Here is a 55,940-nt window from a genome sequence, read left to right as displayed (position 1 = left end):
CACCGTCATTGGTGAAACAGCCCGGATTGGCAACGACTGTTACATCCTCGGCGGCGTCACCCTGGGCAGCCGGGAGATTGCCGACAACACCCCTGCCCCCCGGCACCCCCAACTGGGGGACAGGGTACAGGTGGGCATGAATGCCACCCTGCTGGGTCCGATTCTGATCGGCGACGACGCGTTCATCGGCACGGGATGCCTGGTGTCACGGGACGTACCGAGCGGTCACCGGGTAACCATGCGATCGGACCAGAACATAACGGTGATGGGATAAGGAGCGAGACATGAGAACAACAGAAAAAGTCTACTACGACGATCAATACCTGATGGAATGCCCGGCCCATATCAGCCGGCTGTACACGGAGGCCGTCGAACTGAACCGTACCGTGGCCTTTCCCGAAGGCGGTGGCCAGGAGGCGGACCACGGCGTTATTGAAACACCGGTGGGCGCCATCCGTTTCGAACAAGTCAAACGCATGTACGGGCTGCCCTGTAACATTGATGGCTTCCGGGGTGTCAAGACCGGCGGGGTCATACTGCACCTGGTGCACACCGATGATCTGCCGCTGCTGGCCAGGCTGGAGGTCGGCATGCCCGTTACCGTACGCATCAATGCCCTGCGGCGGGCAAAACTGACTCTGTCCCACACCGCCAGCCATTTCCTGTACGCCGCCGCGATTCATCACGACTACCATCTGGAAGAACAGACCATAGGCTGCCACATCAAGGAAACGTCGGCCCGATTCGACTTTCTCTCCGATGAAAAGTTTGACGGCGACAGCATCCAGCGAATCCAGAACGTGGCCAATTCTCTGATCGAGCAGGACCTGCCCATCGAACTGGGCAGCCTGCCGGAATGCCCGGACGCCCGTTACTGGCGTTATGGCGGCCTCGAGATTCCCTGTGGCGGAACCCATCTCGACCGCCCCCGCGCCATCGGGCCACTGACCGTACGGCGCAAGAATGTCGGCAAAGGCAAGGAGCGACTGATCTGTGAGTTTCCGCAGGCCGTTGCCGACGTCAGGCGGTATCACCAGGGGCTGGTCTGCGCATGAGTGAACGACTACCACCCAAGACCTATCTGTTCTTCGCGGCCCAGTCCATCAACCTCACCACAGCCGTCATGTCAGTGGCCATGGCGGCTATTGTGGGGTCGATGCTGAGCGATGATCCGGCCATGGCGACCATTCCCTACGGTTTCCAGTTTCTGTTCGTGATGCTGGTTACCTACCCGGCCTCGTGGTTCATGAGCCGTTTCGGCAGAAAGGCGGGCTTCCTGCTGGGCAACCTGAGCCTGGCGGTTGCCGGTGTTCTGGGCTTTATCAGCATCCAGGAAGGAGCCTTCTATTTGCTGGTAGCAGCTCACTGCGCACTGGGTGCCTTTATCGCCTTCGCCAATTTCTACCGCTTTGCGGCGGCGGACCACATTCCAACGTCGCTGAAGCCCCGGGCCATCTCGCTGGTAGTGGCCGGTGGTGTGCTGGCGGCTTTTCTGGGCCCCCTGATCTCCGACAACCTGCGGTCCGTGGTCGGGTACACGGACTTTGCCATCAGCTACGCCTTTTTCGTGATCCTGGCGCTGATTTCCATGGCAATCGTGCTGCTCATTCCCTCTGAACCACAGCCACAGAGTGAGGAACCCAAAACTGGCAGTGCGCGGGCAAGCTCTCTGTTCGAGCTGCTCAACAATCGGCAGATTGTCCTGGCCATCGCCATTTCCGCTCTGGGGTATGGCGTAATGAACCTGCTGATGGTGCAGGCGTCATTGCATATGAAGTCCATGTATACGGACTTTGGCGACCTGAGTCAGGCCATCCAGTGGCATGTGGTGGCCATGTTTGCGCCCTCCTTTTTCACCGGCAAACTGATTAGGCAGTTGGGGAACCACACGGTGCTCTACCTCGGCCTGGCGCTGTTGATTCTTAGCAGTGGCGTCAACCTGCTGGACCAGAGCTACACAACCACCGCTGCAGGACTGGTGTTGCTGGGGCTGGGATGGAATTTCACCTACGTCGGGGGCGGCGCCATGCTGACAACCCTGACCGGTTCCAACCCCGAGGCCATGAGAATCCAGGGTATCAACGATCTGTGCATCTCGGTTATGGCCACGGCGGGGGCCTTCCTGCCTTCCATACTGCAGTCATCCATCGGCTGGACGGGTACCAACACCCTGTGCATCGGGCTCAGCACCCTGGCACTGGTGATCACGGTCTACCTTCTGGCCGCCAGTGATCGCAAACAACTGGTGACAGGGGTATCGCGCCCATGACAGAACTCGCACGCTATAACGACCGTCTGTATACCAAGCTCGAACTGAACAGCCTCGGTGGCAGCCACAAGTACCGGGCCGCCCGACATATCGTGCAACGTGCCATTGAGCGGGGCGATATCGTTCCGGGGCATACCACCGTGATCGAAAAAACCGGTGGTAACTTCGGCTTCGGCCTGCTGGCGGCCTGCTACCGGCACGATGTGCAGGTTGACCTGGCGATTGGCCTGTCATTCAGCCCCCTGAAAAGGAAGCTGCTCGAATGTTTCGGAGCGCGCCTTATTGGCAAGGACATGCTCCGGCAGGGGCTGACACCCCGCGAGGTGGTTGAACACCACGTTCAGTGCCAGGAACAACTGGGCCGGCAGTACTACTACACCGACCAGTTCAACAACCTGGATGGGGTGGAGGCCCACCGCCTCAGCACGGGCCCCGAGCTCGCCGCCCAGCTTATTGAACAGGGCGTTGGCAAACGCATACTCTTCGTGGGCTGCGCCGGGACCGGAGCCAGCTTTACCGGCGTCACCCAGTCCCTCATCGACCATGGCTTCGATGTGGATGCGGTGCTGGTTGAGCCCGCTGAATGTGATATCCGCAAGGGTATCTTTGGTGACCACCGCCTGGAGGGAATGGCGGTAGGCGTGCCACCGCCCTTCCTGGACTGGTCGCTGGTCAATGAGGTATGTGCCGTTTCCCTGGAAGAGACGCTGGATGCCCAGCGGCATTTTTATAGGCACAATGGTATCCATATCGGCAATACGTCGGCCGGCTGCTTTGCAGTGGCAAAACAGCTGCTTGACCGGAACGACTACCAGGACAAGGTGGTGGTAACCATGGCCTATGACTCAGGGCTCTGGTACGCCGATATTCTCGAAGAGGCCGGGGAAGCTGTCTGAGCCCACTGGTGGAGGCCTTGCCGGGCATCGGGTGGTCTCCGACCACCACCTGCGGAAAACAGTCGGTTGCGCTGAAACCGATGACCATTTGAGCTATCGTAAGCGTATGGATACCAACGCCAAGCTTCGCAAACAGCTCAACCGTGACCTCGCTGACGCAAAGTCCTTCGAACAGTGGTACGACTGTGCCTGGAAGCTCGATGAACTTGACGGCAATCTCCAATGGCGCGAAGAAAGTGAAACGGAGATGCTCCACGAGCCGCTGATCCGTGAGCATATTCGCCTGATGCACAAGTACCGGCACAAGGGTGATCCCGCCACCCTCACCCGGGTACTCCAGGAAAGCCTCTACCGCCACCTCGGCGAACTGTCCAACCCGGACCTGTATGCCATGGCCCGCACCGGCACCAAGCATGTGGTAGCAGAGTTTCTGGACGAAGTCCGACGGGGTATGAACTACATCTGCGACAAGCCGCAGCCGGGCCTCTCCGTTGAACAGAAGCTGCAGCTGTTCCGCCGTGCCGAGAAGGTGTTCGGACGCCCGGCGCTGATGCTCAGCGGTGGTGCGGCCTTTGGCATCTACCACTTTGGCGTGACCCGGGCACTGTGGCGCCGGAACCTGCTACCGGATGTTATTGCCGGCTCCAGCATGGGCGCGATTGTCGCGGCTGCGATCTGCAGTCGTAACAACCGGGAACTGAACAGCCTGTTCGACAACCCGGAGCAGGTGCACCGCAACGCCCTGCGCTGGCACAGGCTTGGCGAGATATGGAGCAAGGGCCACGCCATGGACCAGGCCCGCCTGCACGACCATATCCGCACCAACATCGGCACCAGCAGTTTCCGGGAAGCCTTTGAGCACAGCGGCCGGGCCCTGAACATCTCGGTGTCCCCTACCCGCACGCGGCAGAAACCCCGCCTGCTGAATGAGCTGACCGCGCCGGATGTCACCATCGACTCGGCGGTACTGGCGTCTTGTGCGGTGCCGGGCATCTATCCCTCAGTGACCCTGCAGGGCCGGGACCATGGGGATGGCAGAAAAGGCAAAGAGGTACCGTACATGCCAACCGAAAAATGGATCGACGGCAGTGTTCATGGTGACCTCCCCCACCTGCGCATGGCCCGCCTTCACAATATCAACAAGACCATTGTCAGCCAGGCCAACCCCCACGTATTGCCCTTTATCAGCCAACGCTTTGATCAGGGACTTTTCGCCCCGTTCAGGCACGCGGCGTCCTCCCTGGTGCACGCCCATGTATCCACCCTGCTGGACCTGACGCGCAACACCTGGTCGTCGTCCATGGTCCGCCCCCTGATCGAACAGGCCCACTCCATGGCGACCCAGTCCTACCTGGGGGATATCACGATCCAGTTCCCCTTCCGACCCACCCTGTACCGGAAGGTCCTGGCCAACCCCAGCGCCGAGGACCTGGCCATGTACATCCACATCGGCGAGCATGCCACCTGGCCAATGATGGCCATGATCGAAGACCAGACCCTGGTCAGCCGGACATTCCGGGAGTGTATTGAACGCCTGAAACACAGGGCCGGGGCTGAACGGAGGCGGAGTGCCTGACCTGCACGCAACGCTGACACTATCGGGCCATTCAGTTGAAAGCGGGCCCGTGCCAGGCCGTTGCTGGAAGGCACCGCCCAAAGGCGGGGGATCCATCAGAATCGGAAATCGAAAGTGGCCAGACATCGAACCGCATTGAACACCCTGCATACAGGCATATTGCTGACCGGCATGGCATTGCTCTCGGGCCCGTGCCACGCCAGCCCTGGCATCAGGTCCGGACTGGAAACCATGGAGGTTGCCACCTATGAGCAATCGCCAACGCTTCAGCTATACCAGCGCTTTATCAAGGAAGCCTACCTGCGCCTGGGGATTACCACGCGGTATACCGACCTGCCCATATTGCGCGCCGCCTACTCCGCCAACGAGGGCAGGCTGGATGCCATTCTGATTGCGTCCACAGGTGCTGAAGCCGGCGCCGACAATATGGTACGGGTAGCCAACCCCCTGCCTGAAATGACCTTCCGGCTGGTGGCACGGGTCGATATGCCCGGTGAGACACTGCCAGCTGACCTCGGGCCATATAGCGTGGCCTATATTCACGGCATTCATCCCCTGGAGCGCCAGTTCGCCGATAAAAAGCAGACGCTGACAACCAACAGTAACATGGCGACACTGGCCGAGTTACTTGAACTGAAACGTGTCGACCTGGTGGCGTTACCCAGCCTGGAAGCCAATCTGCTGGTCCAGCGGCGCCAGGGACTCAAGGTGCTTCAGGAGCCCGTGTACACCTTCAGCGTTTTCCACTATGTCCACCAGAACCACAAGGATCTGGCCGCCACTCTGGCCGATACCTTCAGGAAGCTCAAGCACGATGGCTGTATGGAGGCCATCACCAGGGTGGTGATGAACAACGATCTGAACGCAAGCGACGATACCTTGCTGGACATCGTCAATGCACCGGACTACCAGCCCCTCTGCCCGGCGGCTTCAGATTAAGGCCACCAGTGAATGGATAGGCCGGATCACGCCCCGGTGGCCCAATGGCATGTCTGTTTTCGCGGGATACAAGGCGACTACCCTGGCGGGTAGCCGCCCTGCCTCGTCATGCAAACAAACGCGACCGGTCAGGCAGCGTGTTTCTGGGCAAACCAGTCTTTGGTGCCGCCCTCATAGTCATACACGTTGGTGAAACCTTCGTCTTCCAGCTTTTTGGCGGCTTTCGGCGATGCGTCGCAGTCGACATTGGCGCAATAAACAACGATCTTGCGCTCCTTGCTACCTGCAACCGCCTCCACCTGTTCAAGAAAAGAAGGTTCCTCTACCGGAATATTGATGGAAGTGCGGATGTGCTCGCGGTTGAATGCATCCCGAGGCAGCACGTTGATCAGAACGAAATCCTCGTGCTCGGTTTCGTTCATGGTCTTGAGGTCATCACGGCTGATGGTTTTCATGGTTGCCTCCTTGTCTGTCAGAAACGCGGGGCCACCGTATGAGACAGCAGAATTCACTCAACCCGGTGGCCCGTCAGATAAACGGGCCTTCGAGCTGGCCTCTACTACATGATCTACCATGGCTCTGACCCGCAGGATTTCAAGGGGCGCGATCAGTGCCAGGCCCCTGCTTGCGTCGATACATGGCATGGTCGGCGTGGGCGATCAAGGTATCGGCGTCCCTCCCATGATCCGGGTAAACCGACCAACCGATACTCGGAACGCTGCGTACACTGACTCCGCCTACTGCATACGGCAAGCTCAGGCTCGACAGAAGCTTTTCAGCCACCATACCGGCGTCTTCAGGCTGCTCGATACTCTCCAGCAATACCACAAACTCGTCACCCCCCAGTCGCGCTGCGGTGTCCACATCACGAATGCTCTGGCTCAGCGTGGTGGCCACGGCCTGTAGCAACTGATCACCAGCACCATGGCCGTAGCGATCATTCACGGTCTTGAAGTCGTTAAGATCGAGGAAAAGCACCGCCAGCCGAGTGTTATGGCGATGCGCACGCGCCAGTGCGATTTGCAACCGGTCCATGAACAGGGCCCGGTTGGGCAGCCCGGTAAGCTGATCATGCTGGGCCATATAGGTCATCCGGGCCTGCATCTCGATGCGCTCCGTGGCGCCGGCCAGCTGCACGGCGATGAACTGCAGCAGCTCACGGTCCTGGGTGGAATAGGTCGCCCCTGGCTCATCACTCAGCACCGTCAGGGCCCCGGACGCGCGTCCGGCCAGTTCCAGCGGTACCCCGAGGCAACTGAAGGGCGCCTCGCCGCAGGCCCCGGCCTGATTCAGAATCAGCGGTCGGCGGCAGGCGATGACGCGACGACAGACGCTCTCGGCCTGTTCGAACGGCAATGCGGTCATATCGCCACGCTTATTGGTTACAAAGGGGAATTCAATGCAGCCCGACATCGGGTCGCACCATGCGAGTGTGAGACTCCCTGCGGGCAGAAGCTCCTCCATCACTGGTTGCAGGCGCTCAAGCAGGGCGGGCAGCTCATTGCTTGCCGTGGCGGCTTCAGAAATGGCGTAGAGGGCCGCGCGCATGACCTCCCCGTGGCGCCGTTCAGTTACATCACGGGCAATCCCCACCCGGATGCCCTCCGCCTCCGACCAGCGCGCCGACCACATGATATGGGCGACCGTCCCATCCTTGCGCAGGTAACGGTTCTCGAAGTTCAGCAGGGGCTCGCCGCTCAGCACCCGGTTGACCGATGCCAGCGTTTTCTGGCGGTCCTGGGGATGCACGAAATCGAACATGGGCCTGCCGACCATCTCTGCGGGGGCATAACCGAAGATCCGCTCACCGGCGGCACTGATATAGCGCAGGTAGCCGTCCTCATCGACAACGCAGACGGCGTCCAGGAGCAGGTCGGTAAAACTGGCAAGGTGAGGATGCTCGTACGGCTTCATTTATCAATTATATGGGTTTACCCAGCATAAGCGAATGCCTGTTCTGGCCTGCAAGGACGAGCAAGGGCTAACGGGCACCTGAAATGAGCTGAAAGAAACCGACCTTCGTAAGCATCCACAGACTGCACAACCACCAAGTGGAGAAACAGGCGGATGACAACCATCATTGCTGGCATCTCGGGTGCAATCGGCAAGGCCCTGGCAGAACGCTACCTCGACGACCAGGCCGGGCAGCCGCTAATCGGTCTATGCCGTCATCCGGATCAGGTGCCTGAGCCCATTCGCGGTCATGAGAGCGTCACCTTGTTGCCATGGCAGGCCAACGTACCGTTGAGCGAGTCAGTCGCGGAGCGTTTGCAGCAGGCCCTGGCGCCGTCTGGAAAAGTCAGCAATCTGATCTATGCGGCAGGCCTGCTGCATGACGAGCAGATGTTTCCGGAGAAGCGACTGGAGGACCTGGACCCGGACAGTATGGCCAGGGCTTTTCAGGTCAACTGCGTCGGGTTCGGGATGCTGGTGCAGGCCCTGGCGCCCGGGTTTCGCGGCCAGCATCTGACACGGGTCGCTGCCATCTCAGCCAAGGTCGGCTCCATCTCGGACAATCAGTTCGGTGGCTGGTATGCCTACCGGTGCTCAAAGGCGGCCCTGAACATGCTGGTCCGGAACCTGTCGATCGAGCTCCCTCGGCGCTACGCCCCCCTTACCTGTGTCGCCCTTCATCCGGGCACCACCGAGTCACCGTTAAGCGCGCCTTTCGGCCAGTCATTGGCAAAGCTGACGGTGCACAGGCCGGAAGAAACCGCCCGGAACCTGCACGACATCCTGGGTAGCCTGTCAGAAGCCGACAATGGCCGGTTCATCAGCTGGGATGGTACCGACCTGCCCTGGTGAACACGTCACAGGGGAGCATGGCACGTCAGGGGCGCTCGGTTTCGCCCCTGACGTCCCCGTCGGCCTCAAGCTCACGCCTGAGCAGGCGGGCGTTTCGCATATTGGCCTTGTACATCACGTCAAAGACATCCCCCAGAATGGGCACGGAACCGACGGTCGCATCCAGCAGGATATTCTTGATCATATGGGCCTTGACCCGCTTGCTGGCCCCCGCCCGCTGGCTTTCCAACAGAACGTAACCCGACAGCAGAAACCCGGTGACATCCCCCACCACAGGGACCAGTCCCAGCAGGCCATCCAGCCCGAAGGTCACCCGGGTAAAGGGTATGCGAACAGAACTGTCCATCAGTCGACTGAACCGTTCGATACGACGCAGGGACGCCGCCCGCCGCCGGGCCACCTCGGTTGCCGGTCCGTCTGCACTCATACGCCAATACCCATCCATCGGGTGCTACCAGGCATCGTCAGAGGAACCATCAGGCCGGCGCCAGCACCTGTTGGTCAAGCTCCCGGGTCAGCGCTGGCGGCAACTTCAGCGCGGCGGCAAGCTGCTCCAGCCAGGCCCGTTCCATCGGATTCTGGTCATCAATAATCACGGCACTGACCAGGTACATTTCCCGGGCGGCCTGAGGGGAGTCAGCCTGTCGTGCCAGCACGGATGCATCCAGGGGCTCGTCGAACTGCTGCTGGATCCAGGCCTGCAATTCCTCATCCGGCCCGAGCTCCTCGATTTCCCGGGATAACAGGGCGCGCTCGTCGCCATCGATATGTCCGTCGGCCCGGGCCGCCATGATCATGGCCTGCAGGATCTCCAGGCCTCTTTGCTCTTCTGCCTGCCCCTGCAACTGTTCCAGTGGCTGCCCCTGCCGGTCCTCCGGGGGGTGGGCCGGGCCGGCGGTTCCCTGCTGGTAGCTCTGGTAGGCTTTCCACGCCAGTACACCAACGCCAGCCAGGGCCCCGTACTTGAGGGCCTTGCCGCCCATCTTGCGGCCGCGCTTCGAGCCAACCATTAACCCCAGGGCGCCGCCACCCAGCAGGCTCTTGATATCCACGCCACCGGACGAACCTTCCTTCCCCTTCAGCTGTGAGGAAAGACTTTCGACTACACGGTTGACGTCCATACCGCTGCCGGAGCCTTTACCGGAAGACTGCCCGGACGCCTGATTGAGCAACTGATTCAGAATCGACGATACGTTCATGGAATGTTATTCCTCTCTGCCACAGATGCAGGCAAAACCTTGACCTGCCTACGATGAGTCTAGCCGGATGGCCGATTTCGCTGCATTAATCCGGCGTTACGCCATGGTCATCAATAATCCACCGGCCAGCTTTCGGCCCCCTTTGCCCAAGGGCCTGCGATCAGGCAATGGAGTCCACTACCCCGCCATCGACCCGCAACGCCGCCCCGGTGGTGGCGGAGGACAGTGGTGACGCCACGTACACCACCAGATTGGCCACCTCGTCCACTTCCGCCGGGCGCTGGATAATGGAACTCGGCCGCATGGCCTTCACGAAGTCGATACCCGCCTGCTCAAGACTCTTGCCGGATTTCTCGGCGGATTCCTCAAGCAAGCCTTGCACCCCTTCGGACATGGTCGGGCCCGGCAGAACCGCGTTTACCGTCACCCCGGTGCCCGCCATGCGCTTGGCCAGCCCGCGGGACACCGACAGGTTGGCGGTCTTGGTAAACCCGTAATGGATCATTTCCCTCGGGATATTCAGGCCGGATTCGGAAGAGAGAAAGATCACCCGGCCCCAGCCGTTTTTCTCCATGCCCGGCAGGTAGGCCCGGGACAGGCGAACGCCGGACATCACATTCACATCGAAGAAACGCTGCCACTGTTCGTCAGTCACATCGAAGAAATCTTCCGGCCCGAAGATGCCGAGGTTATTGACCAGGATGTCAGCGGCTGGTTCCGCGTCCACCAGGGCCTGACAGCCATCCGCCGTGCCCAGATCGGCGGCCACACCACGTACGGTGGCCTCAGGCGCGCTTTCCCGCACTTTGGCAATGGCGGCCTCCACCGCCTCCTGTTTGCGACCATTCACCACCACGGTAGCGCCGGAACCGGCCAGCCCCCGGGCGATGGCCAGACCGATGCCCTGGGTGGAACCAGTGACGATGGCCACCTTGCCCTGAAGATCAATATTCATAATAAGTCCTCTCTGATGAAAAAACGGTATCCCCGATAAGCTTTGTCCACTCTAGCCTGCTCTCTTGCCACAAGCGATACGTCAAGGTTCCCCCCGGGATTTTCAAGCCTGGCAAATTGTTATAACATAACACTTCGCTAACCAGTGCGCAGAGACCTCCCCCATGCAACTCTCTCCCATTACGGCCGTTCCCACCAATATCATCACCGGCTTCCTCGGGGTGGGAAAAACCACAGCCATTTCCCATCTGTTGCAGCATAAGCCGGACGGCGAGCGTTGGGCGGTGCTGGTCAACGAGTTCGGGGAAGTGGGGGTGGATGGCAGCCTGTTCCAGGGGCTCCACGGCGAAGACGGCGGCGTCTATGTGCGTGAGGTTCCGGGTGGCTGCATGTGCTGCACCGCCGGCCTGCCCATGCAGATCGCGCTGAATCAGTTGCTGGCAAGGGCCAGGCCCCACCGGCTGCTGATTGAGCCCACCGGGCTGGGCCATCCGGAGGAAGTTCTGCGGACACTGGCGGCCGAGCACTACCGGGACGTGCTTGCCATCCAGAAAACCGTCACCCTGGTGGACGCCCGCAAGCTGGCGGACACCCGCTATACCGGCCACGCCACCTTTAACCAGCAGATTGCCATCGCCGACGTGGTGGTGGGCAACAAACAGGATCTGTACGGGGAGGACCAGAAGCAGCAGTTGGAAACCTACGTTCGGAACAAAGGGTCATCCGGTGCAGTGGTCGATTTTGTCACTGGCGGAGCCATTGACCCCCGTTGGCTACTGGGTCCTACCGCCGCACCATTAACGGCGAACCTCCATCCGCACCAGCGGGACCAGAGTGAAGCAACGGCGGGCGAGCCCCCACTGCCCGCCAGCGGCTATCTCAGTGCCACCAATGAGGGCGAGGGATACCGGAGTATCGGCTGGCGCTTTGAGGCGACACGGGTATTCGATTACCAGAAGCTGTTCAGCTTTCTGACCGGCCTGGAGGCCGAACGCATGAAGGCGTTCTTCATTACCGATCGCGGCGTCTTCGGCTATAACCTGACCAGCGACAGCCTCACTGAAATACCGCTGGATGACGCCCTTGAAAGCCGGATCGAAATCATTGCGCCGCAGTTGGATGAAGGTCTGGAAAGCCAGCTTCTGGCCTGTGTCGGTCCGGATCGGTAGGCAACGATCGGCTACCCGCCACTTACCATTGAGAGCCGAAGATGCAGGTACCGGCCTTGCCGTCCAGGATGGCAAGTGCATCTTCCAGCCGCCCGATGCCACTGGTCCCTCCGCTACTGGCAAAGTCGAGGGCAGCGGCCAGCTTGGGGCCCATGGAGCCAGCAGGCAGTTCCAGTTTCTCTGCTTCGGCAATGGTCAATTGATGGATAGCGGTGGCGGTGTCTTTGCCAAAGTCCCGGTAGATGGCATCCACATCCGTAAGCAGCAACAGCGCGTCGGCGTCCAGCTGGCGGGCCAGCAGGGCGCTGGCGGCGTCCTTGTCGATCACTGCCTCCACACCGATCATGCTGCCATCATCGCGACGCAGAACCGGTATACCACCCCCACCGGCACAGATAACGACAACCTGCTGGTCCAGCAGCAACCGGATCACCCGCATATCGGGGATTTCCAGGGGCGTCGGTGAAGGCACCACCCTGCGCCACTTGTCCCCGTCCCGGGCGATCTGCCAGCCTGCCGCCTCGGCCCGGGCCTCGGCTTCCTCCCTGTCGTAAACCGGCCCGACAAATTTGGTCGGATTGCGGAAGGCAGGATCGTTGCTGTCTATCCGTACCTGGGTCAGCAGGGTGGCAACAGCCCGGTCATGGCCAAGGGCGTTTTCCAGCTCCTGCTCGATGATGTAGCCGATCATGCCTTCGGTCTCCGCCCCCAGCACATCCAGCGGGTAAGCCTCCTCCGGCTTATAGGCGGCTCCCTGCAGCGCCAGCAGACCGACCTGGGGTCCGTTGCCATGGGTAACCACCAGCTGGTGCCCGGCACGGACAATGGCTGCCAGCGATTCCGCCGCGGTCTTTACATTGGCCCGCTGGGCCCCGGCAGTCAACGGCTCGCTGCGACGCAACAAGGCATTGCCACCAAGGGCTGCTACCACACGCATATCGTTCCTCCGTCAGGCGCCAAGGGTGGCCACGAGCACCGCCTTGATGGTGTGCATCCGGTTTTCCGCCTGGTCGAAGACAATCGACGCCGGGCTTTCGAACACCTCGTCCGTGACCTCCATGGCATCAATGCCGAACTCGGCCTGGATGTCCTTGCCGACGGTGGTGTCGGTGTTGTGGAACGCGGGCAGGCAATGCATGAATCTGGCCTGTGGGTTACCGGTTCTCTCCATCAGCGCGGCATTCACCTGGTAGGGCTGCAATAGCCGGATCCGCTCGGCCCACTTCTCCTTGGGCTCGCCCATGGAGACCCAGACGTCGGTATAGACAAAATCGACACCGGCCACGGCCTTGTCGATATTGTCGGTAATCATGATTCGGGCGCCGGTCTCGCTGGCCAGGTCCCGCGCCTCCTGCTGGATCGCCTCGGCAGGCCAGCAGTCTTGCGGGGCACACAGGCGCACATCCATGCCCATCTTGGCACCGCCGATCAGCAGGCTGTCCCCCATGTTGTTGGCGGCATCGCCGATGAACACGAACGACACGTCCCGCAGGGGCTTTTCCACGTTTTCCTGCATGGTCAGGAAGTCCGCCAGGATCTGGGTGGGGTGAAACTCATTGGTCAGGCCATTATAGACCGGCACCCCCGCATACTGCGCCAGCTCTTCAACCACCGCCTGGCCGAAGCCCCGGTACTCGATGGCGTCATAGACCCGGCCCAGCACCCGGGCGGTATCCTTGACCGACTCCTTGTGACCAATGTGGGTGCCCGTCGGGCCCAGATAGGTGACCCGGGCGCCCTGGTCAAACGCGGCCACCTCAAAACCCACCCGGGTCCGGGTGGAGTTCTTCTCGAAGATCAGCGCAATGTCCTTGCCCTTCAGCAATGGCACTTCGGTACCGGCGTATTTGGCGGTTTTCAGGTCGGCGGAGAGTTTGAGCAGAAAGCCGATTTCCCGGGGCGAAAAGTCCCGCAAGGTGAGAAAATGCCGGTTCTTGAGATTGAAAGCCATAATACGGTTCCTTCCCTGTCAGATCGCGTCTCGAATGGTGGGACAACTCATGCAGCGGCCGCCGCCCCGCCCCCGGCCCAGCTCGGCGCCGGGAATGGCCAGCACCTCGATGCCGGCCGCTTCCAGGGCGGCGTTGGTGTCATCGTTACGGTCATAGCCAATCACCACCCCGGGGCTCAGGGCGAGCACGTTGTTGCCGTCGTTCCACTGCTCCCGTTCACGCTCGGCGGGTGTTTCGCCACCGGTGGCCACCACCTCCAGCGATGGATAACCCAGCACCTCCGCCACCACCTCAAATAACGGGCGTGGGTCCTGGTGAAAGGAGAGATGCTTGTCCCCCTCCCCCGGACGCATGTCGTAGCAGATCACTTCATCGGCCACTTCCTTGAACGCCGTTACCACATTGCCGCCACAGAAGGTGAACACCGTATCCAGGTGCATGGCCGAGCGGGTCCTGGGCAGCTGGCAGGCAATGACCCGGTCAGCGGTGCCGTTGGCAAAAAGGGCTTTTGCCAGCTGGCCAATGGCCTGGGGTGAGCTGCGTTCACCCATGCCCACCAGGACCGTGCCATTGCCCACCGGCATGATATCGCCCCCTTCCAGGGTCGCCAGACCGTGGTCCTGGAGCGGGTCGCCCCAGTGCACGTTCACCTTGCCGGCAAACACCGGGTGAAAGCGGTAGATCGCGCTCATCAGCAGGGTTTCCGGCTGGCGGGCGGCCCAGTACATGGGGTTCAGGGTGACGCCCCCGTAGATCCAGGCGCTGTTGTCCCGGGTAAACAGGAAGTTGGGCAGAGGGGGCAGCACGAAACCGTGTGGCCCCAGGTGGTTGCCAAACAGGCCGTCAGGGGCGAAGGGCAAGTCGCCCACTTCCAGCCCGCCAATCAGGAATTCCGCCAGGCGCTGCCCGGGCAGCTCGTCCATCCAGGCCCGCAGGTCAGACACCATACCCACACCAATATGATTCCAGGTAATGCGGTGGTCCAGTATCCAGCGCCGGGCCTCCGGAATATCGAGGGTAGCCGCCAGCAGGTCGTTGACGTCGAGTACGTCCACGCCGCGGTCCCGCATCAGCCCGGCAAATACATCATGGTCCTTCTGCGCCTGCTTGACCCAGAACACGTCGTCGAACAACAACGCATCGCAGTTGGTTGGCGTCAGTCTCCGATGGGCCAGCCCCGGCCGACAGACAATCACCTGTCGCAGGGTGCCCGTCTCCGAGTGAACGCCCAGGGTGAGTTCGGTCATATCAGGTCTCCTTTACCGCACGGTCAGAGAAACGCGCCGATACTGATCACCACAGTGATGAACACCGTGAGAATCAGCAGCAACGGCCAGATAAACACCAGCCAGCGGTCGTAGGAAACACGCCCGATGGCCAGCCCCCCGACGACCACGGCGAAGGTCGGGTTGATCAGGTTCACCAGCCCGTTGGCAGACTGGTAGGCAGTCACCACCAAGTCACGCCCCACATTGGCGAAATCGGCCAGGGGGGCAAGAATCGGCATGGACAGCACAGCGAGCCCGGAGGAGGATGGCACAAAGAAACTCATCCCCACTTCCAGCCAGAACATCACGTTGATAAAGGCCAGCTCCGGCAGGCCCCCGAGGGTGGTCTCGGCGCTGTGCAGAATGGTGTCGGCAATCATGCCCTGCTCCATGATCACCACAATGCCCCGGGCCAGACCGACCACCAGGGCGACCCCCAGCAGGTCCCGGGCACCGTCCACAAAGCTGCCGGTCAGTTTTTTCTCACCCAGCCGGGCAATGATCCCGATGACGATGGCGGCACCAAAAAACAGGGCACCCATCCGCGCCATCCACCAGCCCTGGGACGAGACGCCCCAGATCATCACCACGAACGTGAGTGCAAAGATGATCAGGGCAACCTTCTGGGTGCCAGTGAGTTCAACATTCTCCAGCTCATCGTGGCCCTGAAGGAACAGCTTTCGGTGGGCATCCCACTGCCTTGCCACCACCGAGCGGGAGGGGTCGGCCTTCACCCTGCGGGCATAGCGCATGACGTAGGCAGCGCAGATGATGAGGCCCCCGACCAGCAATACAAAGCGCAGCACAATCCCGTCTGTAAACGGAATTTCGGCGGCATTGGAGGCAATCACCGTGGCAAACGGATTGATGGTGGACCCCAGCACACCGATACCGGCACCCACCAGAATGATGGCAACACCGGTAACGGCGTCATAACCCGCTGAAATAATGACCGGAATCAGAATGGCATAGAAGGCCAGGGTTTCCTCGGCCATGCCGTAGGTGGTGCCCCCCAGCGCGAACAGGGTCATGAGGATCGGTATCATCCAGATCTCCCGCCCCTCCAGCCGGTGCATGGCACTGCGAATGCCGGTATCGATGGCCCCGGTGGCATTCATGACGCCCAGAAAACCACCAAGGAACAGAACGAACAGCGCCACATCAATGGCGTTGGCCACGTAGCTGTCGGGGTCATAGAAGCCGGCCGTGGGCGCCAGCATGACATCGACAAAGCCCTGGGGATTCGGCTCTACGGTTTCATAAGTGCCGGGCACGGCCACTTCCCGCCCGACCTCCTCGTTCATGGCCCGCTCGTACTGCCCCGCAGGAATGATCCAGGTCAGGGCCGCGACCAGAATGATTAACAGAAACAGGATGGTATAGGCGGTTGGGAAGCGTGTTGCGAGGTCGTCTTCCGGATTGGCTGAGGCTGATTTTTCTTCCGACACGGTTATTCTCCTTTCCCACGTCGCTGTTCGAACTCTCTTTAGTCAGTATCTACCCGACACCCCCGGACAGAAATTGATCAGAAACAATTCTGCGAACGTTTTCTTTTTCAGCAGCAACGGATACGCACCCGGAATTACAGACGCTAACGCGTCACGATGCAGATCGGGATCTGGTGTGCGGAACGTTCGGGACGACCTGAACGCCGGACCAAAAAATCATGACCCGCTGAGTAAACCTTCTGTATCAATGTAACAGAGTAGAGATAGGCACAAGACCAGTCCTCGCCACCCATCGACACAACTGGCGACGCTGCCTTTATGGTTAAAGGGTGTTAACAATGATTGGCTGTCAGTTTGCCGCGCCTGATCGGGCCAGCACGGAATAGGCTGTGGACCAGCGCGATGGTGCCGCCTAGTGGCTAATATGACGTTCGTTATACCAGGACCTGAAGGCCTCGGGAGCCAGCGGTCTGGCGATGGCAAAGCTCTGCGCCTCATCGCACCCCAACTGGCACAGTATTTCCCTCATGGAAGCCGGCTCGAAGCCTTCGGCCACCGTCTGGTACCCCATACCATGGGCGAGGTCGATGATGGCCTTCAGCATCTTCACCTGGGATTCCTGCCGCTTTCTGCTGCGTGATGAGCTGAATACCCGGTCAATCTTGATGATGTCCGCCGGCACGTTCACCAGGTAGGCAAGGCTGCTGTAGCCTGTACCAAAATCATCGATCGCCAGGCGGATACCCGCCCCCGAGAGTGCCCGAAGCTGCTTGCGAACGGCCCGGCTGTTGCCCACCAACGCGCTTTCCGTCAACTCAAGCTCAAGGGCATTCGGAGGCATATCGTATAGCTCCAGGCGCCTGATCAGCCGCTCCGTAAAGCCCGCCTGCTCAAAGTTCGAGGCCATCACATTGGCCGATACCCGCAGTGTCACACCCTGATCGGCCCAGGCGGCCGCCTGGGCAATGGCGGCGTCAAGCACCCACTCCGTCAGTTGCTTGGCCATGGGCGTATTTTCGACAAGGGGAATAAACTCCGCAGGCGGAACATCGCCAAATTCCGGGTGCCGCCATCGCAACAGGGCCTCGGCGCCAACACATTTACCTGAATCCAGGGCAATACGGGGCTGGAACACCAGGCGAAGCTGGTCGCTCCCGTTCTGAAGCAAACGGTGCATATCGTTCAGTAACTGGAAGTGCCGTTGCTGCTCGCTGTCCATGGAAGGTGTGAAGGTGGCCACCGGGGATTCCCGCCATCGCGCACTCTGGCATGCACTCTCGGCGAGACGGATAACATCATCCGCCGAGGTGCGTGCCGGAAAGAACGAGGTGATGCCAATACGGGGTCGAACGATGATAGCCAGGTTGCTCCACAGTGACAGCCGGCTCAGTTGGCGATGCAGTTGCCTCATTTCTGCCTGCACCCGCTGTTGGTCATCCGTCTCCCGCAGGAAAAGGTACTGGCAGGCACCGACACAGTAGAGGGTGTGGTCGGGGCCCAACAACATGTTCAGCATTGTGGTCAGTTGCCAAGCGCCTTCCCGGGCAAGCCTGTCAACCTGGCTGCCTCCCAGTACCCGTGTGACGGTATCCAGCTCAACCACACTGCCCAGTTCAACAAAAATGGCGTGGTGCTGCATGGCAGGATGTTCCCTGGCGAGGTCCTGCAGGTCGTCGCTGAACTGGCTGCGGTTAGGTAACCGCGTTACCGGGTCAATGCGGCCAAGGGCATGCTGCAGCTCGATCTGCGCCATGACCATGGCACTGAGATCCAGCAGGCTGTTGAGTTCGTCCCTGGATGTGGTGCGTGGCTCCGGGCCCAGCACGCACAGGGTGCCAAGCGTGTAGCCGTCGCGGGTGGTCAGCGGAGCACCGGCATAAAACCGCATGCCCAGCTTGGCCTGAGGGCTATCGCGGTAACACTCGGTGGCCAGGAAATCTTCAATCACCGTCAGGTCCGAACTGGCCGAGACGTCACTACAGGGGGATTTCTGGCGGGGAAGCTCGGTCAGTTCGGTACCCACTCGGGACTTGAACCATTGCCGGTCCTCGTCCGTTAGTGACACAGCGGCCACAGGCAGACCAAATACTTTTTTGGCCATACGGGTGATGCGATCGAATGCCTCGCTGGGCGCCGTGTCCAGTATATTCAACTGGCGCAGGGTATAGAGCCGTTGGCGCTCGTAATCCGACATGGGAGCTGTCCCGTCCCCGCACACATTCAGACGACTTTATACCGGGCGAAGGACTGTGCAGAAATAACCACAAGTGGGCCTTACCCAAAGCGTAGACGAGACTCCCGACTCATGCCCGGGCAAGCAGGGGATAGAGGGTATTATGGCCACGCTGTCGTGCGGCAGTTCACTCAGCCCGGCTCCGACCCGCAAAACCGAACCTTCCAGCCCATTTGCACCGAAGGCCCCTACTTCTTTGCCAAGGGGCTGGTAGCCCGGCGCGTGACCGAAGGCCTGCTGTGGCTGGAACGGGCATCCGGTGTAGAGGCGGGTCGCCTAACCTCGTCAGTATCTCGGGTTTACGCGAACACCGGAAGTCTCAATCCGCCAATAAATCATCGATATCCACATCTAATGTTTCAGCCAGTGCTTTCAGCACCCTGGCGGAACCGGACTTGTTACCTGCCTCTATCTGGCTAATGTAGGACTTACCAACACCGGCTTCTCTCCCCAGCGCCTCTTGGGTAATACCGCGATACTCGCGCCAGATTTTCAGCGGATGCTCTTCACCGGAGATCAGTTTCTCAACCATCTCGGCCGGTATGACTTCATCATCACCGTTGTCCAGCTCTCGCCTCGCTTCTCGGGCAGCCTCAAGATCCTGGGCATCTTCCGCCAGCTCGAGCAGCTTCAGGTATTCGTCGTAGGGCAATACCGCATATTCCGGCCTACCTTCACGCTCAATGATTTGCGCACTCATTTGTAAACATCTCCCCTGGAGCCAACTTTCAGTACCAGAACGACCAGCTCTCCGTCGTCAATACTGCATATCGCCCGGTAGCTGCCGAGTCTCAGGCGCCAATATGGCTCCCCTTTCATGGGTTTCCAGTCGCCCTGATAGGCATATGGGTTCTGTGCCATTGTTTTCAGTTCCCGCTGGAGTTTTTCAGCCTGTGGTCGCGGCATTTTCCGCATCGCTTTCAGCGCTGATTTCTTGTAGGTCAGCTTGTGCATGACAGGAGTTTACTTTCAATGTTTACCAATAGCCAACTTTCGGAACGCAAGTCCGGTGGCTCCATCGGGCTAATCTAGCCCTGTCGTAAAGGAACAACGTAACCTCATAACCGACACAGCAATAAACCTCGGGTATAATTCCGGAAAACAGATCAGGGAGAGATCGCTTGCTGTTGCTTCTGGCCAAGTTTACCGCGCTGTTCCTTTGCGTCCTTTACCTTCACCGCTCACGTAAACCCGGCGTTGCTGCCCTGCTTTATGCGGCGTTGTCGCTTTGCGTTTCCTTTGCGCTCTGGCCGGCCCAGATGCAGGCAACGTCCATTATTGGCCTGGCCGGCCTGACAGTGGGCTTCTTTTTCGACCTGGGGACCGCCGGCCTGGTTTTCCAGTTAATGACCCGTTACGGGGCCCGGATGACGGTGTTCTACAGCTCCCTTGTAGTGGGCGTCGCCATCAACCTGATTGGCCAGCACTGGATCTTCCAGACCACTACGGGCAGCAATGACAGTCACCCCGGACAGGCTCCCGCGCCACGACAGGCCACCCACCTGACCTATCCGCCGCATGTCTGGTCCCATCACCGGACGCTAGCCATTTCCGCGGAAGCTTGTGCCGGACGCGGTCTGGCGGGGCTCCATGCGCTTGATTTCACTTCCGTAGCCCGTAGCGGCACCTATCTGTACGGCAATTCCGGCGCTAACCGGGCCGTCGTGAAGTGCGTGGAGCAGGACGAGGGCAATTCCTTTGTCTACGTGCTTGTGGCCGGACCTGACAAGGCCGTGGTCGAGCAACTCAGAAACCAGCTGGCCAGGAGCCTTTAATGACCCAGTCAAAGAACAAGTTTTCAATGAAGAGCGCCGCCCTGGCGCTGGCAGGAGGCCTGGCGTTAACCGTGATAGCAATCCACTACGGGTCTGGAAAAGGCCCGGAACAGCTTCGCTCTGAGAACCTGCGCATTCCCGCCCAGCTGGACGGTGATTACATTACCGCCCTGACTTACGACCCCGGCACCGCTCAGATCGTAACGGGTTTCGAGTCCGGCCACGCCGCCAGCACCGACCTGCAGGGTAAGGCCGCTGTGGTTCACGGGCACGAATACCGTGTGGATCACGTGGCCGTCAGCCATGACAGTAACCTGTTGGCCACCTCGGCTTCGGAAACCGTGATCTGGGACCGTGAAACCGGCGAGAGCCTGGCAACCCTGGAAAATTTCCACGGCCCCGCGGTCTGGGGCCAGGGCGCCGAAGCGTTGTTCGTGATCGAAAGGAGCTCGGTACGGATATACGACCTTACCAACAAGCGCTTCCATTCTGTCGACGCGCGCTGTGACGGATCCGCCATGGCCATCGCCCTGGACCCGACCAACAAGGTGCTGGCCGCCGGCTCCAGCACAGGACGGATCTGCCTGTGGAAGGTACTGGAAACAGACGATTTTCGTGGCCTGGACCTGATAGCGGAAAGCAACGATGCCAGCCGCAAGAACCACGTGAAGGCTCTGCGTTTTGCCAATAACGGAAACGAGCTGCTGGTAGCCACCGCATCCGGGGGCATCCAGCGTTTCTCAGTACCGGACCTGGCGCTGAAGCAAGCCAAGCTGCCTCAGCTGACCACGATTACCAATGCCGACTTCCTCAACACCGAATCAGGCGCCGTTGCCCTCACCGGTCGTATCCGGCACTGGGATGGTGAGGAAGACTATTTTGTCGAAGTCTTCAACCTCACCACCGGCGCCTCGGAAATACTGAAGGCCAAGACCAGCACCATGAACCATCTCGCCTGGCTGCCGGACAGCCACCAGCTGATCGTCGGTAATGTGAGCAAGTACCTGGTTCTGGATGTGCCGGCGGGGTTCTGGTGAACATTCTGGTCGGGTAAACAGATCCGCTTGTTTTTCTTACACTGACACTCACCTTCCCGGTTGAGCAGCCGAAAAACACCTCGACGAATGAAAAGGGGCGAAGGTCCCGCTTTGTTCAAAAGTACGTGATGTCGTGAGACGTGGCGGCTTTCAATAGTTTGGTCCAGACTAGAAATTGAATGGGAGTTTCAATTTCGAGAGTACGTCGGGGGCCAGCCATGATATGGATGCATGGAGAGTATCGCCGGCATTTGCGATCTGGGATCAGGGTCCCGGTAGTTCTGAAGTATGCCAATCACACCGTTGAAACCGATACTCTGAACATATCGGCCAGCGGGTTACGCCTGAAAAGGCCGGAGCAGGTGTATATCCGCCCCGGTGAAGTGATTGACGTCGATTTTCGCGACGATCCCGCCATGAAGGTCGAAGCGACGGTGAGGCACAGCGGCAAGTCCCACATTGGCTTGCAGTTCGATCGAAAACGCTTCACTGACAACGAACTGAGCAACCTCTATGGTGCGGCCCCCGCCTGGCAACGCCTGTCGGCCAGAAGCAAGCGCGCCCTCTGGAAAAACAGCCGCCGGTTTGCGGTTTTTCTGGCCAATACCTGGCTGCGCCCCGTCATTCACACCCTGGCCAGACCGCATTTTGTGTTTGCGGTGTACGGTAACCAGCAACAGGCCGGGTCCTATTTTACGCCCCGCATGGCGCAGCGCATGCCGCCCAACCTCGTGCTCGGTTTCATTCGCAATCAGGACATGCGCGGCCTGCTGGTGGCGTCGCAGTTTCTGGAGCATGAGCTGGAGGAAGATTCCGAAAAGGTACGCCTCTACATCGATCAGTTGCGCCGGGACTACCCCAACGTCCGGCAGATCGCCCTGGTCGGCCGGCTTCCCAACTTCGTGATGAAAGCCGGTATCGATATTACCGAACCCCTGGTGGAAGGCAGCCTGGGAACCCGGTACATGATCTGGGATGTGGCGCGGCAAATGCGTGAACGTCCCCAGTACTGCCAGCAAACCAGCATTGTCGTACTCGGTGGCGCCGGGCGCATCGGTAATGCCGTGTGCCAGGATCTCACCACACTGTACGACAAGGTGATCGGATTTGATCCCCGCTATAAAGAAGACACGGAAATAGCCACCGATGGTGGCACGATACTACGAACCTCCTCGGTGGCCCATCTACAGGACGAAAAACTCTACATTGGTTTAACCCAGCATGGTGACGCCATACTGGAGCTTCAGCAGCATATGAGCCCGGGTGCCCTGATCGCGGATGACACCCACCCCTGCATCAGCCTGGCCGCACGCGAGAGCCTTCAGGAAAGCCAGATCGCGGTGGAAAAGGTTGTGCTTTCCCACGAGGAATTCCTGATGTGGCCACGCATGCCATCCTGGAGCAACCGGGATATTCCAGGGTGTCTGGTCGAAGCCCTGGTTCTGCTTCGCCGGCCGGGTGTCGCAAAAGGCGAATTTGCCGCCTTTTGCGAGGAAGCCGAGTTCCTCGGCTTTACCGGCCGCCTGATCAGCCCCCTGGACGAATAGGATGAACAGGAATGGGCCATGATAAAACGCAACCTGGCGGCAGCGGGGTTATTGGCGATATCCCTTCTTTTCACCCTCACCACCAGCGGTAAGGAGCTGACGGTTCGGGAAGACGCGGGCCATTACCACCTGAACAGTCACATCGAGTACATTCTGGACGGTGAACGGCCCCTTGATGAGCTACTGCAGCGGGGACAGTGGCGGAATAAAAACGATGACAGCGTACTCAACCTTGGCTTCACCAACCAGTCCGTGTGGATCAGAGCCTCACTGACCATCCCGGAGCCCCTGACCCGCCAGTGGTACCTGGTGATTCCCTACCCGCTTCTGGAAGAGGTGGATCTCTATATAGCCCGGGACAACCAACAACCGGCCATCTACACCAGTCGCCAGCAAACCGAAGATCAGCGAGACCAGGCTCGCAGTTACCAGGTCGCCCTGCCGTTACCCCGTAACCTGGATGGACAGGTGGACCTGTTCCTGAAGGCGCGGTCAGCGACGTCGCTGCAGGTGCCGGTCGAGCTGTGGCGCGAGGACCACCTGCTGCTTCGGTTTTCACTGGTCAGTCTTTATTGGGGGGCCTATTTCGGCGTTCTGTGTGCGCTGGTGATCTACAACCTGTTCCTGTTTATTTCCCTCAGGGACCTGGCCTACGGCTATTACGTCCTGTACATCGGCTCGATCAGCCTGCTGATGCTCTGTATCTCCGGGGTCGGAAGTGCCTGGATCTGGGGCGGACAGCCGTTGCTGCCCCGATATGCCCTGCCCATCAGCACCGCACTCGTGTCTCTCTTTGCCCTGCTATTCGCCAGGAGCTTTCTGAAATGGCAGGACATTTCCCTTCGCTGGGATCGCAGCATGAAAATTGCGGCCGGACTGGCCGGGCTGCTGATTTTCTACACCTGGGCCAATCCCATACACGGGGCCATGTTAGCGGGGCTGCTGGGTACCCTGGTGATTGTACTGCTCATTGCGGTGGGGGTGGCCGGGCTGAAGGCCGGCGTGGCCATAGCCCGCTATTTCGTGCTGGCCTGGACAACCTTTGCCCTGGGGGCCTCGCTGTATTTACTGAGCGTCTTCGATCTTCTGCCGGTAAACCTCGTCACCAAACACTCCATGCAAGTTGGCTCCGTCGCTGAGGTGCTGCTGCTGTCCTTTGCCCTGGCCCATCGCATCAAGGATGAACGGGCACGCAAGCTGGCAGCTTTGCGTAAACAGCAGATGGCTGAGCGACAGGTCCGGGACCTGGAAATGCAATCCCTGGAACAGGCCATGCACGACTCGACCACCCGGATGCCCAATGCCTCCCTGCTCAATCAGCATTTACAAACCATGATGAGCCGAAAGCAGCGGGTCGCCCTCACGCTGGTCCACTATCCGCAGGTCAAGGATATTGCCTCGAGCATGGGCCACCGGCTGGCAGAAGAGGTGTTCTGTCAATTGATGGAAAAACTCAACCGTACGCTGGCGGGGCTGGATGGTGTGGTCTGTCTGGAAAGCCGCCAGTCCGCTTACATTGCAATTCCGGAATTCGGTTCAGCAGCCTTCGTGGTTGACCTCGAGCTTTTCGAGGGCCCCATGGAGCCCTTTATCGAACAGGTGGTGGGCAATCATGAGATTTCGGTTCATGCCGTCAGACTGCCGGTATTCATGAATCTGCACTGCGGTGTGGCTATTGCACCGGAGCATGGCGACAGCACGGAAATCCTGTACCAGCATGCCTCGGCGGCACAGGACCGCAGCCAGTCAAGCAAGGTTCCAGTGCAGGTGTATAACAACGAGATCTCCGATTTTGCACGGCGCCGCCTGGACCTGGTGACCGCACTGCCGCCAGCCATCCGGGCCGGCGAACTGGAGCTTTACCTGCAACCACAGATGAACAGCACCGGTCAGGAACTGGTGGGTGCGGAGATGCTACTACGCTGGCACAGCCCGCGCTTTGGGCCGGTGCCCGCCGGAGAAGTGATCGATATCGCTGAAAACGCCGGGCTGATGGATCTACTGTCACGCCATGTCGTGACTGAGGCCTGGCAAACCATGAAGATCCTGCGGGAACGACAGCTGAACATTCCCTGCAGCATTAACCTGTCGGTTCAGAATCTTACAGACAGCCATTTTGTGACCTTTGCGCTGGCGGGGATCAGGGAACACGCCATTCCAATGAATCGCGTGATTTTCGAGGTAACGGAGACTTCCATGATGCACAACATGGATGCGGTGATCGGGTCCCTGCTGCAGATTGCCAACAGCGGCTGCAGGGTAGCCCTGGATGACTTTGGTACGGGCTACTCCTCCCTGGCCTATCTGAGCCGCCTGCCGATCCACGAGCTGAAGATCGATCGCTGCTTCGTAAGCCAGATGAGCTCCAGTCAGAATGATCTGGGCATTGTACAGAGCACCCTGAAACTGGCCCACACCCTCAACCTGGAAGCCGTCGCCGAAGGCGTGGAAGACACCAGGACCATGGAGCTACTCAGCCAGTTGGGCTGCCACCGGCTGCAGGGTTACCTGTTTGCCAGGCCGATGCCTCTGGACACATTCTGCGACTGGGCCACGGCCCTATCGACCAGTTGACAGGACATACCACCACGGGCGCCCCCAGAGACTGGCCTGGTGACCTCATCCGTTGGCCCATTGTTACTTCGCCATATGGCCCACATACGCGGCGGTAAAGGCAGTCTCCTGGAAGACTTTCAGCCCCGTCTCGGCAAACGGGATCGGCAGCGGATTGGCAGCCAGGGTGGACTTTATCAGCGCGGATGGCAGCAACCTGACCTCCAGATCGATACCGTCGATCAGCTGGATGGCGGCCTCCAGCTTGAAACTGATGGCGCCACCGGCGAATTTCCCTTTCGGCATCCGTTCCTTGATCACGACACGGGTCACCTCGTACTCGGTCATCAACGTCACAAACGCCGCCTGAAACTGCTTCAGGTCGTCCCGGGTGTGGTTCCTGGGCAGTGACAGCTTGCGTACCTTGCACTCGGGCAGGCTGAACTGCCCCCGATCCAGGTTCAGCAAACATACCACCGCATCGCTGCCGGTCAGTTCCACGCCGCAAACAATCATCGCATTGCTCTCATCACCACCGTGCCCAGCGACTCAGCCGCAGCACTTCTTGAATTTAACACCACTGCCACAGGGGCAAGGATCATTACGGGAAGGGCCCTTTGCCATGGTAACCGTCTCACCTTTGTTCAGCGCGGCGGTCAGTTCGGTGATGGATTCAACAACGCCGTCCCGGGTATCTACCACAACGTTTGCATGCAGACCGGCCCCGGCCACCTGGGCTTCGACCTCCTGCTTGCGCCCTTCACTGGTCACTACCAGTGTCAGCGGGTACTTCCTGCTGCCACGCTTCCGGCTGGCATTAGTCTGGAAGCCGCCATAAGCGGTATGGTGCTGGCGCGCATCCTGCCGGCCCTTGTAGAAAAATTTGTCTGACATGCTGAGATCCTGATGAGCGGGAGAGTGCCCAGGCGCTCGAACCGCAACGTCTGCTGGGCGGAGACCTTTTAGCATGCTTCCGGGACCGGCGATATAGGCACAAGTGGAAATTCTGTTACACGTGGCATGTCATCACGACAGCGGGCATTCGCCAGCACACCAGGATATTGTGACCATCGGCGGCCAGGATCAACCTGCGGGTTCACTTCCCGCCAATAACCGACTGCAGCCACTGGGTGATCTGCGCCTGGTTCATCGCCCCACTCTGGCGGGCCACCTCCCGACCCTGCCGGAACAGGATCAGGGTGGGAATGCTGCGAATGCCAAACTGGCCCGCCGGCCCAGGCGCCTGCTCGGTATTCAGCTTGGCAAAGCGTACCTTGCCCCGCCACGCATCGGCCGCCTGTTCAAACTGCGGCGCCATTGCCTTGCAGGGGCCACACCAGCTGGCCCAGAAGTCCACCAGCACCGGCAGGTCGCTGCGCTGCGTGTGGGCCGCAAAGCTCTGTTCGGTCAATTCGAGCACACCGCCTGGCCAGAGCGGCTGCTTGCAGGCACCGCAATTGCCGCCAGACGTCAGTTTCCCGGTGGGTACCCGGTTTGTCTTGTGACAGTGGGGGCACACTACGTGTTGAAGATCGCCGGTCATGGATCAGCCTCGCTTGAAGTATTGCATAAAGACATCGGGGCAGTTGGGAGAAAATCAAGCGGACGGCAAGGCGGGCCGACCGGCAAAACCCGACAGGCTAAAACGCCGACATAGCCTCTTGCAGGTCGCCCTTCAGCTCTTCCGGCCCGGTGATCCAGAGCTCGCCATCCGCACCGGGGAGTACACCAATCTCAAGCCCGTCCTTGCTTAGCCCCGGCACCCATTTCCTGAAAAAATCCGGCAGGGAAATGCTTTTCGGCGAGAGGTCCCCCGCACCTTTTGCATAGTCGGCGGCGAGCCCTTGGCCTGGCCAGACTGGCAGGTAGGCCACGCCGTCCTCTTCCGAGACGATCTTCAGGAACTGATTGTCGGCGTTGACCAGAATCCAGATTTCGCGTTCTTCGGCCACTTCGCTCAGGAAGTAGTCGTACCGCTCTTCGCCATCCATCTGGAGTATTTCATTGACGGGGTTATCACTCATGATGGGCTCCACCGCTCGGTTGGGGGTATCGGGACTGCACCAGGTTTTCTGAGCGGGAAACGGCGCCGCCCATTTGACCTGGTTTATTGCTGGCCCGCGTTGCCTTCTCTGGCGCCAGCCAGTAAGACACTGTCCGCTCTCAGTTTTCCTTCCAGCGATTGCAACCGGAAACTGACCTCCACATCGCAGGCTGTGCTGTCCTGCTGGTCTGACCGCGATGATACGATCAGGTTGGTACCGTCAGTATGAAACCCGTTGAACGCACGAACTTCCGGGCATCCCTCTCCGGCATCGGATACCTTGTCTTCAAGCTCGCGGTTCAGCTTCCGGATAGCCTGGTTCCGAAACTGTGCGTAGTCACTGGGCCCCCGGAACTGGTCTTCCAGCTTCACCTCCGTGCCATTTGTCAGGCTGATGTTCAGGGAGCCGGACTCACTGGCAGGAGACTGCATGGCGGCACACATCCACATGGCTTCATACGCGATGCTCAGCAGGCCATTACCCAGGAACACCTCCTGGGTCCGGAAAGACTGATCCCCCAGGCCATCGCAACGGTACTGATCAATAAGGGCCGCAATCTTCTGGTTGGCAGCATCAGCCACCAACGGATGGCTGTCGGACAGAATTTCAGGGTAGACCCTGGTGATTTCCCAGTACCCGAACGGGAACCGGTCGTCCAGTACAGAGGCTTCCTCGGTCCGCAGCTCATACTCGAACTGCCCTACCGCTCGGGTGTTCTTACTGCGATCTGCCTTCACATTCTCGGAATCGGGGGGAGCCACATTCGCAGTAGCGGATGAATCACAAGCTGCCAGCAGCAGGCCGTTTGCAAGGAAGCCAATCAGGAGAACCGTTTTTAGAGAATGCATTTATCAGACTTTGTTTGTGAAGGGGCGTTGATTCAGCCCGGGCCAGTGTTGTTTGATGGCTATTATCCACGTAGATGGCCGGATAGACAAAACCACTTCGATCCGCTGCCCCATAATGCGAAATACGCAGGTATTACAGGGGTGTACATAAAAGTGACCCACCGGCCGGCCGATCCCCTACCGATAGGCTTCAGGACAGCACTCGTTCCCCCGACGAATACCTCGTATGTATTCAGCCTCAAACCGGAAGAGGCAGCTTCAAATCGAACAATCAGCCAGCGGCAGACTTGAACCAGCGATAAACCCGCATCGGGGGAATATTTCGCACTTCCAGTGTACAGCTCTCGTGGGCCCCCATGACCGGGTCGGTGATCCGGGCCACGTCACTGCGAAACTGGTAGGCGACAAAGCGTCCGCCCTCGGCAAGGTTATCCTGCACCGCCTGTGCAACCCGGTTGGCTACCGCTTCCGGCATTTTTGAGAAAGGAATGCCGGAGATGACCACGTCCGGTTTTCCCAGGTGGTGCGACTCCAGAATCGCTGCCAGATCTTCCGCGCTACCCAGGTGGTTGGTGAAGCGCGGATCTTCGATTTCATCAAGCAGTTCGTTGAAGAACGGACTCAGCTCGATTGACAGCAGGCGCGCCTCCGCACCAAGGTGCCGAAGAAAGGCCCGCGTGGTGCCGCCGGTGCCCGGCCCCAACTCCACTACCCGCTTGGCCTGGCCCAGCTCTGACGCATCGAGGATCCGGTTCTCCAGGAATCTCGAACTGGGTATGACCGAGCCCACCTGGCGGGGCTCACGCAAGAATCCGCGGAAGAAAGCTCCCGGGCTGGTTCTTCGATTTGTTTTCTCTTCCGGGCCAATACTTTCTCCGTCCATATCACTCACTCAACCTTTCACCTGAATTGTCAGTCTGCTCTAACAATGGAACCTGTAACCACTGCCGTCAATTGCTATCCGCCTTCATCCGGATAGCACGGAGACGAAAAAGCCTGTAGCCATTCCATCAATCGCCCGTCTTGTCCGGTACAGGCACTGATATGGATGAACATCGCATTCATCATAATTGGACCGACATGACGCCAATAGTTCTATAGTTACCCTGAAGCGCTCAAGGTTATTTGCCACAAGGCGAGGCGAATCATGACTGGCAACCGAGAACCCATGGCGAGTGTGGACGCGGCCTGGCTGCGCATGGAAAGCGACAACAACCCCATGATGATTGCAGGGGTACTGATACTGGACCGCCCGATCGATATTGAGCGACTGCGCGACGTCCTGAAAGCACGCTTCCTCTGCTTCAAGCGTTTTCGTCAGCGGGTGATCGATGAGGGTGACCGTGCCTGGTGGGAAGTCGATCCAACCTTCCACATCGACCATCACCTTCACCGCATCGGCCTTCCGGGGGGTGCCGGAGAAGCCGAACTACAGGAGCTGATCGGCGACCTGATCAGCACCCCACTGAATTTCCGACGCCCGCTCTGGCAAATGCACCTGGTGGAGCCCTTTGGCGAAGGGGCCGCCCTGGTCGTGCGCATTCATCACTGCATCGCCGATGGCCTGGCACTGGTGCAGGTGTTGCTTTCCTTTACCGATGAGACTGACGACCAGGACGGGGAAGATCATTCACTGCTCGCCGTCACAGAGCTGGCGGAGCGGGTGTTCAGGCCGGCCAGGGGATTGATCAGGCGGGGACTGAGCCTGGGCCAGGGGCTCCTTGGTGAGGGCGTTGGTCTGATCAGGCACCCGTCACACCTGCTGGACCTGGCGCGTCAGGGTGTGGCCACGGGCATGGAACTGGCCCACCTGGGCTTGCTTCCGGCCGATCCTGAGACGTTCAAACCCGTTCTGAGCGGCCGCAAACAGGTGGCCTGGTCGGCTCCCCTGGACCTGGAGCGGGTCAAGGCAACGGCCCATGCGCTCGCCGGCACCGTGAACGATGTCCTCCTGGCCAGTGTTGCCGGCGCCCTGCGTGAGTTCCTGCTGGCACATGAGGTTCAGATATCCTCCGATATCCACGTTGCCCTGCCCTTCAACCTTCGTTCACGGGAGCAGCCAATCAGTGAACTGGGCAACCAGTTTGGGCTGGTCGTGGTGCCCCTGCCGGTGGGCGTGGATGATCCCAAGGCCCGTTTCGGGGCGGTGCAGAAAGCCATGCGGGAGCTGAAAAGCTCAGCCCAGCCCCGCGCCACCTTCGGCCTGCTTGCGGTGCTCGGCTACGGGCCGGCAGTACTGGAAAAAACCACCCTGGAGTTCCTGAGCAAGAAAACATCCCTGGTGGTGACCAACGTTCCGGGGCCTTCCACGGCCCGTTTTCTGGCAGGCGCCCGCATCCGGCAGCCGATGGTCTGGGTGCCCCAGTCGGGGGCCGTCGGCCTGGGGCTGAGCATTCTCAGTTACGATGGTACCGTGCAGTTTGGCATTGTTGCCGACAAATCGGTGCCGTCCGATATCCAGGAAGTCATACGCCACTTCCCCGCGCAGTTTGAGGTGCTTGCACAAAACATCAAACCATCGTCAAAGCGAACACACCGTCGCCGAGGCAAGTCCGGCAAGAAGGCAAGTGAAGACTGAAGGGCCCACCGGGCAGGCCGACTCTGCTAACCTGCTCATTCCAGAAACGAAAACGGAGTGCCGGCATGATCACAGTCCATCACCTGAATAATTCCCGCTCACAACGTGTCCTCTGGATGCTGGAAGAGCTGGGAGTGCCCTATGAGGTCCAATATTACGAGCGCGACCCCAAGACCATGCAGGCGCCGGAGAGCCTCAAGAGAGTGCACCCCCTGGGAAAATCCCCCGTGATCACCGACGGCGACATGGTGGTGGCGGAGTCCGGCGTTATTATCGACTACCTGGCCCGGACCTACGGCGAAGGCACCATGGTGCCGCCGGCCAGTGGCCAGGCCTGGCTTGATTACAATTACTGGCTGCATTACGCCGAAGGCTCCCTGATGCCACCGCTGCTCATGCGCCTGGTGTTTGAAAAGGTGAAGACCAGCCCGATGCCGTTCTTTATCAAGCCGGTGGCCAAAGGCATTGCGGACAAGACCAACCAGGCCTTCATCGGCCCGATGATCGATACGCACATGGATTTTGTGGAAGCCCATCTGGCGAAAAACACCTGGTTTCTCGGCGACGATCTCAGCGGCGCGGATGTCCAGATGAGTTTTCCGCTGGAAGCTTCGCTGGCCCGGGGAATTGTCGGCGAGAACCGGCCCCACATCACCGCCTGGGTAGAGCGGGTGCACGCCAGACCCGCCTATGAGAGAGGCCTCGAGAAAGGCGGTGAATACGACTTTGCCTGAAGCCACTCCACTGCAAACCCTGTTCGACACCCTCCCCCAGACCGGACGGGTGGAGTGGATTGGTATTCGTACCGCCCGTGGCGAGTCCATGAGGGCACTCACCAGGGTGGCCATTACCCCGGGAAACGGCCTGGAAGGTGATCGTTTCAAAGGCCGCGAGACCAGCAAACGGCAGGTCACCCTGATTCAGAAAGAGCACCTGTACGCCATTGCCTCATGCCTGCAGCGGGAGACCATCGGGCCCGAGGTTTTCCGTCGTAACATCGTAGTCTCTGGGCTGAACCTGCTGGCCTTGAAGGGCAAAACCTTCCATGTCGGTGGTGCGGTGCTGGAGTACACCGGCCTTTGTCACCCCTGCAGCAAGATGGAAACGGCACTTGGACCCGGCGGGTACAACGCCATGCGAGGCCACGGTGGCATTACCACGCGGGTGGTTGAGGGAGGTGAGCTGGCACTTCAAGACCCCGTCCTGGCCACCGCTGTCCCGGCCTGACGAACGCCTACCCGTGTTGCACCTACCCATCACGTGCACATGTATATCCCCCCCCCAGTTCGCTTTACTTTTTGATACATGAAAAAGAACGTCAAATTTCATTGAGCGCCTATTACACACCGCCTTACGAGTTGGTAATGTGCCAGCAGCTTATCCGACCATACGCCAGCTTCCGTGAACGACGGCGCACCCAAAGACTGAGAAACGATGCCCCATAGCCTCAAACGTCCTTTGACCATACTCCTCATTGGTCTGCTGTCCGGATGTGCCACCCCGCCATGGTTAAAAGATGTCTGGGATCGCCCACATTACGAGGAAGTGGAGCTGACACAGGACGAACACGTCCGGTTGGGCTATCTGGCCCGCTACCTCGCGGAAAGTGATACACGGGCAAAGCTGGAATCCCAGATTCTGCAGACTGATTACGTGCGTCAGTGGGATGCCGGTGACTACTCAACGGCCACGTCCATGGCAACAGACGCCGTCCAGGGGCAGATCGCCTCGGATCTGGGCGCAGAGCTGGGTGCTGTGGTTCTTGTGCTGGGGCTCATGTCCGGTGACGGCAGTATGGAATACATCAGCCAGGCCTTCCTTCCGGCAGAGATCGACGGTGAGATCATTCCATCCGTGAAAGCGGCCCGGATAGCCACGAACGCCCTCATCCGGAAACGCCTGGAACAGGTTGCCACGGCGCTCGACACAACACTGGAATGCGTCCAGGGCTGCGACAACCATCCCGACTCGATCTTCACTCTGAAGCTGCCGGCAAACAAGCCGGATGAGCGATTCATATACTGGCCCGCAGACATTGTTATAACCGTAGACGTGGGAGGCCTGACCGCCGTCTCGCCGAAGGATCCTGTTTCCTCTCTCGTTGGCTTTCCGGTTGCGTGGAAAACCCAACCAGGCAACAGCGCTGCTGTCAGGCTCTATTCCAATGGAAGCTATGACAAGAACGGTCAGCTTGAGTTTGAGCCAAACCCGGGGAATCGAAAAATAGATCCCATCGTCAAACATGACATGGAGCCTACCGCGCTGGGGCTTTCCATACTCAGGACAGTCTACTCAGATGCCCATTTGCTCTGGGGTAGCCAGTCCATGCATCCGGGAATGATTTTCTTTGATGATCAGGTGCATGGTTTTATATCGAACGGCCGAGTGGCGTTCGTTAACCAGAAGGTTGAAATTACCAGGCTGGCGCCAGGAAATCCGGGCCACGTCCCAGCCACAAGCCATGAGGAGCAGAAATGACAAGTAAAGGGGTAACCGTCGAACTGGTTCGGGAAGGCAGTGCCGCCGAGCAGGCCGGACTGCAGAAAGGGGACGTAATCACGAGTTACAACGGCACCCCTGTGCGCACAGCAAACCATCTGACTAACGCCATCAAAGGCGGTAAGGGCAAACCAGAGGCCGTTGTGCATTACCAGCGCGGTGATGGCGACATTGAGCAAGTCACGGTAGCCAGCGGACCATTGGGCATTCAGTCAAAGGACATCGCACCTCAAGCCGCGCCACCTTCAGCAAAGACCAACTCCAACGAGCCGTCGTCGTTCTGGACGAAGCTCATCATGTTTGTGGCAACCCTGATCCTGCTGCTGAATATCGCAGGGGCCGTTTTCTCGGTGATGGCCAACCTTCACCTGATGACCATAGTCGCTGCCGCTGAATCGGTGTTGTTCGGCCTGTTCTACTATGGCGTGGCCTGGGTACTCGTCCGTATCTGGGAGAACTCCGTCGTTATCCGCCAGCAGCTGTCCAGGTAAACCAGGACACCAGTCAACGTGGCGGCCCCAGCGTTCCCGGGGCCTCGCCCGGCAGCCAATCACCAGCAGTACAATACCCAGCTCCCCGTCTATCACCGGCAAAACATCCGCAACAGGCCCCATGAGCCAGCGGGGCATAACCAACTGCTAATGGCAATTACCTCACCCTGGTGCCAAGGCACCGCATGTGCCTTTCAGTTCCCCACCGAGAACCTGGTAAACAATGGCTCAATCCGCTGGGCCGCCACCTCAGCATCCTCGAGGGAGTCTGCCTCGGGCCCGGAGAACTCAATCACAAGGCCAATATCGTCGCCGACCAGCTTCCGGGAAATCCACCGGGCCCCATCCTCTTTCATAACACATAGGCCGGATTCGGTTTTGAAAGGCGTCGGAACACCGAGAGAGTAGTCGCTTTGTGCCATTTCCTCGCAGAGCGAGAGGCCCGTTTCAAACATGTCACCGTTGATAGTGATTACACGCTCCAGCTCCTTGACGATCACCTCGGGCGCCCCCTCCATCGAATCCATGTAAGCTTCCAGCTTCGGAGAGTCACCTTTCAGTATCTGGGCGGCGAATACATACTCTGCGCTGTCGCCCCTGTAGGTGGCGGCAGCTCTCAGGTCGCTGCACTCCGTGTGTACACGATCAAGACCATTGATCGTCTTCTCGTCCGGCAGCATCGCCAGGATTTCCTCGAAGTACTCACACTCCGAGTCAGCAGCTCCCGAGTCACTCATGGCTGCCGCAGCTTCCACGGCAGCAGCGGCCTCTTCGCGGTCTGTTTCAGGAGACGGAGCGTTGACCTCATTGGGGTCAGAGGAGTCGCAGGCGGACAGGCCCACAGTCAGAATACTGAAGACAAACAGTCGAAATATACGCGGCATGGCAATTCCCTTTGTGGTGATAAAAGCCCTATCAAGCCCGGACGAGGTTCCGAGGCTCCATTGGGGCAGGCTTTATAGCGCTCGAAGATTATCGGTCCTCGGAAGACATTGCAATTCACCACCTGGCAGCTAGCGTGCCGGCAATGGGCAAACGAACAATAAATTAATCCCGGTTTTGTTGACGAACCGTCACATGGGGTGCCTGAATACAGGAAACACCGCCGTCCGGAGGAAACGGACATGAAATGGATCGTACTGATCGTTATTGTTGCCGTGGTGGCCTTCTGGCTGTATCAAGGCCGACGCAAAAACCCCGTTGAAGATCCTGATGCTGTCACCGTCGAGAAAAAGGAGTATTACCTCACCTCGGACGACAACGCATCGGATGAAGCATCAGCTCCAGACAAGGATAACCCTCGCCACTGAATGATTGACCGGACGGCAGGCGGAAGTCGGAAGGCAAGATCTGAGCCTGACAGCACCCCCGTAAGGATCTGATACCCACAAGAGACGCCCATGGCACAGCTGAAACGCATCTACCTCGCTGGCCCCGAGGTTTTCTTCCCGCCCGGAGAACACCAGGCCATCGTGGCCGAGAAAAAACGCCTGCTCATGAACGCCGGACTTGAAGGGGTCGACCCGCTGGATACCGTACTGACGTTTTCAGAAGAAGCCCCCAAACCCCATCGCGGGCACCAGATCTACCAGGCCAACCGTGAGTTGATGGACAGCTGCGACGCGATCATCGCCAACCTGACGCCGTTTCGCGGGATCAGTGCCGATCCGGGCACCGTATTTGAAGTGGGCTACATGATCGGCCAGGGCAAGCCCGCGTTCGGGTTCACACTGGACCACCGGCACTACCGGGAACGGGCAGGCGCAACCGATCTGGATGAACGGGGCCACACCATTGAGGACTTTGAGCTGAGTGACAACCTGATGATTGAAGGCGGAATCCGCGATTCCGGCGGCCGTCTATTCGTCGCAGAACAGCGGGGCGAACACCCACTCTTCTCGGCGGAGCTGTTCTGTCGCTGTGTTCGGGCGCTCGCCCCGGCCTGAACCTGTCGGTTCTGCCTACCCTGGGCTATTTCAACACCACGCCGACGCGACAAGCTTACAGATACCGGCCACCGGCCCCGATGGCCACCACAATCAGCCCAAGAATCAGGTTGGTGCCCACCAGCTTACGGATCTGTGCCACCTGGCGCCCGCCCTCCTGGGGATCCTGTTTGGCAACCGCCTGTTTCAGCCTCCGGAAGGGGGCAAAGTAGACGTGGAAATAAAGCAGCATCATCACAATACCCAGCCCCTGCATGACGTGGATATGCCAGCCCGCACCGGCCATGCCACCAAATACGCTGAAGATCATCCAGTATCCGGTTACCAGCAACAGGATCACGGCCGCCCATACCCATCGAAAGAAACGGGACAGGGTGTGGCACCAGAGCACGCCCCGCTGCGACGCATCAATCACCTCGACCACCGCCGGACGCATGGCCATATAGGCGAAAAACATGCCGCCAACCCAGATCACGGCAGAGAGAACATGTAGTGCAACAGCCAGACTCATAAACGACTCCAGGGTGGGAAATGCGTGTGATCAGCATAAGCCTCACCTGGCTTAAAACCAACTGCCTCGACGGCCACTTCCCGCCCTGCCCTTGATTACAACCTGATACATATCCTTCCGGCATCTGAAGGTCTGATGCGCACCCCATGTCGTAATCAACGTCACAAAATCAACCGACGTCACTTTTCGCAATGGGCCGCCCCCTGAGAACCTGCAGATCGCTTACCGAAAGCCTGCAGGGTGACAATGACCAAGGATCCCCAAAGCCATGCTCCTGTTCCTGTCCCGCCGCCTGTTCGGCTCAAACGCCAACGATATTCTGGAGAACGCCCCACAAGCGGTGGTCAGTGTTGACCAGAAGGGTGCCATCAGCTTTTTGAACCTAGCCGCCGAGAGGCTCTGGGGGTGCTCACGGGACCAGGCCATCGGGCAACCGGCATCGCGATTGTTTGGCCAGGCGGCGGATCCGGTGCTTTCCGGCCGCCAGAGTGAAGCCGAGTTGTCACTGACGTCGATGGACGGGCAAGCTTTCTGGGCGCACCTGGCCGTTGCAGGCACTGCCGGTGCCGGGCAGCGGAACGCGGAAATCACCCTGTTTGTCCGGAACATCAGTGAAGAGCGTTACGCCCGGGAGCTGATGAACCAGACCCTGGAGCAGGCCATGGATGCCGTCGTCTCCATCGACGAGAACAACTGCGTCAGCGTATTCAATGCCGCGGCAGAACGGCTCTGGGGCTACGACAGGAAGGAAGTGCTGGGCCGGAATGTGAAGATGCTGGTGCCTGAAGCGTTCCGTTCCAACCACGATGAGTACGTTAACCGCAACCGCACGACCGGCGAGAACCGGATTGTCGGCAGTTACCGTGAACTGCACATCCAGCGTAAAGACGGCTCCTGGTTCTGGGGGCAGGCGGCCATCAGCAAGACCGAGTTCGACGGACGAATCACCTACACCGCCTTCATCAAGGACGTTACTGAAGAAGTCGAAAGACGGGAGCAGATGGAAATGCTGTCCATGGTGGCCGACAGGGCCAACAGCGGCATTATCATCACCAACGGGGACGGCGCGATCGAATACATCAACGCCGGCTTCGAGCATCTCACCGGCTATCACCTGGAAGAAATCCGGGGCAAGAAACCCGGGCCGCTCCTGCAAGGGCCAGGCACCGACCCGGCAACAGTCAGGGAAATCCGCGCCAGCCTTGATCGCGCCGAGCCCTTCTACACGGAAATTCTCAACTACCACAAGAACGGCACACCATACTGGGTATCACTGTCCATCGCCCCCGTGTTCGACCAGCGAGGCAAGGTGGAACGCTTTATCTCGGTAGAGGCAGACATCACGGCCAGTAAGCAGCAAACGGTGGATTTCACCCGCCGCATGAGTGCTATTGAAAATGCCATGGCCATTGTCGAATACAGCCCGGACGGCGCCTGTCTGAGCGCCAATCAGCTGGTACAGGACAAGTGCAGGGGTGAAGAGGGTGCTGCTCGGGCCGCTGCAGCATTGTGGTCTCAGCTATCATCCGATGACCGGACCCAGCTGAAACAACAGGGTGAATACAGTGGCAAGACTTCCATCGAGGTCCAGGGAGCTCCGTCCATGGCGCTGGATTATCAGATCGTGGCGTTAAAGGACTTCAACGGTGATGTACGCCGCTACGTTCTTTTCGGCATTGATATCACCGACCGCCACATGGCCCTGCTGGAAACCCGGGAAGCCATGGACTCGGTCCTGCAGGGCAGCAAACAGATAAGCGGGTTTGTCTCGACCATCAACGGCATTGCCGACCAGACCAACCTGCTGGCCCTGAACGCCGCCATCGAGGCAGCCAGGGCCGGTGATGCCGGTCGCGGGTTCGCGGTAGTGGCCGAAGAGGTTCGCTCACTGGCGCGAAAATCGAGCACGTCCGCCAGTGAAATCGACGGCCTGGTGGAGGAGACTCACCAGAAAGTGACGGCTCTGGCCTCGTCCCTGAGCCGGATCGACGGCTGATCAGGAATAAACGCCAGCCTGCCGTGGAGTTGGTCAGGCCGGCTCGAACCGTTCCTGCAGCCACGCCTTGATGTCGGCGGACTCGTACAACCATTGCTCACTGCCGTCATCCTGATAGATCCTCAGGCAGGGAACCTTGATGCGTCCGCCGCCAGCTTCCAGCGCCGCACGATGCTGCTGGTCGTGCTGGGCATCACGGGTTTCAATGTTCAGGCCCAGGCGGGCAATCTCCTTGCGCACTTTGATGCAGAAAGGACAGGCGCTGAACTGATACAGAGCGAGATCTCTGCTGGCCTCGTCGACAAGGGCCTGATCTTCAGCGGTGCGCGTCATGCCCTTGGGCGTGCTGAGCTTTTCGCTGAGCAGCATGAAGGGTGTCAGGATCAGGCGCAGGGTGCGGAAAAAATAGCGAATAACAACTCTCATGGGTAACTCAAACTCCGGATAGAAAACGGCCTGCCGGGTGTCGGCATTCAGGCCGGATTTGCGTACTGGATAGCGGTGCGTGAGGATATCACTTCATCCGGTTGATCGGGTACCAACCGGCAGCACGATATACCCGGGGTTCAATCTTTGCCGGCGGTTTGCCCACCGCCACAACAGGCGGCGATGGGCAGCCTGATCTTAAAGCTTCACCATCAGCTTGCCTTTGTTCTCACCGGTCAGGAACATGCCAAGACCGTCCATGGCAGATTCCAGCCCCTCCAGAACGTGTGCCCGGTATTTGATCTGGCCTTTCTGAACATAGGGTGTGAGCTTCGCCTGCAGCTCCCTGGTCTTGTGGCGGTGATCCGGCATGGTGAACCCCTGGATCGACAGGCGTTTCTTGACGATACGCATCCAGTTGGGACCCGGGCGCGGAGTCTCGGCGGTGTAGTCGGCAATCATGCCGCACACCACAATACGACCGTGCGCATTCATCCGCTCGAACACCGCGTCCTGGGTCGGGCCACCGGTATTCTCGAAGTAAACGTCGATCCCTTCCGGTGCCAGTTCATCAAGCTTCGCACCCAGGTCGTCGCTCTTGTAGTTCACCGCGCCATCAAAGCCCAGTTCATTGACGATCCAGTCGGCCTTTTCATCGCTGCCGACCACACCGATAACCCGCAGGCCATCGGCCTTCGCCAACTGGCCCACGATAGAGCCAACAGACCCGGCGGCACCGGATACCACCAGTGTCTCACCCGCCTTGGGATCGCCGTAGCCGTAAAGGCCCTGGGTAGCCGTCAGCCCCGGCAGTGCAAAGACCGAGAGCGCCATTTCCGCCGGCAGGTCTTTATCGATTTTGTTCATGCCGGTGCCATCAGTCAGGAACATCTCCTGCCAGCCAAACATGCCCATGACCTGGTCGCCCACCGCAAAGTCAGGATTGTTGGAGGCAACGACCTCACCAATGCCCGACGATCGCATAACATCGCCCAGCTCCACACGCGGGATGTAGCTGTCCGTGTCGGAACTCATCCAGCCCATCATGGCAGGGTCCAGGGACATGTAGGCTTGCTTGATCAGAACTTCGCCGTCAGCGGGCTCCGGAACGGTTTTTTCAACCACTTCGAACAGCTCGGGACCGATATTCCCGTCAGGGCGCTTTACCAGATTAATGGCTTTGTAGGTGCTCATAGACAATGTCCTCCTGTGATGAGTCAGCGAGCCATTGTGCGCCATTGATTAGTGGACTTTAAGGTGGTTAAAAGCGAAACTTTATTGTCTTTTCGACACTAATGAACCACCGGATGGAAATGCTTCGCGGGGGAATATGGATCAGCTGAGAGCCATTCGCTATTTCGTGAAGGTCGCGGAAACCGGCAGCTTTACCGGCGCGTCGGAACACTTTGGGGTACCGCCGTCATCATTGTCCCGGCGGGTGGCCGACCTGGAGGCTCACCTGGGAACCAGCCTGCTCAAGCGTTCGACCCGGGTGGTAAAGCTGACGGAAATCGGACAAAGCTACTATTCCGAAGTCTCCCGGATCCTGTCGCAGCTGGAAGCCATGGACGAAGCCGTCGGTCAGTATCAGTCCAGCCCGATGGGCCGGCTGCGCATAAGCTCCATGGTGGGTTTCGGGGAGGCGATCCTGCTGCCGCTGATGGATCAATTCAGCGAGCGTTACCCGGACATCACACTCGACATCAACCTCACCGACTCCCTCAGCATGCTCAATCGGGATGACGTGGATCTGGCGATCCGTGGCGGCCTCGCGCCCGATGAACGGGTAGTCGCCACCCGGCTGATGGACAACAACTTTATGGCCGTCGCCTCCCCCGATTACCTGGAACGGTATGGTACCCCTACCCACCCCAGCGAACTGCGTGATCACAAGGGCCTTTATTACCGGACATCCCAGGGCCCCACGCCCTGGCTGTGTGAAATGGACGGGCGCCTGCACGACGTCTCTGCGCCTGCGGCGGCCATCAGTAACTCGGGACGCTGGTTACGGGATAAAGCCGAGCGTGGTGAAGGCATTCTCCTGCTACCACGGTGGGTGCTGGCGCCGTATCTTCAGCGGGGCACCCTGGTGCCCCTGACGCTTACCCCAAAAGTGCAGGTTACGCCTGATCCGGACCTGGCCATCTACCTGCTATACAGCAAAACCCGTTATCAGGTCCCCAAAGTCCGGGTAGCCGTTGATTTCCTGATCGAGGCGATGGCATCCAGGCACGAGCCAACGAGCTGAGTAACCTTCAATAGGCTTTCGCCGGTGCCACTGACAGAGGGGTTTCCGGATGCTTACCCACTGGGCCCGGTCACCTGACCGGCCCGAATACCGCGCGATATGGCCGCTCCACGGCTGCCCGGATCTCACCGAGGGAGAACACCCGGACAAACTCCGCAAAGCGCTGCCCCTCAAACCAGAGCTGCACCACCGGCAACGAGAAAATGCCCCGCGCTGCGCATAGAGCCCCGGCGGTTTCCTGACAGTCGACATAGGCGGTGACCAGCTCGGGAAATTCACCGGAGGCCAACTGCTCAAGCCGGGGTTTGATAGCCTGACAGACGCCACAATGCCTGCCGCCGAACAGAACCAGCACGGCCGAGTTGGTTTGTAGCGCTTCTGTCAGGCCTTCTTCCGACGTGATATTTTCCATATAGTCCTCGACGGCACCTCACCACTCCCACCAGGCACAGCTATCACCGCGTCCAGCCAGGAACGGCGTCCATATTCATCACACCGGCAACTCGATGATTTCACCCGCCACACGGTCTTCGCTCACCTCCAGCCGCCCCACCGTGATCGGCAACGTAAAGCGCCGGGGCCCCGCGCCACCCGGATTGAAGTAAAGCACGTCGCCTACCCATTCGTTACGGGGCTTGTGGGAATGGCCGGCGACCACCACGCGGTAGCGGCCTTGCGGATCGAAGTCGAGGGCTTTGACGTCGTGGAGCATGTAGAACGCGTGGCCGAGGAAGTCCAGATCCTGCACATCGGGAAGAGTCGCTGCACGGCCTGCTGTGTCGATATTGCCGCGAATGGCAACCACCGGCGCGATCGCCTCCAGGGCTTCCAGGACCTCGTCCCGCCCCACGTCACCGGCGTGAAGGATCAGGTCCGAACCTTTCAATACATCCAGGGCTTCGGGGCGCATCTTGCTGTGGGTGTCCGCGATGACGCCGATTTGCATGCTTCAGCCTTATATCACCGGTTTCGCCGTGAAGAATGGGCCTTTTGGCCCTCAATGATGCCCACCCGGACCATGCACGTGGCCGTGAGCGATCTCTTCTGCATCGGCAGCGCGTACTTCAATGACGTCGATATCAAAGGTCAGGGTCCTGCCGGCCATGGGATGGTTGGTGTCGACATCGGCAAACTTGTGACCCACCTTGGCGACAACCACGTGGCGCGGGCCCTGCTCGGTTTTTACCTGGGCGATCATGCCCGCTTTCCAACGCCTGGCGCCCATCAGATGTTTGATCGGCACGCGCTGTACCGCATCGGGCTTGCGCGGGCCGTAGGCTTTATCCGGAGAGACAGTCACGCTGAAGCTTTCGCCAGCGTCGCGCCCTTCCAGAGCTTCTTCCAGGCCCCGGATAATGCCTCCATGGCCATGAAGGTAGGCGTTCGGCTCGCCACCACGGGAGTCTTCAACAACATTGCCCTGTTCATCTTTGACGCTGTAATGGAACAGGACCACCTGATTCTTTTCGATAGGCATAGGGTTCTCCGCGATGGTTCAAAGTACGCCATTATAACCAGTGGTGGCGTTGACTGCAGGCGAGACAAGCCAGCTTTCATTCACAGACGACCAGCACCATCAAAAAGTTGCGCCGGATAGTACCTCACCCGTGCCAATACGACTTGGTGCGCTCATCCATCGGAAAGAAATGCTCGATCCGCAAGTTCTGCGCGGTGACATCCAGGGGCGTGCCGATGGTTGCGATGGTGGAAAACACTCTGAGTGGCTGGTCCCCCAGGTTCAGGGTAAAAGGAATGGCCGGGTAGTCCAGATGCTCCACCACGTGGCTTTTCCAGTCTTGCGGAACACCGGGCATGGTCAGGGCCTGCTCCAGTAATCGATTGGGCTGATCCCGATAGGGGCCTGCAAGATGCTCGCGGTAGACACGTTGCAGCAAATGGCAGGCGATATTCTCCCACTCGCCCACGAAGGGTTTGATACCCTCACTATCCAGCAGCGACAGCAGAAAGTTGGGCCGGGCCGGGAACTGAGCGCCCAGCTCCACCATGCTCGCCATCAGCTTCTGCATGGCCTGGTTGGCCATCACCAGATAATATTCATGGTCGAACACCACGGCCGGGTAAGGCAGGTGCGCCTGCAACAGGTGCTCAAGCGCTTCCCTGATCATGGCCATGCCGGGCGCGCTCAGGTCCTGGTGGGAGTACACCTGGCTGTAACCGGCGGACGACAACAGGCGGTTGGTACCGGCCAGGTCCGCTTGCAGCATCTTCGCCAGGTGCAGAACCATACCCTTGCTGGGCTTGCTGCGACCGGTTTCCAGAAAGCTGATGTGTTTTGCCGACACCTCGCACGCGAGGGCGAAGTCCATCTGGCTCAGGCGCTTACCCTGCCGCATTTCTCTGAAGAGCGTACCGAAGGCGCTCATTGGGGTTCCCGTTCTTTCCGAATGTCCAGTGATTATCCTGACCGACGGTAGGCAGCACCATTACCTCAGAGGTAATTGAGACTCCCACCATCCGGGTAGAAGCTTTGTAGTGTAGTCCAACCCATTGTGAAACCGATTGAGGTGGCCCTATGAAAAGCTTTGTCCGTCAATTCAGTGTGAAACAGATCTTGCTGAGTGATGTCTTCCTCTCCACGCCCCTGGCACTGGCCCTGATTCTTGCCGCTGAGCCGATCGCCCAGTGGGCGGGCGGCCCCGGCGCAACCTTCTACCTGGTGGTGGGCATTGTGATGCTGCTGTGGTGTGTGGATATGGTCGTCGTGGCCATCAATGAGCGGTGGCAGGAGAAATTCCTCAGCCTGATGATTGCCGCCGATGTCACCTGGAGCCTGCTGGCCCTTGCCCTGATGGTGTGGTTTGCCCCAAGCCTGCAGCCCCTGGGCTGGGTACTGTTCGCCGTAAACGTGCTGGTTCCGCTGGACATGGCGTGGATGAAGCGGGTTGCTGGCGGTAAGCCGCACCAGGCTGCGTTCAGCTGATGTCTCCTTCCTGAAGCTGATAGCGTGTGGCTGGGCGCACCCCGCCAAGCCACACGAGCACCGTTGACCATAAGCACCTACCCAAATTGGGTAATTTATTGCCCGTTTTGGGTATTTAAAAGATTTGTCCTGCCGTTATTGCGACTACAAGTCGCCTGATTTCCTCTGTTATTGCTACGAGACTTGTCACCATCGCTTCATCTACGTCGATATCGCCTTCATACTCTGCCAGATTTCGCTTGCGATGGGCCTGATCAAGAACCCGCCATTTTGCGGGTGACAAGTCGAGCGTGTGCTGCAGGCACTGGAAAACCAGATATCGGTTAGATGAAGCTAACCTTCCAACTGCGTCGCCGTGCACTATCCCTTCCGCATCGGCAGCAAGTGCTTCAATTTAAAAGCCTTACATTTCATTCGCCTTACGATACTGCCCGCGATAGTCAAAGATCCGTTCCTGCACCCGCCAATAGTGCTTTTGCCACCGGGCAATCACAAAATCCGGCGCCGGCAACAAGGCCTGGCTCTCCAACACTTCATCAGCCTTGCTGAACTGTTTTGGCACCCGGCCATTGGCGAAACGACGCCCGAACAGTTTGTTGAAAACGGTGCGCTGCGCCGGCTTGCCGAAATCAAACGACTCGTTCAGCTCTTCCCCATCTTCACCGTGATAGGTGATCCTCAGTTTGCTTTCACCGGCACTCAAGCTGATGCCGGCGCAACGGATCACCATGGCATCCTTGAGTTTCAGCGCATCCCGTAGCTGATCATCCGGGTCGATAATGGCTTTCTGGCATTGGTGGCAGTTACGGGCCGCAATATCATTCTCGCCGCCGCAGTGGGGGCACTCCCTGAACCGGAAACGGTAATCGCACTGTTGCGGGCGCCCTTGCTGCGCTGCCGGTTCACCCTCGTCCGCCGGCTCCAGCAGCCCCTGGCAACGGCGACCGTAGTGCTCGATCACCCGGCCGTCATCGTCTGTTTTGCCCCAGAAGATATTGGCAAAACCACAGCCCGGGCAGAATACCTGCACCGGCTCACTGTCGGAGTCCGGTTTCGGCTCCCCCACCTCCGGGTGATGCAGGTTCACATGGTTGCCGGCGTAATCAATCACCAGACAATCCTGTTTGCCGTCGTCAAGACGAAGACCCCTGCCCACAATCTGCTGATACAAACTGACCGACTGGGTAGGCCGAAGAATGGCGATGAAGTCCACGTGCGGTGCATCAAAGCCCGTGGTCAGCACAGACACATTCACCAGGTACTTCAACTGCCGCTGTTTGAAGCGCTGGATCAGCGACGCCCGCTCCTTCAGATCGGTGGCGCCGGTGACCAGGGCGGTTTGATCTGCCGGCAGATAGCCGGTGATCTCCCGGGCATGATCCACCGTTGCCGCAAAGATCATCACCCCCTTTCGCTCAGCGGCCAGTTCCATCACCTGCTCGATAATGGCGCGGGTGACACGGCGATGCTTGCTCAACAGCTGGTTAACGTCCTTCTCGGCGTACTCGCCAAAGCGGTCCTGGGGCAGCGCGGAGAAGTCGTACTGCGCCACCGCTGCATTCACCAACTCGGGTTTGGTGAGATAGCCCCGGTTGATCATATAGCTTAACGGCAGCTCATAAATACAATGCTGGAAGGGCTTTTCCTCTCCACCGCGGACAAAGCCCCGGTAGTGATAGCGATAGATCCAGCCCATGGCCAGACGATAGGGTGTGGCGGTCAGCCCGAGCACTTTGAGGGAGCCATTCTGTCGCCGCAGCAGCTCGATGATCCTCTGGTACTGACTGGTTTCTTCACCGCTGACCCGATGGCACTCATCGATGATGACCAACGAGTACTCATCCCTGAACTGATCCAGGTTCGCCGACACCGACTGCACACTGGCAAAGGTCACCTGATGCCGGCTTTCCTTACGCTTCAGCCCGGCAGAGAAAATGCCAGCGGTTAACCCATAGCTCTCGTATTTGCCGTGGTTCTGCTCCACCAGCTCCTTTACGTGGGTCAGCACCAGGATCCTGCGCCGGGCAAGGCGGGCCAGCTCGGCAATGACCAGACTCTTACCCGCACCGGTTGGCAGCACGACAACCGCAGACTCATCGGATTTGCGAAAATGAATCAGCGTGGCATCGACCGCTTCCTGCTGGTAAGGCCGGAGTTTGAAAGGAGCGTTCATTATGTAGGACTTGACCGTTTCCAGGATAAAAAGGCGGTCATACTAGCAAATAACGTTGCTTTTCAGCGTCACGTTGAGTCCCCTGAACCAGCATGGGCTGCTCCCGGCGGTGGACGGGTTGTTGGCCTTTCACCACCTGTGAGGTCGTGCTGGCTGGTGACCACCACCTCCCTCGGCCACCATTCGGGGTGATTGTCGCGGATGAATCCCAACAGCTTTTCACGGACATGCATTTCTGCTTCCCAGCCGGCAAAGGGTTCGGAGGTCATGAGATAGAAAGAAACCGTCTGGGCCGCAGCACTCTGCGCAGTGACATAGCAGCAAAGCTTGTGGTGCTCAACGACGTTCTTCTCGGCCTCGGCGAACTCCTTGAACTTCTCCCTCAGGCACTCGATGTCAGCATTCAGGTGAAGCGCCAGCTCGATCATTCTGTACATCTTGGGAGTCTTGACCGACAGATTCTCAAAGGGCTTGGAAGTGAAGTACTGGACGGGTACAACCAGACGGCGTTCATCCCAGGTTCGCAAGCGAATGAACGTATAGTAGATGCCTTCCACGTAACACCATTGATCCTCGAAGATGACCAGATCCCCAATTCGTATGGGTTTGGCGAGCGATACCTGAAAAGAGGACAGGATGTTGCCCAGCACTGCCTGACCGGCAATACCCAGGAGAACGGTGAGAATACTGGCTGACGCCAGGAGGGTCAGGCCCAGGGTTTCGAAGAGCTGGATCTCGGACAGTATATAAATGGAAACGGCGACAATTGTGACCAGGATGATGCCACGGCGCACCGCCTGGAGAGTCGTCAAAAAATGCCGTTCATCCCGGGGTTTGGTGTCATCGATTTCGCCCACAAGACGTCGCTTCACTTTGAGCAACAGGACGTCGACGAAACGCAGCGCAATCATACCGACACCCCAGGCCATGATGGTGATCAGCACTATGCGGAATGTCGTCGTGGCCACAGCCGAGAAGGAAACCACGTAATTGAACAGCATCTGGGCCAAAACCGTCATGGCGACCAGCGCCATGGGCACTTTGATCTGGTCGGCGAAGATACTGGGTGACCCGGCAGGTAACCATTGCGCCACCAGGCCAACGAAGCGACTGACAAGCCACCCAACCAGGCCCGTCCCCAGCAGGAAAACCGGAATGGCAATCCACTCCCAGATCTGCAGCATGCCGAACGTTGATTTGAAGCGTTGCGGTAAATGCTGTTCCAGCCAGGAGGGACCGTATTTTTCGTAAAGCACAGGAACCGGGCCCAGACTGTCCGGTGTAAACAACCAGACGGGTTCTTCGTCACCCACCCGATAACGGGCCAGACGAATATCATAGGCTTGCCCTTCGACACTGAGGGAGGCGATCTGCAGGTTGCGTCTTGGCTGCCCTGCCTGCGGATTCTTTCCCGCCGGATCTTCAATCACGGCATCCTGTCGCGCCGGCAAATCTGAGGTATCGATCCACTCGCCACGCCGGAGTACCGCGGCCAGCTGCCTGGCCAGCTCCGCCCCCTTCTCTCGCTGTTCGGCAGGGCTCAGATCGGAAAGATTGAGAAGGTGCGCTGCCGCCGGGAAGTTCTGCTGTTTGGTGAGATCGAGAAAGCTACGGACCGAATCCCGTGGCGTCAGGCGACTGACCGACTCGGGGGGCTCATCAAGCCCGGTATTCAATGAATCGACGGCGAACCATCGTATCTCCCTGTCTTCCGGTGTCTGCGCCACGCACAGGCTGGAAAACAGAAGAGCAATGGCCCACAGCCCCCATGTCGTATGTGTTTTCATTTACGCCTCCCTGACATTCACGACATCACATTCCTCGCATCGGTGAAGCCGTCGCTTTCACAGGTAAAGCATAGGAGGCAAGGCGGCACACAGCCAAGAACGAGCATGCTTGCTTTCCAGTTGGGAAAGAATCAAGGGCCCTCTGATTGTTCAACGCTTCCTCGCGGGCTAAAACTTACACAAGGCAGAGATCCACCCACTTCGTCGACCGGCAGACTTGGCTCAGACATGGCATTCCAATAAGCTTGTCCCTTTCGTTGACCCAAGAAGGACCTTGTTAATGCCATTGAAGCGCCTATCCCTGCTGGCGACCAGCTTGCTTCTGGTCGCTTGCCAGCCCGAAACCGGTTCCCAGGCCCAGACCGAACCGGAAACACCGCCCGAACGCGAGATCACCTGGTCAGATGAGGTCACTCAGCCCGCCACCCTGATCCACCATCTGCCGGAAGACACCGTGGCTTACATCCGTGTGCCGAGTGTTACCGCACTGTTTGCCGCGCCCAAAAACAACGGGATGGGACAGTTTCTGGAAAGCGAGGCCAATGAGACGGCGCTGAAGCAACTGTTCAGCGGCAGTCGAACCGAGCTGGAAGGCATGGGCGCGGCAGCGTCGATAGCCAACCTCGCGCTGGAGCGATTGCGCTCGCCGTTGGAAGTCGCAGTATCCATTCCTGAGGGAGCAAGCTTCACTGCGGCCCGGGTGCAGGCCACCGCCCGCCTGGATTTCGACAGCCGGGAAGCCTTGCAGGAACGTATCGCCCAATGGGTCGCCACCCAGCCCAATGTCAGCCTGAAACGGCCACTGACAGAGAATCAATCGGGCATGCTCTCCTTCGGTCCGATGCCGGCTTACTACCAATACAACCCCGATAATCGCCGTCTGGCGCTCGTCGCCGGGTTTTCCGCCACGACCGATGCCCTGTCTCAAATCGGGCAGACGGCCAATGAAACACACCCGGCCCTGACCCGCCAGGCCGGCATGGAGGCCAGCGGTTACGGACTCTATACCTGGGTGAGCGCGGCCAGATTGCTCCCTATGGCACGGCCATTCATGAACCCCAACCAATGGGCCGAGCTTGAACAAAGCGGCCTGGACCGTACCGATGAAGTGGCGTTAAGCCTGGGGACCGCGCAGGGGCGCGGCCGTTTGAGCGTCTATGCCGACGGCACCGGCGGCCCGATCTGGGATCTGGCCTTGCCCGCTGCGGCACCGACCGCTGTGACCACCCATGGCCGACCCGACATCCTCAGCGTGATTTCGATGCCGGATTACGCGTGGGTGGAAACAGTGGTCCAGCTCAGCGGTGAAGACCTTTCTACCTGGGACGCCGAACTGGCCGATCACGACATGACCGTCCGCGCAATTGTCGAAGCCGTTTCCGGACGCCTTACCACGGTTTACGACGAATTGGGCACTTACAGCATTCTGGAGGCTACCAAGCCGGACCAGTTGGCCAACCTGGCTGCCAAACTGTCGGCTTCGGAACTTCTCACCGTCACCGAGCATGACTATAACGGCACCAAGCTCATGCGCTGGCGCGTACCCGCGGAACAGTGGGTGCCGCAGCAGGACCCGGAAGTTGCCTTGTGGACACGCGGGCAAAGCATCCAGACCTGGGTGATGCGTGAAGGCGACAACTGGGTCTTCGCCGGAGTACCCCAGGTGTTGATGGCGCGGGCCGATCTGGGAAGCGACTTCGACCTCCAGCCCTGGCTGGCCGCCACCGGGGACGCAGGCCACAGCATGATGGTGTTAAGCCATTCTGAAGACGTCGTCCGTAAAAACTACCACTACTATCTGCTGGGGATGCAGATGTTAAGCGACGCGGTCAACGCCGACGTAAACATGATGGCTTTCCCGCCTGCCCATGAACGAGCCTGGCCCGAGACCTCGACCGTCAGCGCCGCCGTGGATTATAAGGACCAGGCCATCCGGCTCGAACTGGGTTATGAGAACCACCCGATCGAACTGGTTCAGGCGTCGCCAATGGCCGGAATCGCCATGGTGGGGATTCTGTCGGCTGTCGCCATTCCGGCCTATCAGGACTACGTCGAACGCGCTGAAGCGCCGCCCTACTAGTCGTTGCAGCCCGGGCCGGCGAACTGTCGGTCCCGGGTGACTGACTCAGGCTTTCCGAAATTGTCCTCGATGCTTTTGACAGCGCTTCCGACCTCCGAGAAATCGATCATGACATCATCGCTTGCAGGGTACGATTCACTTTTTCGTGCCTGGTCCTGAATCCAACGTCAGGCCATTCAATTAATCCTTCTCAAATTGCACACTTGCACTCTCAATCAGCTTCCAGGATTCAGCAAAGTCCGGATCGTGTTCAGACTGGACATAGTGCTCCAGCGCCACACCACTGCCATCCAGGGGCTTCCAGATCCTGAGAGTATATTCTGCGCCGCCTGAACCTCCGTGAAAGGTATCCAGATGAAATTGATAGGTAACAGCGCCTATGGTTCTGGTTTCGGTATTGGATATGTCGTAGGCCTTTAGCAGCTCCAAGGTTATAGAGTCAGTCTGGCGACTACTATCTTCAGGGTTCCTGTGAAAAACGAATCCATTGTCGATTTTTTCTATAGATGTGTATTCAAAATCGGCTTCTGCAGCCAAACCATTGTGGTGGTTTATCTTATTAACACTCGATTCGTCTTTTTCATTAACATCGCACCCCACCAACCCTAGCCATAGGAAAAGATAATGAAGTTTTTTCAATCAGATCCCTCCTGACGCTTTCATGTCCTTATAGGCTTCAAAAACGAAATAGCCCCAACTTCGCGAAACCGGGTCAATCCAGGCTCTAAGAACATGAAAGTAGCCCAGCGCTTTCGAGATCCCCGACCGGCAAGCTGCAGGATAATACCCGTTCACTCGATGAACGTCTGGGAATATATTCAACCTCGAACCGGAATGACGCATCTTCAAATCGAAGGGACCGACAGCCGGTATACGAGGTATCGATGAACTCCATAGCATCGCCTTGTTCGTCTCGAACCGAGCAGATATCACGCTGGGCATCGATTTTCCACTCATGTCCCGGAAGAAGCCGTTCAAATCTCAGGCACGGATAGAGAGATTCGGTAGAGAATCGTGTCAGACGATAGAGCTCGCCCTGATGACGTACAACCTGAATCCCCATAGCTCGTGAGTAAACGACAGGAAGCGGATTATCGTTGCTTACACCACCTCCCGCCGCAGGCATACACCAGGCAATCAGAAACATAGTCAGATAGCGCACAGAAGTCTCCATTTGTTCAGGCAGGATATGCACCGGGACGCTTCCCGCTACACAGACTAAGCCAGGTATTGAAGCAGTTCCCTCTCCCCCCTAAAACCCTACTGACTTTCGCGTGATTTCCTCGCTTTGACAGCCGCACGGAACGATAAGAGAAGAAGAACCGGCAATACTCCCAGGAAAACTGCCAACCATATTAAATGCATGATTTCACTATCCGCGAAAAAGGTCTTACCTGAAATGAGAGTTATTAATGCCCCGAGTACAAAAACAATGCTCACTGAAACGACGAGAATCCCCTGCTTCTTCTTGATGATTTTCTCGTCCTTGCCTTCTGAATTCATGGGCACCTCAGTACGATAGACCTGTCCCAGTTTTACGCTTGAAGAAACAGCTTGTGTCGCTCGCCTCTGCTGAGCTTCACATCATATACAAGCTGACCACGATATAGCCCTTGCCAAGGGGCTGAATACTCCCATGAATCAGGGGAGAACCGCCCTCTCGGTTTACAAAAAGATCTGGCTTGTATGCGGGATGGCCGACCAGAATGATGGATTCGCCATCGGCATGGATTTCCGTTTCCAACTCCGCTTTTACGTCTTCCGGGATCCAAGTCTCATAGAATTCGGGGTTAACAACCACATCATTGGCCTCGTTAACCCGCTCACTGTTGCGGACGATGTCTTCGTAATCTTCCTGGCTGAAATGCAGCAGCGCCGTCAGCCCGTAATCCGTAGGGCCGGGCACGGTTAGCCTGGAATTGCCGGTAGAAGGGACCGCTGGTTCGGTAGACCATTTAACCGAATCGGGTTGGGCTGGTAATGCTATCAGCTTCTTCAGGTCGCCCAGTGTGGTGTGCCGGAGTTCCAGAGGCTCGGTTATTTCTCTGCCAGTGGCGGGGACGAAACTGATCTCATAAAAAGAGGCCATGTTCTGGCAGTCCCAGGAAGCCGCCAAGGCATCTTCCATACCTTCTTTAACAGAGGGATATACCTGGGAGTAATTATCAATGTCCGACCTGCCAGCTATTACAGATTGAACCTCTTCCGTTTCTATGGTGTTTTCCAGGCTAACGTAGACTGCCATCTCCACATCCGACAGCCACATGCCCTCATACTCATTCCTTAAGTGCTCTGGATCGAACGCATTACATAATGCACTGGCATCTGCTTCTAACTGGCTCTCTGAGTCACAGCCGCTGAACGCCGCAACGGACAGCGCCATAGCAAAAAAAACGGGCACTCTGGCATCTTTTTCTTTCATGATTGCCCAGCGGCTCACTCGTGGTTATGACGCCGAAATCGATAGTGTTCCCAGATCAGCCGATAATGCTCGACGGCGACTGCATAGCGTTCAGACTGATAGAAACTGTGAGCGGCAAAGCCAAGGACCAGCCCGACGCCACCAGTTATAGCCATTCCGTAACGACCATCCATCAGAACGGCGATTGAGCATGCAGCAAGCACCAGCAGGTACGCCCTGTTGTGCCAGACAAGGAAGCCGTGGAAGATCGACCAGCCTCTGGACAAAAGGAAGGTGGGAGTTGAGAGCACCAGCACCATGACAACCAGCAACCCCAATTCGAGGTACATCAGGGGGCGCTCCGACATCCAGTTCGAGAGAACCCCGGAAATCAGGATGAGCGTGATTGCCAGACAAAACACCATCAGCATGACCGCCGCTAGCATGTGCCACATGCCCATAGGGAACATCTGGTAGTCAGGCATGGGCTTTTCTGGCCGCGCGTCTTGCTTACGCTCTGTCATTCGTCGTCTGCCACCACTACGACCGCCAGCTTCCCCAGTGCGCCTCCAGTGGCGCTGCCGGTGAAGCTGAGCCCTGCGCCGATGGAGTCCTTGATCTGCCGCAGTGTCGTTGTCTTTATTGCATCGTTCGAATAGCGCCGTTCGATCTTGCCAGCACGTTCCATCATCTTCAGGGTTTTATTCGAAACACCCGGAGCGTTGGAGCGGGCAATTTCCCGCGAAAGTCGTCTGCGCTGCTGCCTGTTTAACCCGTCCAAAGCCTGCCGCGTTGTGATCCCTTCTGCCCTGAGAAGCTTGATACCGCGAATCGTCATCAGGCCTGCCGCAGACGCGCCACCGATTGAGATAACGTCGAGAGCCAAAGTGGCGTGCTGGTACCATTCTTCGCTGTCGAGCTCGTCATTAAGGTGAGGCGCCTGAACCTCGTTTCGTGTTCTCATCAGGCTGTTTCCACACTGAACCGAACTGGCGGTCGCAGCACCATAAGCCATAACCGAGAACACAGTAGATCCACCACCGCTGAACGGGATCGCAGCACCTGACGTGAAGACGACAAACCAGCCAAGTACCGCAGCGCCGCATGAGAGTGCGGCTCCAGCGGCTTCCGCCACGAGACGGCTCTCTCTGGGGTTGTCTTTAACCTCGGCAACGTACTCGGCAGGCGAAAGACGGGAAGGCGGTTCGCGCAGAATGACTCGTGTGGGCTTAAACAGGCAAATTCGCTCAAAATCACGAAGGGTGACCGACGTGCCCCACTCATCGATAAAAACAACACCTGCGCCGGTCAAGGCGGGGTCACCATCTATCGCTTTGAACAGCTTTTGCTGGTCAAGCGTGTAGGTGAGCCGGGCTTTCAGCTGCTTCTGAGCGTAGGTCTCGCGGGAAGGGAGAACGGTAGCTTCCATGATTATGTCCTTAAGTCTTCGATTGTCCCTGAAAAACGTCGGTCCAGACGCTACCTGCGAATATTAATCCGAACGTGTTGATCGGACAAGTATCGCTGGCACGGGCAGACCGATATACAATACGTCGGCAACTCAGTCGGTATCCAGCGGTGCAAGGGCAAAGGCAAGGCCAGACTGTGGTGCCGCTGCACATGGCGCCCAAAAACCTTCCTCGCCTGCGACTCCTTATCATCGTTGACCAAGACAACCTGAACGTCCCCAATGGACAGCAGGTATTATGCCACTACACTACGGATCCATGGGTTGGTTAGCGCGCCTATGACGTTTTCAGCTTTGCTGGGCATTTTTGCGCTGTTCATTCTGATCGGATGGCTTCTCTTCATCCTGTTCGGGCAGATTACCGCCCGAAGAACTGATCGAGCCGTCACCACCTGCCAATCGAAAGCCATAACAACAAGCAAGCAACCCCGAAAAGAAGCACAACAGAATGGACAGCCAGGTTTTTCTGGGTAGTTGGGGCGGGCTTTCTGACGAAGCTGAAGTAATCCTCACCAAACAGCCCAACGCCGCAGCCCTCGCAATAGTTCTTTGAGTAAGAAACCCGCAGCGCAGATGGCTCAAACTTTTTCCGACAGCTGTAACAACCAGGCTTGATCAATTCGGGCTCCGGGCAAAGCGAATGCGCTAATGTTTTCCATGGACCAAAAACCGGGACAGCAAATAAAGCCGTCCCGGTTCTTCTTAACAGTATGCCGCCTGGTTACAGCTGGCCTAACAGTGTTTCGGCGCTACTCTGGTTCACGCCCTTGGCGTCGACCCCAAGCCATTCGACAACGCCGTCATTGGCAATGAGTGCAAAGCGCCGGCTACGGATGCCCATACCCATGGCTGTGGCGTCGAGTTCCAGACCGAGCTGCCGGATGAAATCCCCATTGCCGTCGCTCAGCATGAGAATCTGCTCGGCATTCTGTTCTCTTTGCCAGGCATTCATGACAAAGGCGTCGTTCGTTGCCAGGCAGGCAATCTGATCGATGCCTTTCTCAAAAATTCTGTCTGCATTGACCACAAAACCAGGCATGTGAGTCTGGGAGCAGCCCGGCGTGAAGGCTCCCGGTACTGCAAACAGGGCAACGCGCCGACCGCTGAACAGCTCCTCAGTAGAAAGTGTCTGAGGGCCTTTCTCACCCGGTGTTCTGAGTTCCACGCTGGGGAGTTTGTCGCCTACCTTGATCGTCATGTCGTTATGCTCCCGTGATTGGCTTGTTGCGGCAATTCGCCGCCTTTGGAGTCCTGCAGGGTTAAACCTAACACGGTTTTCGGGTCTTATACTTCAGCAGCCCCGTTTTCAGGCTCCATAATCGGTTTACGAAAAAATAAATCCGGAAAATGGCGCTTTCGCAGCCAGGCACCGGATCACCAGTCGCGCTGTATTAGCAGGTTACATGCTGCCGACGGCGGGACTTGCGCGGTGCCGTGGCTAGTGCCCCGGTGCCACCGCCTTCACATTCTGCACACCGATCTTGGTCATTACATCAAGGACCTGAGAAAGGGCATCCTGACTGCTACCTGAGAAGTGAATGGCGACTGATTCAGGCTTTCCAAAATGGTCCTCGATGGTTTTGACAGCGCTTCCAGCCTCCGCGAAATCGACCACGACATCACCCACTGAAAAGACCAGCTCATCCACCTGCCGGAGTTCCAGTCGCTGGGTTTCCTCGCCTCTGGCCGCAGGGGCAAACGTAATATCGTAGAAAGCGGCCATGTCCTGGCACTCCCAGGGAGTCCCTAAGGCCTTTTCCACGCCTTCTTTGATGAAGGTGTCCCGTCCTGAAATACGTTGTCATCTGGAGAATGAGCAGATGGGCAACGATACTCCCACCCGGAAGAAGCGCACGCAGCGTGATTACAACCTGGGCTTTAA

At 58.6% G+C, this 55,940-nt stretch carries 59 protein-coding genes (1 of these 59 running past the window's edge); 23 read left to right on the top strand and 36 right to left on the bottom strand.

Features of this window, described 5'->3' with window-relative positions:
* From ACFOZ5_RS03835 to ACFOZ5_RS03810, 6 genes are all read left to right on the top strand, one after another.
* On the top strand, nt 1-274 hold the 3' end of the coding sequence (locus ACFOZ5_RS03835; protein ID WP_379885526.1) for a serine O-acetyltransferase. 455 nt of this gene lie to the left of the window's left edge; 274 of the gene's 729 nt are visible here — the last part of the coding sequence; the start codon falls outside the window, past its left edge; the stop codon is at nt 272-274.
* 10 nt (nt 275-284) lie between these two features.
* The gene (locus ACFOZ5_RS03830) at nt 285-1,055 is read left to right on the top strand and encodes an alanyl-tRNA editing protein (RefSeq protein ID WP_379885525.1); all 771 of its coding nucleotides are present in this window, start codon (nt 285-287) and stop codon (nt 1,053-1,055) included.
* Complete coding sequence (locus tag ACFOZ5_RS03825) at nt 1,052-2,269, top strand: MFS transporter (RefSeq protein ID WP_379885524.1); 1,218 nt, start codon at nt 1,052-1,054, stop codon at nt 2,267-2,269. The genes ACFOZ5_RS03830 and ACFOZ5_RS03825 overlap by 4 nt, the downstream gene beginning before the upstream one ends.
* A complete protein-coding gene (locus ACFOZ5_RS03820) occupies nt 2,266-3,165 on the top strand; it encodes a PLP-dependent cysteine synthase family protein (protein WP_379885523.1) in 900 nt (299 codons plus the stop codon). The genes ACFOZ5_RS03825 and ACFOZ5_RS03820 overlap by 4 nt, the downstream gene beginning before the upstream one ends.
* A gap of 88 nt (nt 3,166-3,253) precedes the next feature.
* Nucleotides 3,254-4,741 carry a DUF3336 domain-containing protein gene (locus ACFOZ5_RS03815; RefSeq protein WP_379885522.1) on the top strand — a complete coding sequence of 496 codons (1,488 nt, stop codon included), beginning with the start codon at nt 3,254-3,256 and terminating at the stop codon, nt 4,739-4,741.
* 114 nt (nt 4,742-4,855) lie between these two features.
* A complete protein-coding gene (locus tag ACFOZ5_RS03810; protein ID WP_379885521.1) occupies nt 4,856-5,680 on the top strand; it encodes a hypothetical protein in 825 nt (274 codons plus the stop codon).
* Nucleotides 5,681-5,808: 128 nt separating this feature from the next.
* Here ACFOZ5_RS03810 and ACFOZ5_RS03805 read toward each other — a convergent pair whose 3' ends face one another.
* Both ACFOZ5_RS03805 and ACFOZ5_RS03800 read right to left on the bottom strand, forming a co-directional pair.
* Nucleotides 5,809-6,135 carry a rhodanese-like domain-containing protein gene (locus tag ACFOZ5_RS03805; RefSeq protein ID WP_379885520.1) on the bottom strand — a complete coding sequence of 109 codons (327 nt, stop codon included), beginning with the start codon at nt 6,133-6,135 and terminating at the stop codon, nt 5,809-5,811.
* Between the two features lie 139 nt (nt 6,136-6,274).
* Nucleotides 6,275-7,594 carry a diguanylate cyclase domain-containing protein gene (locus ACFOZ5_RS03800; RefSeq protein WP_379885519.1) on the bottom strand — a complete coding sequence of 440 codons (1,320 nt, stop codon included), beginning with the start codon at nt 7,592-7,594 and terminating at the stop codon, nt 6,275-6,277.
* A gap of 153 nt (nt 7,595-7,747) precedes the next feature.
* Between ACFOZ5_RS03800 and ACFOZ5_RS03795 the strand changes: the two genes are divergently transcribed.
* Nucleotides 7,748-8,485, top strand: coding sequence for an SDR family NAD(P)-dependent oxidoreductase (locus tag ACFOZ5_RS03795; protein ID WP_379885518.1), 738 nt, complete (start codon nt 7,748-7,750; stop codon nt 8,483-8,485).
* 25 nt (nt 8,486-8,510) lie between these two features.
* On the opposite strand, the gene ACFOZ5_RS03790 is transcribed toward ACFOZ5_RS03795, so the two are convergent.
* From ACFOZ5_RS03790 to ACFOZ5_RS03780, 3 genes are all read right to left on the bottom strand, one after another.
* Nucleotides 8,511-8,912 (bottom strand): DUF4112 domain-containing protein, encoded by a 402-nt coding sequence (locus ACFOZ5_RS03790; protein WP_379885517.1) that lies wholly within the window; start codon nt 8,910-8,912, stop codon nt 8,511-8,513.
* Nucleotides 8,913-8,961: 49 nt separating this feature from the next.
* Nucleotides 8,962-9,684, bottom strand: coding sequence for a tellurite resistance TerB family protein (locus ACFOZ5_RS03785; RefSeq protein WP_379885516.1), 723 nt, complete (start codon nt 9,682-9,684; stop codon nt 8,962-8,964).
* Between the two features lie 160 nt (nt 9,685-9,844).
* Complete coding sequence (locus tag ACFOZ5_RS03780; RefSeq protein WP_379885515.1) at nt 9,845-10,639, bottom strand: SDR family NAD(P)-dependent oxidoreductase; 795 nt, start codon at nt 10,637-10,639, stop codon at nt 9,845-9,847.
* Nucleotides 10,640-10,802: 163 nt separating this feature from the next.
* Here ACFOZ5_RS03780 and ACFOZ5_RS03775 point away from each other — a divergent pair, with 163 nt between their 5' ends.
* Complete coding sequence (locus tag ACFOZ5_RS03775; RefSeq protein WP_379885513.1) at nt 10,803-11,807, top strand: CobW family GTP-binding protein; 1,005 nt, start codon at nt 10,803-10,805, stop codon at nt 11,805-11,807.
* Between the two features lie 22 nt (nt 11,808-11,829).
* Here ACFOZ5_RS03775 and arcC read toward each other — a convergent pair whose 3' ends face one another.
* The 7 genes from arcC to ACFOZ5_RS03740 all read right to left on the bottom strand — a co-directional run bounded on the left by arcC (nt 11,830) and on the right by ACFOZ5_RS03740 (nt 19,662).
* Nucleotides 11,830-12,744, bottom strand: a complete 915-nt coding sequence (gene arcC / locus ACFOZ5_RS03770; protein WP_379885512.1) for a carbamate kinase — start codon at nt 12,742-12,744, stop codon at nt 11,830-11,832.
* A 12-nt stretch (nt 12,745-12,756) separates the two neighbouring features.
* The gene (gene argF, locus ACFOZ5_RS03765; RefSeq protein ID WP_379885511.1) at nt 12,757-13,758 is read right to left on the bottom strand and encodes an ornithine carbamoyltransferase; all 1,002 of its coding nucleotides are present in this window, start codon (nt 13,756-13,758) and stop codon (nt 12,757-12,759) included.
* An 18-nt stretch (nt 13,759-13,776) separates the two neighbouring features.
* A complete protein-coding gene (locus ACFOZ5_RS03760) occupies nt 13,777-15,006 on the bottom strand; it encodes an arginine deiminase (protein WP_379885510.1) in 1,230 nt (409 codons plus the stop codon).
* A gap of 23 nt (nt 15,007-15,029) precedes the next feature.
* A complete protein-coding gene (locus ACFOZ5_RS03755) occupies nt 15,030-16,475 on the bottom strand; it encodes a YfcC family protein (protein WP_379885509.1) in 1,446 nt (481 codons plus the stop codon).
* 412 nt (nt 16,476-16,887) lie between these two features.
* Nucleotides 16,888-18,669: a sensor domain-containing diguanylate cyclase gene (locus ACFOZ5_RS03750; RefSeq protein ID WP_379885507.1), complete on the bottom strand. Its 1,782-nt coding sequence runs from the start codon at nt 18,667-18,669 to the stop codon at nt 16,888-16,890.
* A 358-nt stretch (nt 18,670-19,027) separates the two neighbouring features.
* Nucleotides 19,028-19,408, bottom strand: a complete 381-nt coding sequence (locus ACFOZ5_RS03745; RefSeq protein WP_379885506.1) for a helix-turn-helix domain-containing protein — start codon at nt 19,406-19,408, stop codon at nt 19,028-19,030.
* Nucleotides 19,405-19,662, bottom strand: coding sequence for a type II toxin-antitoxin system RelE family toxin (locus tag ACFOZ5_RS03740; RefSeq protein WP_379885505.1), 258 nt, complete (start codon nt 19,660-19,662; stop codon nt 19,405-19,407). Before ACFOZ5_RS03740 ends, ACFOZ5_RS03745 begins: the two co-directional genes overlap by 4 nt.
* Before the next feature lie 167 nt (nt 19,663-19,829).
* Here ACFOZ5_RS03740 and ACFOZ5_RS03735 point away from each other — a divergent pair, with 167 nt between their 5' ends.
* The 4 genes from ACFOZ5_RS03735 (at nt 19,830) to ACFOZ5_RS03720 (ending at nt 25,641) form a co-directional block, all read left to right on the top strand.
* Nucleotides 19,830-20,483: a hypothetical protein gene (locus ACFOZ5_RS03735; RefSeq protein ID WP_379885504.1), complete on the top strand. Its 654-nt coding sequence runs from the start codon at nt 19,830-19,832 to the stop codon at nt 20,481-20,483.
* Nucleotides 20,483-21,520, top strand: coding sequence for a WD40 repeat domain-containing protein (locus ACFOZ5_RS03730; protein ID WP_379885502.1), 1,038 nt, complete (start codon nt 20,483-20,485; stop codon nt 21,518-21,520). The genes ACFOZ5_RS03735 and ACFOZ5_RS03730 overlap by 1 nt, the downstream gene beginning before the upstream one ends.
* 251 nt (nt 21,521-21,771) lie before the next feature.
* Nucleotides 21,772-23,067, top strand: a complete 1,296-nt coding sequence (locus ACFOZ5_RS03725; protein WP_379885501.1) for a PilZ domain-containing protein — start codon at nt 21,772-21,774, stop codon at nt 23,065-23,067.
* Nucleotides 23,068-23,085: 18 nt separating this feature from the next.
* Nucleotides 23,086-25,641, top strand: coding sequence for an EAL domain-containing protein (locus tag ACFOZ5_RS03720; protein WP_379885500.1), 2,556 nt, complete (start codon nt 23,086-23,088; stop codon nt 25,639-25,641).
* Nucleotides 25,642-25,704: 63 nt separating this feature from the next.
* Here the strand turns inward: ACFOZ5_RS03720 and ACFOZ5_RS03715 are convergent, their stop codons facing one another.
* The 6 genes from ACFOZ5_RS03715 to ACFOZ5_RS03690 all read right to left on the bottom strand — a co-directional run bounded on the left by ACFOZ5_RS03715 (nt 25,705) and on the right by ACFOZ5_RS03690 (nt 29,405).
* Nucleotides 25,705-26,136 (bottom strand): DUF3010 family protein, encoded by a 432-nt coding sequence (locus ACFOZ5_RS03715; protein ID WP_379885498.1) that lies wholly within the window; start codon nt 26,134-26,136, stop codon nt 25,705-25,707.
* A 33-nt stretch (nt 26,137-26,169) separates the two neighbouring features.
* Nucleotides 26,170-26,514, bottom strand: a complete 345-nt coding sequence (locus tag ACFOZ5_RS03710) for a PBPRA1643 family SWIM/SEC-C metal-binding motif protein (RefSeq protein WP_379885497.1) — start codon at nt 26,512-26,514, stop codon at nt 26,170-26,172.
* Between the two features lie 202 nt (nt 26,515-26,716).
* The gene (trxC, locus tag ACFOZ5_RS03705) at nt 26,717-27,163 is read right to left on the bottom strand and encodes a thioredoxin TrxC (RefSeq protein WP_379885496.1); all 447 of its coding nucleotides are present in this window, start codon (nt 27,161-27,163) and stop codon (nt 26,717-26,719) included.
* A gap of 97 nt (nt 27,164-27,260) precedes the next feature.
* Nucleotides 27,261-27,644: a DUF2750 domain-containing protein gene (locus tag ACFOZ5_RS03700; protein WP_379885495.1), complete on the bottom strand. Its 384-nt coding sequence runs from the start codon at nt 27,642-27,644 to the stop codon at nt 27,261-27,263.
* 83 nt (nt 27,645-27,727) lie between these two features.
* Entirely contained in the window at nt 27,728-28,513 is a 786-nt protein-coding gene (locus ACFOZ5_RS03695) for a hypothetical protein (protein WP_379885494.1), read from the bottom strand.
* A gap of 271 nt (nt 28,514-28,784) precedes the next feature.
* Nucleotides 28,785-29,405: a class I SAM-dependent methyltransferase gene (locus ACFOZ5_RS03690; RefSeq protein WP_379885493.1), complete on the bottom strand. Its 621-nt coding sequence runs from the start codon at nt 29,403-29,405 to the stop codon at nt 28,785-28,787.
* A 255-nt stretch (nt 29,406-29,660) separates the two neighbouring features.
* Between ACFOZ5_RS03690 and ACFOZ5_RS03685 the strand changes: the two genes are divergently transcribed.
* From ACFOZ5_RS03685 to ACFOZ5_RS03665, 5 genes are all read left to right on the top strand, one after another.
* A complete protein-coding gene (locus ACFOZ5_RS03685) occupies nt 29,661-31,091 on the top strand; it encodes a wax ester/triacylglycerol synthase family O-acyltransferase (RefSeq protein WP_379885492.1) in 1,431 nt (476 codons plus the stop codon).
* 65 nt (nt 31,092-31,156) lie between these two features.
* Nucleotides 31,157-31,825 carry a glutathione S-transferase gene (locus tag ACFOZ5_RS03680; protein WP_379885491.1) on the top strand — a complete coding sequence of 223 codons (669 nt, stop codon included), beginning with the start codon at nt 31,157-31,159 and terminating at the stop codon, nt 31,823-31,825.
* Nucleotides 31,818-32,318 (top strand): MOSC domain-containing protein, encoded by a 501-nt coding sequence (locus ACFOZ5_RS03675; protein WP_379885490.1) that lies wholly within the window; start codon nt 31,818-31,820, stop codon nt 32,316-32,318. The genes ACFOZ5_RS03680 and ACFOZ5_RS03675 overlap by 8 nt, the downstream gene beginning before the upstream one ends.
* Nucleotides 32,319-32,525: 207 nt before the next feature.
* A complete protein-coding gene (locus ACFOZ5_RS03670) occupies nt 32,526-33,569 on the top strand; it encodes a hypothetical protein (RefSeq protein WP_379885489.1) in 1,044 nt (347 codons plus the stop codon).
* Nucleotides 33,566-34,081 carry a PDZ domain-containing protein gene (locus ACFOZ5_RS03665; protein ID WP_379885488.1) on the top strand — a complete coding sequence of 172 codons (516 nt, stop codon included), beginning with the start codon at nt 33,566-33,568 and terminating at the stop codon, nt 34,079-34,081. Before ACFOZ5_RS03670 ends, ACFOZ5_RS03665 begins: the two co-directional genes overlap by 4 nt.
* Before the next feature lie 194 nt (nt 34,082-34,275).
* Here ACFOZ5_RS03665 and ACFOZ5_RS03660 read toward each other — a convergent pair whose 3' ends face one another.
* Nucleotides 34,276-34,965 (bottom strand): hypothetical protein, encoded by a 690-nt coding sequence (locus tag ACFOZ5_RS03660; protein ID WP_379885487.1) that lies wholly within the window; start codon nt 34,963-34,965, stop codon nt 34,276-34,278.
* Nucleotides 34,966-35,205: 240 nt separating this feature from the next.
* On the opposite strand from ACFOZ5_RS03660, the gene ACFOZ5_RS03655 reads away from it, so the two are divergent.
* Nucleotides 35,206-35,391: a hypothetical protein gene (locus ACFOZ5_RS03655; protein WP_379885486.1), complete on the top strand. Its 186-nt coding sequence runs from the start codon at nt 35,206-35,208 to the stop codon at nt 35,389-35,391.
* Nucleotides 35,392-35,481: 90 nt separating this feature from the next.
* Complete coding sequence (locus tag ACFOZ5_RS03650) at nt 35,482-36,027, top strand: nucleoside 2-deoxyribosyltransferase (RefSeq protein WP_379885485.1); 546 nt, start codon at nt 35,482-35,484, stop codon at nt 36,025-36,027.
* 55 nt (nt 36,028-36,082) lie between these two features.
* Here the strand turns inward: ACFOZ5_RS03650 and ACFOZ5_RS03645 are convergent, their stop codons facing one another.
* Nucleotides 36,083-36,538, bottom strand: a complete 456-nt coding sequence (locus tag ACFOZ5_RS03645; protein ID WP_379885484.1) for a CopD family protein — start codon at nt 36,536-36,538, stop codon at nt 36,083-36,085.
* 268 nt (nt 36,539-36,806) lie between these two features.
* On the opposite strand from ACFOZ5_RS03645, the gene ACFOZ5_RS03640 reads away from it, so the two are divergent.
* Nucleotides 36,807-38,534: a PAS domain S-box protein gene (locus ACFOZ5_RS03640; protein ID WP_449288619.1), complete on the top strand. Its 1,728-nt coding sequence runs from the start codon at nt 36,807-36,809 to the stop codon at nt 38,532-38,534.
* A 33-nt stretch (nt 38,535-38,567) separates the two neighbouring features.
* On the opposite strand, the gene ACFOZ5_RS03635 is transcribed toward ACFOZ5_RS03640, so the two are convergent.
* Nucleotides 38,568-38,960 carry a glutaredoxin family protein gene (locus ACFOZ5_RS03635; protein ID WP_379885483.1) on the bottom strand — a complete coding sequence of 131 codons (393 nt, stop codon included), beginning with the start codon at nt 38,958-38,960 and terminating at the stop codon, nt 38,568-38,570.
* A 198-nt stretch (nt 38,961-39,158) separates the two neighbouring features.
* The gene (locus tag ACFOZ5_RS03630) at nt 39,159-40,154 is read right to left on the bottom strand and encodes an NADP-dependent oxidoreductase (protein ID WP_379885482.1); all 996 of its coding nucleotides are present in this window, start codon (nt 40,152-40,154) and stop codon (nt 39,159-39,161) included.
* Nucleotides 40,155-40,290: 136 nt separating this feature from the next.
* Between ACFOZ5_RS03630 and ACFOZ5_RS03625 the strand changes: the two genes are divergently transcribed.
* Complete coding sequence (locus tag ACFOZ5_RS03625; protein ID WP_379885481.1) at nt 40,291-41,208, top strand: LysR family transcriptional regulator; 918 nt, start codon at nt 40,291-40,293, stop codon at nt 41,206-41,208.
* Nucleotides 41,209-41,278: 70 nt separating this feature from the next.
* Here the strand turns inward: ACFOZ5_RS03625 and ACFOZ5_RS03620 are convergent, their stop codons facing one another.
* The 4 genes from ACFOZ5_RS03620 to ACFOZ5_RS03605 all read right to left on the bottom strand — a co-directional run bounded on the left by ACFOZ5_RS03620 (nt 41,279) and on the right by ACFOZ5_RS03605 (nt 43,592).
* Nucleotides 41,279-41,620, bottom strand: a complete 342-nt coding sequence (locus ACFOZ5_RS03620; protein WP_379885480.1) for a thioredoxin family protein — start codon at nt 41,618-41,620, stop codon at nt 41,279-41,281.
* Between the two features lie 78 nt (nt 41,621-41,698).
* A complete protein-coding gene (locus ACFOZ5_RS03615; RefSeq protein ID WP_379885479.1) occupies nt 41,699-42,154 on the bottom strand; it encodes a metallophosphoesterase family protein in 456 nt (151 codons plus the stop codon).
* A 51-nt stretch (nt 42,155-42,205) separates the two neighbouring features.
* Nucleotides 42,206-42,685, bottom strand: a complete 480-nt coding sequence (locus ACFOZ5_RS03610; protein WP_379885478.1) for an FKBP-type peptidyl-prolyl cis-trans isomerase — start codon at nt 42,683-42,685, stop codon at nt 42,206-42,208.
* Between the two features lie 124 nt (nt 42,686-42,809).
* Entirely contained in the window at nt 42,810-43,592 is a 783-nt protein-coding gene (locus ACFOZ5_RS03605) for a helix-turn-helix domain-containing protein (protein WP_379885477.1), read from the bottom strand.
* 149 nt (nt 43,593-43,741) lie between these two features.
* Between ACFOZ5_RS03605 and ACFOZ5_RS03600 the strand changes: the two genes are divergently transcribed.
* A complete protein-coding gene (locus ACFOZ5_RS03600; RefSeq protein ID WP_379885476.1) occupies nt 43,742-44,149 on the top strand; it encodes a hypothetical protein in 408 nt (135 codons plus the stop codon).
* Nucleotides 44,150-44,552: 403 nt separating this feature from the next.
* On the opposite strand, the gene ACFOZ5_RS03595 is transcribed toward ACFOZ5_RS03600, so the two are convergent.
* Both ACFOZ5_RS03595 and ACFOZ5_RS03590 read right to left on the bottom strand, forming a co-directional pair.
* Entirely contained in the window at nt 44,553-46,322 is a 1,770-nt protein-coding gene (locus ACFOZ5_RS03595) for a DEAD/DEAH box helicase family protein (protein WP_379885475.1), read from the bottom strand.
* Between the two features lie 68 nt (nt 46,323-46,390).
* Nucleotides 46,391-48,109, bottom strand: coding sequence for a mechanosensitive ion channel family protein (locus ACFOZ5_RS03590; RefSeq protein ID WP_379885474.1), 1,719 nt, complete (start codon nt 48,107-48,109; stop codon nt 46,391-46,393).
* A gap of 280 nt (nt 48,110-48,389) precedes the next feature.
* Here ACFOZ5_RS03590 and ACFOZ5_RS03585 point away from each other — a divergent pair, with 280 nt between their 5' ends.
* A complete protein-coding gene (locus ACFOZ5_RS03585) occupies nt 48,390-50,189 on the top strand; it encodes a hypothetical protein (RefSeq protein ID WP_379885473.1) in 1,800 nt (599 codons plus the stop codon).
* A 180-nt stretch (nt 50,190-50,369) separates the two neighbouring features.
* Here ACFOZ5_RS03585 and ACFOZ5_RS03580 read toward each other — a convergent pair whose 3' ends face one another.
* The 8 genes from ACFOZ5_RS03580 to ACFOZ5_RS03545 all read right to left on the bottom strand — a co-directional run bounded on the left by ACFOZ5_RS03580 (nt 50,370) and on the right by ACFOZ5_RS03545 (nt 55,781).
* On the bottom strand, nt 50,370-50,828 hold the full coding sequence (locus ACFOZ5_RS03580; RefSeq protein ID WP_379885472.1) for a Tsi3 family protein: 459 nt from the start codon (nt 50,826-50,828) through the stop codon (nt 50,370-50,372).
* A gap of 621 nt (nt 50,829-51,449) precedes the next feature.
* Nucleotides 51,450-51,692: a hypothetical protein gene (locus tag ACFOZ5_RS03575; RefSeq protein WP_379885471.1), complete on the bottom strand. Its 243-nt coding sequence runs from the start codon at nt 51,690-51,692 to the stop codon at nt 51,450-51,452.
* A 76-nt stretch (nt 51,693-51,768) separates the two neighbouring features.
* Nucleotides 51,769-52,611, bottom strand: coding sequence for a hypothetical protein (locus ACFOZ5_RS03570; RefSeq protein WP_379885470.1), 843 nt, complete (start codon nt 52,609-52,611; stop codon nt 51,769-51,771).
* Between the two features lie 14 nt (nt 52,612-52,625).
* Nucleotides 52,626-53,075 carry a hypothetical protein gene (locus ACFOZ5_RS03565; RefSeq protein WP_379885469.1) on the bottom strand — a complete coding sequence of 150 codons (450 nt, stop codon included), beginning with the start codon at nt 53,073-53,075 and terminating at the stop codon, nt 52,626-52,628.
* Between the two features lie 35 nt (nt 53,076-53,110).
* Complete coding sequence (locus ACFOZ5_RS03560; RefSeq protein ID WP_379885468.1) at nt 53,111-54,019, bottom strand: NAD synthetase; 909 nt, start codon at nt 54,017-54,019, stop codon at nt 53,111-53,113.
* 327 nt (nt 54,020-54,346) lie between these two features.
* Entirely contained in the window at nt 54,347-54,640 is a 294-nt protein-coding gene (locus tag ACFOZ5_RS03555) for a hypothetical protein (protein WP_379885467.1), read from the bottom strand.
* 139 nt (nt 54,641-54,779) lie between these two features.
* Nucleotides 54,780-55,256, bottom strand: coding sequence for a peroxiredoxin (locus ACFOZ5_RS03550; RefSeq protein WP_379885466.1), 477 nt, complete (start codon nt 55,254-55,256; stop codon nt 54,780-54,782).
* 240 nt (nt 55,257-55,496) lie between these two features.
* Nucleotides 55,497-55,781, bottom strand: a complete 285-nt coding sequence (locus ACFOZ5_RS03545) for a hypothetical protein (protein ID WP_379885465.1) — start codon at nt 55,779-55,781, stop codon at nt 55,497-55,499.
* Nucleotides 55,782-55,940 lie beyond the last annotated feature (159 nt).

The sequence above is a fragment of the Marinobacter lacisalsi genome, assembly GCF_042651045.1.
Lineage (GTDB): Bacteria > Pseudomonadota > Gammaproteobacteria > Pseudomonadales > Oleiphilaceae > Marinobacter > Marinobacter lacisalsi.
The sequence above is the reverse complement of the archived record's forward strand: the minus strand, read 5'-3'. Positions and strand labels throughout refer to the sequence as shown.

Bases quoted from the DNA above. Each gene is read 5' to 3' on its own strand.
- ACFOZ5_RS03720 (WP_379885500.1), top strand. From the start codon at position 23,086: ATGATAAAACGCAACCTGGCGGCAGCGGGGTTATTGGCGATATCCCTT.
- ACFOZ5_RS03790 (WP_379885517.1), bottom strand. From the start codon at position 8,912: ATGAGTGCAGACGGACCGGCAACCGAGGTGGCCCGGCGGCGGGCGGCG.
- ACFOZ5_RS03570 (WP_379885470.1), bottom strand. From the start codon at position 52,611: ATGAAAGAAAAAGATGCCAGAGTGCCCGTTTTTTTTGCTATGGCGCTG.
- ACFOZ5_RS03595 (WP_379885475.1), bottom strand. From the start codon at position 46,322: ATGAACGCTCCTTTCAAACTCCGGCCTTACCAGCAGGAAGCGGTCGAT.
- ACFOZ5_RS03750 (WP_379885507.1), bottom strand. From the start codon at position 18,669: ATGTCGGATTACGAGCGCCAACGGCTCTATACCCTGCGCCAGTTGAAT.
- ACFOZ5_RS03615 (WP_379885479.1), bottom strand. From the start codon at position 42,154: ATGCAAATCGGCGTCATCGCGGACACCCACAGCAAGATGCGCCCCGAA.
- ACFOZ5_RS03655 (WP_379885486.1), top strand. From the start codon at position 35,206: ATGAAATGGATCGTACTGATCGTTATTGTTGCCGTGGTGGCCTTCTGG.
- ACFOZ5_RS03695 (WP_379885494.1), bottom strand. From the start codon at position 28,513: ATGCATTCTCTAAAAACGGTTCTCCTGATTGGCTTCCTTGCAAACGGC.
- ACFOZ5_RS03805 (WP_379885520.1), bottom strand. From the start codon at position 6,135: ATGAAAACCATCAGCCGTGATGACCTCAAGACCATGAACGAAACCGAG.
- ACFOZ5_RS03590 (WP_379885474.1), bottom strand. From the start codon at position 48,109: ATGAAAACACATACGACATGGGGGCTGTGGGCCATTGCTCTTCTGTTT.
- ACFOZ5_RS03780 (WP_379885515.1), bottom strand. From the start codon at position 10,639: ATGAATATTGATCTTCAGGGCAAGGTGGCCATCGTCACTGGTTCCACC.
- ACFOZ5_RS03775 (WP_379885513.1), top strand. From the start codon at position 10,803: ATGCAACTCTCTCCCATTACGGCCGTTCCCACCAATATCATCACCGGC.
- ACFOZ5_RS03645 (WP_379885484.1), bottom strand. From the start codon at position 36,538: ATGAGTCTGGCTGTTGCACTACATGTTCTCTCTGCCGTGATCTGGGTT.
- ACFOZ5_RS03610 (WP_379885478.1), bottom strand. From the start codon at position 42,685: ATGCCTATCGAAAAGAATCAGGTGGTCCTGTTCCATTACAGCGTCAAA.
- ACFOZ5_RS03715 (WP_379885498.1), bottom strand. From the start codon at position 26,136: ATGATTGTTTGCGGCGTGGAACTGACCGGCAGCGATGCGGTGGTATGT.
- ACFOZ5_RS03710 (WP_379885497.1), bottom strand. From the start codon at position 26,514: ATGTCAGACAAATTTTTCTACAAGGGCCGGCAGGATGCGCGCCAGCAC.
- ACFOZ5_RS03760 (WP_379885510.1), bottom strand. From the start codon at position 15,006: ATGACCGAACTCACCCTGGGCGTTCACTCGGAGACGGGCACCCTGCGA.
- ACFOZ5_RS03665 (WP_379885488.1), top strand. From the start codon at position 33,566: ATGACAAGTAAAGGGGTAACCGTCGAACTGGTTCGGGAAGGCAGTGCC.
- ACFOZ5_RS03685 (WP_379885492.1), top strand. From the start codon at position 29,661: ATGACTGGCAACCGAGAACCCATGGCGAGTGTGGACGCGGCCTGGCTG.
- trxC (WP_379885496.1), bottom strand. From the start codon at position 27,163: ATGACCGGCGATCTTCAACACGTAGTGTGCCCCCACTGTCACAAGACA.
- ACFOZ5_RS03745 (WP_379885506.1), bottom strand. From the start codon at position 19,408: ATGAGTGCGCAAATCATTGAGCGTGAAGGTAGGCCGGAATATGCGGTA.
- ACFOZ5_RS03795 (WP_379885518.1), top strand. From the start codon at position 7,748: ATGACAACCATCATTGCTGGCATCTCGGGTGCAATCGGCAAGGCCCTG.
- ACFOZ5_RS03650 (WP_379885485.1), top strand. From the start codon at position 35,482: ATGGCACAGCTGAAACGCATCTACCTCGCTGGCCCCGAGGTTTTCTTC.
- ACFOZ5_RS03625 (WP_379885481.1), top strand. From the start codon at position 40,291: ATGGATCAGCTGAGAGCCATTCGCTATTTCGTGAAGGTCGCGGAAACC.
- argF (WP_379885511.1), bottom strand. From the start codon at position 13,758: ATGGCTTTCAATCTCAAGAACCGGCATTTTCTCACCTTGCGGGACTTT.
- ACFOZ5_RS03730 (WP_379885502.1), top strand. From the start codon at position 20,483: ATGACCCAGTCAAAGAACAAGTTTTCAATGAAGAGCGCCGCCCTGGCG.
- ACFOZ5_RS03670 (WP_379885489.1), top strand. From the start codon at position 32,526: ATGCCCCATAGCCTCAAACGTCCTTTGACCATACTCCTCATTGGTCTG.
- ACFOZ5_RS03640 (WP_449288619.1), top strand. From the start codon at position 36,807: ATGCTCCTGTTCCTGTCCCGCCGCCTGTTCGGCTCAAACGCCAACGAT.
- ACFOZ5_RS03660 (WP_379885487.1), bottom strand. From the start codon at position 34,965: ATGCCGCGTATATTTCGACTGTTTGTCTTCAGTATTCTGACTGTGGGC.
- ACFOZ5_RS03820 (WP_379885523.1), top strand. From the start codon at position 2,266: ATGACAGAACTCGCACGCTATAACGACCGTCTGTATACCAAGCTCGAA.
- ACFOZ5_RS03700 (WP_379885495.1), bottom strand. From the start codon at position 27,644: ATGAGTGATAACCCCGTCAATGAAATACTCCAGATGGATGGCGAAGAG.
- ACFOZ5_RS03550 (WP_379885466.1), bottom strand. From the start codon at position 55,256: ATGACGATCAAGGTAGGCGACAAACTCCCCAGCGTGGAACTCAGAACA.
- ACFOZ5_RS03635 (WP_379885483.1), bottom strand. From the start codon at position 38,960: ATGAGAGTTGTTATTCGCTATTTTTTCCGCACCCTGCGCCTGATCCTG.
- ACFOZ5_RS03740 (WP_379885505.1), bottom strand. From the start codon at position 19,662: ATGCACAAGCTGACCTACAAGAAATCAGCGCTGAAAGCGATGCGGAAA.
- ACFOZ5_RS03785 (WP_379885516.1), bottom strand. From the start codon at position 9,684: ATGAACGTATCGTCGATTCTGAATCAGTTGCTCAATCAGGCGTCCGGG.
- arcC (WP_379885512.1), bottom strand. From the start codon at position 12,744: ATGCGTGTGGTAGCAGCCCTTGGTGGCAATGCCTTGTTGCGTCGCAGC.
- ACFOZ5_RS03830 (WP_379885525.1), top strand. From the start codon at position 285: ATGAGAACAACAGAAAAAGTCTACTACGACGATCAATACCTGATGGAA.
- ACFOZ5_RS03600 (WP_379885476.1), top strand. From the start codon at position 43,742: ATGAAAAGCTTTGTCCGTCAATTCAGTGTGAAACAGATCTTGCTGAGT.
- ACFOZ5_RS03560 (WP_379885468.1), bottom strand. From the start codon at position 54,019: ATGGAAGCTACCGTTCTCCCTTCCCGCGAGACCTACGCTCAGAAGCAG.
- ACFOZ5_RS03680 (WP_379885491.1), top strand. From the start codon at position 31,157: ATGATCACAGTCCATCACCTGAATAATTCCCGCTCACAACGTGTCCTC.
- ACFOZ5_RS03585 (WP_379885473.1), top strand. From the start codon at position 48,390: ATGCCATTGAAGCGCCTATCCCTGCTGGCGACCAGCTTGCTTCTGGTC.
- ACFOZ5_RS03800 (WP_379885519.1), bottom strand. From the start codon at position 7,594: ATGAAGCCGTACGAGCATCCTCACCTTGCCAGTTTTACCGACCTGCTC.
- ACFOZ5_RS03575 (WP_379885471.1), bottom strand. From the start codon at position 51,692: ATGAATTCAGAAGGCAAGGACGAGAAAATCATCAAGAAGAAGCAGGGG.
- ACFOZ5_RS03825 (WP_379885524.1), top strand. From the start codon at position 1,052: ATGAGTGAACGACTACCACCCAAGACCTATCTGTTCTTCGCGGCCCAG.
- ACFOZ5_RS03565 (WP_379885469.1), bottom strand. From the start codon at position 53,075: ATGCCTGACTACCAGATGTTCCCTATGGGCATGTGGCACATGCTAGCG.
- ACFOZ5_RS03605 (WP_379885477.1), bottom strand. From the start codon at position 43,592: ATGAGCGCCTTCGGTACGCTCTTCAGAGAAATGCGGCAGGGTAAGCGC.
- ACFOZ5_RS03545 (WP_379885465.1), bottom strand. From the start codon at position 55,781: ATGGCCGCTTTCTACGATATTACGTTTGCCCCTGCGGCCAGAGGCGAG.
- ACFOZ5_RS03620 (WP_379885480.1), bottom strand. From the start codon at position 41,620: ATGGAAAATATCACGTCGGAAGAAGGCCTGACAGAAGCGCTACAAACC.
- ACFOZ5_RS03630 (WP_379885482.1), bottom strand. From the start codon at position 40,154: ATGAGCACCTACAAAGCCATTAATCTGGTAAAGCGCCCTGACGGGAAT.